Origin of the sequence: Granulibacter bethesdensis CGDNIH1, from assembly GCF_000014285.2 — a bacterium.
In the GTDB taxonomy this organism is placed as follows: domain Bacteria; phylum Pseudomonadota; class Alphaproteobacteria; order Acetobacterales; family Acetobacteraceae; genus Granulibacter; species Granulibacter bethesdensis.
The window spans coordinates 512,580-569,148 of sequence record NC_008343.2 but is presented as its reverse complement, the minus strand read 5'-3'; the positions used below and the strand labels follow the sequence as shown (position 1 = coordinate 569,148).

The window sequence follows — 56,569 nt, the reverse complement described above, 5'->3', positions numbered from 1 at the left end:
GAATGGGAGCGTATTCACGAAACGCTGGCAGAGACCGACTTCAACATTTCCGAAACCGCCCGCCGGCTGGGCATGCATCGCCGCACACTGGCGCGGAAGCTGGAAAAGCGGCGCGTCACCTGATCAAGCGGCTCAGCGCAGATCCAACCGCCTTTCCTCCATGGCATCCAGCAGGGCACCTGCGCTCAGCGAAGGCAGACGGGACAGCAGCCCCCGCCGGAGGCGGGGACGGAACAGCTTCGGCTGTGCCCCCTTCCCGCCCAGCTGCTCCACCAGAGCTGTCAGATCGGTCAGTCCGTCGATCAGACCCAGCGTCACCGCCTGACGGCCCAGCATGTAGCCGCCATCGAAAATGGCACTCTCATCACTGGTCAGACGGGCGCCCCGACGCTGCCTGACCCAGTCCTTGAATGAGGCATGGATATCCTCCATCAGCCCGGCGATGAAGGCCACGTCCTCCGGCTTTTCCGGCAGGAATGGATCACCCCGGCGCTTGTTTTGCCCCGCCGTATGCAGGCGGCGATCGATACCCAGCCGCTCGATCAGCCGGTTCAGCCCGAAACCTCCGCCCACGACGCCGATCGAGCCGACAATGCTCATCGGGCTGGCCATGATCTCATCCGCCGCACAGGCCAGCCAATACCCGCCCGAGGCTCCGACCTCCTGAATGACGGCATAGACCCGGAAGGATTTCTCCTCCGCCTCGCGTCGGATCAGGGCGGCGATCTGATCGGACTGCACCGGCGAGCCGCCGGGACTGTCGATAGAGAGGATCAGCGCACCACGCTTCTCAGCCAGTGCTGCCGCCTTGCGGATAGCGGGTTCGACCGTCTCGAAAGACAGTGGTCCGCGCCGGGACAGAATACCTTTCAGCTCCAGCACCGGAATGGCTTTGCCACGCAAAGATTGCAGGCATTTTCCCAAGCTTTTCAAATACATCGTCATACACCCGTTTCTTCAGGGGTATGGTGGAACATGTCGATCAGCAAGGCCACCATCCCGGTCCATCCCGTCTGATGCGAAGCTCCCAACCCGCGTCCGCTATCACCATGGAAATATTCATGGAACAGCATTCTCCCTTTCATCCCGGGATCATCCTGCAACAGGATGCTGTCCCCCAAAGCCGGGATTCGACCGTTTTCCCCCGGCAGAAACAACGTCATCAAACGATGTGACAACTCATCGGCCAGGTCTTTCAATGATGCTGTGCTGTCACTGCCAGGGGGGTACTGCACCCGGAAATCATCGCTATAGTAACGGTGGAATTCACGCAGCGCCTCGATCAGCAGAACATTGACCGGCATCCAGACCGGACCCCGCCAGTTGGAATTGCCTCCGAACAGGCCCGTATCGCTTTCTCCCGGAGTATAGTGCAACGAAACGCTATGACCACCGTAGGAGAAAACATACGGATGATCGCGATGATAACGTGACAGACCACGTATCCCGTGCGGAGACAGGAACTCCTCCTCATCCAGCATCCGCGCCAGCAGCTTCTTGATCCGGTGCCCACGTAACAACGATAGCAGGGCCGAACGCCCACCGCCCGGCTCCTCCCAACGTGACACCAGCTTTGCGAGATCAGGCCGGTTTTGCAGAAGCCAGTGTGTTCTGGCCCGAAAATCCGGCAAGTGCTCTACGGTTTCTGATTCCCATGTGGCCACCGCCAGCAGCGGAATCAGCCCGACCAGGGAGCGGATGCGCAGCGGCATCCTCTGCCCGTCAGGCAGCACCAGAACGTCGTAGAAGAACTGATCCTGCTCATCCCATAATCCATTTTCCTGGGAAGCCGCCCGGGCGATCAACAGGAAATGTTCGAAATATTTCCCCGCCAGATCTTCATAAACCGGATCTTCAACCGCCAGCTCCATGGCGATCCGCATCAGGTTCAGCGCATAGGAGGCCATCCACGCCGTTCCATCGGACTGGCTCATATGTCCGCCGGTCGGCAGCGGTTTGGAACGGTCGAAAATACCGATATTGTCCAGCCCCAGAAAGCCACCCTGAAAGATATTGCGCCCGTCCGCATCCTTGCGATTGACCCACCAGGTGAAGTTCATCGTCAGGCGCAGAAACATACGCTCCAGAAACTGGCGGTCTCCGCGCCCGCAACGCTCCTGCTCCATACAGTACACACGCCATGTTGCCCAGGCATGCAAGGGCGGGTTCGCATCGCTGAACTCCCACTCATATGCCGGCATCATGGCATTGGGATGGCTGAACCAGTCCTGCACCAGCAGCAGAAGCTGCTTCTTGGCAAAATCCGGATCGATCAGTGCGAAAGTGACGCAGTGACAGGCCAGATCCCAGGATGCAAACCACGGATATTCCCACTTATCCGGCATGGAGATCACATCGCAGGCATTGAAATGCTGCCAGTCCGCATTCCTTCCCAGCATTCGGGAGGGAGGTGGCTGGATCTGCCCCGGATCGCCATTCAACCAGGCATGAACATCATAATAATAAAGCTGCTTGGTCCACAGCATTCCGGCGAATGCCTGACGCTGGATGCGTTTCAGGTTTGGATCAGAAATGTTCTTTTGTACAGCTTCATAAAATTCATCACACTCATCCTGACGGCGGGCCATGACCGCATCATAATCGGCAAACGGATCAACCACCTGCGTATGAACTGAAAAACGCAGACGGATCAAGCATTGCTCACCGGGAGCCAGACGGCGCTTCACCCAGGCGGCGCAACGCGTGCCGGTTTGTGCTGGATTAACGGCGGATGCATTGCCTGCAACTACCGCTTGATTGATGGCATTCTTGCAGTAAGGACGCGTGGGCTGTCCAAATAAAGTTGGGTCCGTCTCGTTCTCGCAGAACAACAGCGTTGCATCTTCGGCATCCACATCCCAGCGCATGGTCGGCATATAAGGATGTTCGGCGGAAACGCTGCGGGGGCCGATGATCGTCAGGGATGGCTTCTCCGCATCGGGCTTCCAGCTCCATATGTTGCGCGCCCACAGCATTGGCAGGAGATGGATATCCTCTGCATCCGGGCCGCGATTAAGTACGGTGATCCGGCAAAGAATATCGTCCGCATCTCCTTTGGCATAGACAATGTCGATGTCAAAGTAACGGCTCTCTGCAAAGATGCCGGTATCTTCAATCTCATATTCGGGATCATGCAGACCGCGCGCCGCGTTTTCCCGCCGCAAAGCCTCATACGGAAAAGCCGCATGCGGATATTTGTATTCCATCCGCATGAAGGCGTGGCTCGGCAGGCCGTCAGTGTGGAAATAGATTTCCTTCACATCCTCGCCGTGATTGCCTTCCGCATTGTTCAGGCCGAACAGGCGTTCTTTCAGAAACGGATCACGCCCGTTCCACAATCCCAGCCCGAGGCACCAGTACAGCCGATCATCGCCAAACCCTGCCAGCCCATCCTCGCCCCAGCGATAGGCCCGTGCACCGGCATGGTCGAACGGGAAATAATCCCAGGCATCTCCATGCGCGCTGTAATCCTCCCGCACCGTGCCCCATTGCCTGTCACTGAGATATGGCCCCCAGCGCCGCCATTGCTGCGATGCAGACAGCCGTCGTCCTTCAGCAGTCTGTTCAGTAGCCTGCATCAAATGCTCCTGTGCGGGTCAGAATTGATCCGGGGCCTCAGCCTGCGTAGCGGGCGATCGCCAGATCAGCATGGTCGATGTTGGGGCGCTTGCCGCTGATCATATCCGCCAGCAACCGACCGGAGCCACAGGACATAGTCCAGCCCAACGTGCCATGCCCCGTGTTGAGATGCAGGTTACGATAGCGCGTCGGACCGATAATGGGGGTGCCATCCGGCGTCATTGGCCGCAGCCCGGACCAGAATGTCGCCGCTGGCAAATCGCCGGAATCCGGAAACAGCTCCTTTACGGATCCCTCCAGCGTCATACGCCTTTCCTGACGCAAACGTGTATCGTACCCGGCCAGCTCCGCCGTGCCACCGACGCGGATACGATTGCCGAGACGGGTAATCGCGATCTTGTAGGTCTCGTCCATCACCGTTGAGACCGGGGCATGGGTTTCATCCGTGATGGGAATGGTCATTGAATAGCCCTTCACCGGGTAAATCGGCGCGGCTATGCCGATCTGCTTCAGCAGCAGCGGTGAATAACTGCCCAGCGCACAGACATAGGCATCCGCCATCAGATCTCCCCGTGAGGAACGGATAGCCGTAATCTTGTCGCCCTGCGTGCTGAATCCATGGATCTGCGTTCCGAACAGGAAGGAAACGCCGCGTTCCATGCAGATACGGGCCAGTTCCCGCGTGAACAGATGAGCATCACCGGTTTCATCCCCGGGTAGACGCAAGCCGCCGACCAGCGGAACCTGTGCCCATTGCAGCCCCGGTTCCGCGGCGATGCATCCGGCACGATCGAGAACTTCATAAGCAACGCCGTAGGATTTCAGAACCGCAATATCATCCGCAGTATGATCCATCTGCTTCTGGGTGCGGAAAAGCTGTAGCGTACCGCGTTCACGGTTATCATAGGCAATACCGGTTTCGTCACGCAGATCGCGCAACTGGTCACGGCTGTATTCGGCCAACCTGACCATGCGGGCCTTGTTGCGGGCATAGGCATTCGCGGTGCAATTTCCCAGCATCTGCGTCATCCAGCGCCACTGTGCCCAATCCAGTTTGGGGCGAAGCACGAACGGGCTGCGAGGCTGCGTCATCCAGCGCAGCACTTTCAGGGGAATACCGGGGGCGGCCCAGGGCGATGAATAGCCGGGGGATACCTGCCCCGCATTGGCAAAGCTGGTTTCCATGCCCGGACCGTCCCGGCGGTCAGCCACCACCACCTCATGCCCTTCCCGGGATAGATAATAGGCTGTGGCAACGCCGACGACTCCGCTGCCAAGAATCAGAACTCTCACGATGCCTGCATCCTCGGTTCATGCGATCAGGATTCTATTTACATCCCGTCGCCGATCCTCGCCAGAGATGAGAAGAGAGAGAACCGTTATTCCTGCGGAGCTGGCAGCGGTCTGATCCCGATCTCACATAAGGAAGGCAGAGCCAGCCCGGTCCATTGCCCGACAATCCAGCCATGCGGCGCGGTTTGACGGATCAGTGCATCCTCTGGCGGCGGCGTGTCCAGCCGGGTCAGATAATACTGCATCCCCTTGTCATAGCTGAAATGGCTGACACTGAGCCATGCCAGATCCCCGATCGCAAAGCCCAGCGCCTGCGCCGCTTCAGCGTTTTTCGCCAGCAAAGGCGCAATATCGAACCATTCGGCCAGATGCGCATCAGGCCCATATTCGGTGGGACAGGCGGCCTCCGCCTGAAGATCGGGGTAACAATGGCTGGTCAGACGATAGACTGGCCGGGGAGCCTCCGGATCGGTCAGCGTTCCGGGAGGCTGCACCGGGGCCCGGGTGAATTCCCGTCTCTGTCCGCCATCGAGCGCACGGGCAACGCATGTGGCGGCGGGCTGGGCGTGGACAGGCGGATGCGACAAGGGCTTATGAGCATACCCCACCTGAATCATGATGCCCCATGCACCCATCAGTGCCCCTAGCGCGATCAGGGCCTTCCATCGAAGCATCATCCTGCTGAGCCACATATATCTGTCCACATTTCGTCACAAGAAGGTGAGTCAGAGCTTTCCTGACCATCCCGTCCAGCATCCACAGCCAGAAAAAAGTCCCCTGCCATGCAGCGAAAAATGCCGACACCCCTCGAAAAGGGTTCAGAATCGCCTGAAAGACGTGGTTGATCGAACAGACCGATGATGATCCCGAGAATAATTCATTGGACCTTTCATGAGAGCAGCTTATGTAGAGAGCACGCCTGAATAATCAGGCGGATTACTTTATCAATCCATGGAGAACATCATGGCCTGGAATACCCCGAAGGTTGTCGAAGTTGCCCTGGGCGCCGAGATCAACGCTTACGCTTGCGCCGAAACGAAGTAATTCGTTTATCAGCCATCATCGGATAGCACCTGCAAAGGCCTATCTGGATTATGATGGGACTGATAAGCGGGCAGATAAATTCTGCGACGACCCCAAGATGACTGGCCGCGGTGTTCCGCGGCCTTTTCTTTTTTATGCGGTCTTGCAAGCCTTCAATTCATCTACCACGGCACACACCGCGCCGGTCAGGTGGGCCAGATCACCTTTCCCGATGATGAGAGCCGGGGTGAGATAAATAATATTACGGAATGGACGGACCCAAACGCCCCTCTCCACCAACCGGGCCTTGATATCAGCCAGAGGCGGCATCGGATCGAGTTCAACCACGCCGATCGCACCCATCACCCTCACATCGCGCACCAGCCTGCTGCCACGACATGGGGATAGCCCGGTTTCCAGCTGGGCCGATATGGCTGCGACCTGCGCCAGCCTGTCCTCCTGCACGAACAGATCGAGCGAGGCGAGAGCGGCAGCACACCCCAGCGCGTGCCCCATATAGGTCGGGCCATGCATCAGCGCATGGTCCGGTCGGTCGCTCCAGAAAGCGGCCGTCACCTTTCCATTCGCCAACGTGGCCGCCAGAGGAGAGACCCCGCCCGTCAATGCTTTCGACAGTACGACGATATCGGCGGCAATCCCGGCCTGTTCGCAGGCAAACATGCTCCCTGTGCGCCCGAACCCGGTAAACACCTCGTCCAGGATCAGGAAAATCCCCGCCTGATCTGCTGCCGCCCGCAGACACCGCAGCACGTCCGGTGCATGAAACCGCATTCCTCCTGCACCCTGTACCAGCGGTTCTACCAGAATGGCGGCCAGTTCATCGCCATACCGGTTCAGAATGTCGGCAAGCCTTGCCTGTGATGCGTCATCACAAGGCAGATCAGCAATCACATGCTGCGGCAGCACGCCCTGAAACAGGCTGTGCATGCCTTCTTCCGGATCACACACCGCCATGGTGGCAAAGGTATCGCCATGATATCCGCCGCGAAAAGCGAGGATTTTACTACGCCGCCTGTCTCCGCGATTCAGCCAGTGCTGGATCGCCATTTTCATCGCGACCTCAACCGCGACACTGCCGCTATCGGAGAAGAACACCCGCTCCATCGCCCCCGGCACAATGGCACAGAGACGGCTGGCCAGCGTCTCGGCAGGGTCATGCACCAGACCGCCAAGCATCACATGCGGCATCCGGGCGAGCTGCTCCCGCATTGCCTCCATGATCGCAGGGTGGTTATAGCCGTGGCAGGCGGTCCACCAACTGGCGATTCCGTCCACCAGTTCGCGCCCGTCCTCCAGCACGATGCGGGTACCATAAGTCCGCGCCGCCCGCAGCGGCGGAGCAGCAATCTGCATCTGCGTATACGGCAGCCAAAGACGGGAACCGTCTGCCTGATCCGATGGCGACATCACGCCTGATGCTCACCGGTCAGACCAGCCGCATACCCAGGCGGGACAACAGCGCCCGATCGCGCTCCGCCGCAGGATTGCCGGTCGTCAGCAGCTTCTCACCATAGAAAATCGAGTTGGCACCGGCAAGGAAACACAGCGCCTGCGCCTCATCGGTCATAGCCTCGCGCCCCGCCGACAGACGGACCCGTGCATGAGGCATGGTGATGCGGGCGACCGCGATCATCCGCACAAAATCAATCGTATCGACCGGCTCCTGCCCTTTCAGCGGGGTGCCTTCAACCTGCACCAGCGCATTGATCGGCACACTCTCCGGGTGACGTGGCAGGTTGGCGAGCGCCACGATCAGGCCGGCACGGTCATCCAGCCCCTCGCCCAGCCCCAGAATACCACCACAGCAGACATTGATCCCTGCATCCCGCACATGAGCCAGCGTTTCCAGCCGATCCTCGTACGTGCGGGTTGAAATGACCGCGCCATAATACTCGGGAGACGTATCGAGGTTGTGGTTATAATAATCCAGTCCGGCCTGTTTCAGCCGCAGGGCTTGCTGATCCGTCAGCATGCCGAGCGTGACACAGCTTTCCATGCCCAGCGCCTTCACGCCCTCGATCATCTCACAGACCGTGTCCATGTCGCGCTCCTTGGGGGAACGCCAGGCGGCCCCCATGCAGAAACGGCTGGCTCCGGCGGCCTTCGCCGCACGGGCTTCCTCCAGCACGGCGTCGACCCGCATCAGACGACTGGCCTCGACCCCGGTATCGTACTGGGCTGCCTGCGGGCAGTAGGCACAATCCTCCGGACAGCCGCCGGTCTTGATCGAGAGCAGGGTCGAGATCTGCACCTCACGCGGATCAAAACAGGCACGGTGGATCGCAGCGGCACGGAACAGCAGTTCGGGGAATGGCAGATCGAGCAGGGACCGTACTTCTTCCCTGCTCCAATCGTGACGGATGACCACGGCTTCAGCCCCCGCCTCCCGCGTCGTGGACAGGGCGGAGTCAGCCAGACTCTGGCAGGGGAGATTCGTATCGGGCATCACTTCCATTCCGGAACAGGCGGTTATAACCGTTCATCAGCCGAACCAGACTAAAGCAGTTCCGAAGCGGATGAAATGTTTCTGTCACGCATTCCTCCGCCCGCCTGCCCCTTAGCCTTCCCCTCTGGCCTGCCCCTCTGTGGGGGAAAGGGAGTCGACGCACCATGCAGGGTAATCCGATGCAGACTCTGGACGATTTCGCCGCACGCAGGCTCTCCGCGCTGGAAAAACGACAGTTGAGCCGCGTGCTGCATGAAACCGGCCGAGACAGCAGCCCGTGGGTCATGCGGGGGGAACGACGGATGCTGAGCCTGTCCTGCAACGATTATCTCAACCTCTCTACTCATCCCGCCACCATTCGTGCCGCCATCGACGCCACCGCTCAGTTCGGGGTCGGTGCGGGCGGATCGCGGCTGGTGACCGGCAATCACCCGCTCTACACCGCACTCGAAGTCAGATTGGCAGCCCTGAAAGGCACCGAGGCCGCCATCGTGTTCGGTTCCGGCTTTCTGGCGAATATCGGTATTATTCCGGCCCTGATCGCCCCCAACGACCTTATTCTGGTGGACGAGCTTGCTCATGCCTGCATCCATGCCGGCGCTGCTCTGGCGCATGCACGGACGATACGGTTCCCGCATAACGACATGCAGGCGCTGGCCGGGCTGTTGGAACAGGAACGCCCTCAACATGATCACGTGCTGATCGTCACGGACGGCGTATTCTCCATGGATGGCGATCTCGCCCCGATGTCAGCGCTGGTTGAACTCTCGGCACGATACAATGCATGGCTGATGACCGATGACGCCCATGGAATCGGTGTATTGAACGAGGGGCACGGCTCCGCATACGGTCATGACGTTCCGTTGCAGATGGGCACGCTCTCCAAAGCGGTAGGGGCGTATGGCGGCTATCTCTGTGCCTCCGCGCCGGTGGTGGCGCTGATCCGCAATCGGGCGCGCAGCTTTATCTATACCACAGGCCTTCCCCCCGGCACGCTGGCAGCGGCGATCACAGCACTGGATCTGATAGCCGCCGATCCCGCCCTGACCATGCAGCCATTGGAAAAAGCGAAGCTGTTTACCCGTCTGACAAGCCTGCCGGATGCACAAAGCCCTATCGTGCCGATCCTGCTCGGCTCCGCGGAGGCGGCCCTGTCTGCCTCGGCGATGCTGGCGGAGCATGATTATCTGGCTGCCGCAATCCGTCCCCCCACCGTTCCGGCTGGAACAGCCCGTCTGCGGCTGACTTTCACTGCCCTGACCCCTGACAGCGACATCATGCGTCTGGCAGAGTTGATCAGGCCCTTACTGTCTGACACAGCAGGATGACCATCGGGAAATATGGACTTGACCGCACATACATGAATATGTATTCATATATTTAAGAAAGCGTATAGAGGTTCACCATGACCGAAGCCATCATCACGCCGGCCTCTCATTCCCATACGCATCATGATCACGGCCATGCGGGCCATGATCATGGTGCGTTGGGGCATTCCCATAGTGCGGGGGTCAAGGACGAACGCAGACTGGCCCTTGCCGGAATGATTCTCACGGTTTTTCTCGGTGCTGAAATCGTAGGCGGCCTGCTGTCCGGATCGCTGGCCCTGCTGGCCGATGCGGGCCATATGGTATCTGACGTACTGTCCCTGTTGATGGGATGGGCGGCCTTACGCATTGGCCGGCGTCCCTCCAGCACACGCCACAGCTACGGGTTCCGGCGGTTGGAAGTGCTGGCAGCCTTCGTCAATGGCTCCTCCCTCCTGATTGTCTCCATATGGATTGTGATCGAGGCAGTACGCCGCCTGCTGAATCCCCAACCGATTGGCGGCGGCCTGATGCTGGCCGTTGCCGCGGTCGGGCTGGTGGCCAACGCCATCTCCCTGCTCATCCTGAATGAAGGACGGGAATCCAGCCTTAATATGCGCGGCGTGTGGCTGCATGTGCTGAGCGACCTGTTCGGCTTTGCCGCTGCCATCCTGGCTGCGCTGATCATCATGATAACCGGCTGGGTGATCGCCGATCCACTGCTGTCACTGATCTTTGCCGCCATGATCCTGCGCGGTGCCGTGAGTGTGGTCAAAGGATCGGCCCATGTACTACTCCAGGGCACTCCGGCCGATATTGATCTGGATGCCATTGCCAGTGATCTGGTTCACACCATCCCAGGTGTACAGCGCGTTCATCACCTGCACGCATGGTCCCTGACCGGGAATGACCGGCTGATCACCCTCCATGCCGTGACCGGAGCCGGAGAGGAGACGGGCGAGGACCGGGATCGTATTCTCGATGCCATTCAGCACCGGTTGAGCGACCGGTTCGGTATCTCGCATGCGACAGTGCAGATGGAAACCGGCTTACGCTCCGACGACCATCCATGCCGCCTCTCTCCTCTTCCTGGCCAGGTCCATCATGCGGACCATGATCACAACCATGACTGATCCCGTCCTGCGCCCTGTTTTCATCACAGCCACCGGCACGGATATCGGCAAAAGCTATGTCACAGCCGGTTTGATCAAAGCTTTCATCCGGGCCGGACAGCAGATACAGGCGTTAAAGCCGGTACTCAGCGGCACGGCCCATCCCCCCACCGATGCCGATCTGCTGATGAAAGCGCTACAGGAAGGACCGGATACGGATGACCTCGACCTTGATGAGATTGCGCCCTGGCGATTTGCCGCCCCTCTCTCCCCGGATATGGCGGCAGAGCAGGAGGGGCGGAGCATCCCCTTTGATGCCCTGATCCGTCACTGCGCGAAACCACGTACCGGGCAGGTATTGATTGAAGGTGTTGGTGGCGTGATGGTGCCGCTGGACCATTCTCACACTGTGCTGGACTGGATCGCAGCATTACAGCCGCGCATTCTGCTGGTTGCCGGAACCTATCTCGGCACAATCAGCCATACGCTGACTGCTCTCTCTGCCCTCCAGGCGCGAGGGCTGAGTGTCGACTGGCTGGTATTGAACGAAAGTTCGTCCCAGCCCGTTCCTGCGCACCAAACCGCCTCCACCCTGACGCGATTTGGTGCGCCTGCACCGTTCATTCTGCCCCGCCAAGCCGAAGAGGCGACATTCGATCAGCTTTTCAGGATCATCACGACTGAACGCAGATCCTGATCAGACTTAATTCCCCAGCTGGTGCAGTGCCTGCGTGGTCCAATCAAGCTGGCGATCGAGATATTCGTAGTACCGATCATAAAAAATCCTGAAATCGGCCCGCCCGGCCGGAGTCAAGGTCAGACGCTGCAACCACCACTCCGCCGGGTGGCGGGAGGCAATCAACTGTGCATATCGATCATGCCACCAAAGAATATTGGCGTGCAGATCGTAAAAACGAGGCTCCGACTGGATATCCTGAAAACGGTGGCGATACCGCCCGATAATGGCCTCATCATAAAACAGCAGCATCAGATTATCGACATCGTAGACCTGATTCCGCGCCTGCGGAGGCTCGAACACCGACAGCACGCCCGGACCGGGAGGCAGGCGATTTTCGCTCAGAAGCATGGCCCGGATATCATCATCACGATACAGGGCAGCCACGTCCTCAAGCGGCAAAGACTGCGACCGCATCATGACATTCACATACTCATTCTTCGGAACCGGAAAGTCGAAGATCGCCAGCAGCATAGGCCTGTCAATCGGCCATTCAGGCCAATACTCGGCGGCACTGAGCGCATTATGGGCCAGATGACCGCAATTATCCGTAAAAACGCTCCACCGGAACACTTCCTTGCCGGATCGGTAAGGCGCGTTCTGTGCGTTCATGAAATCAATAATTTGCAGCATATCTTTCTGCGAGACCGGCACGCGCGCGCAATAGCTGCCGCGCCCCATACCAAGCGCGAAATCAGTGCCGGCCGTCAGCTGATATTTCCAATCCTCCTCTGAAACAGCGGCGGGTTTTTCATCGAACCGGTCATCGTGAAAGGAAATACCATCCAGCACTCCATTCTGCCGTGCCTGTTGCAGGATCTGCGTATACCGCGCCGGTGTCAGTGTTTCGTCGGGACTCATCCCGCCATGGAAGAAAAAGCTGCGCCCCCGCGCCGCAGACCATTTGGCAGAGCTGAAATGGGCATCCATACCGATGCCAACGCCATCTTCCTCACCGGGGCGACAGAGATGCAGCACCGGGTAATGGGCATCACGATCCGCACAGGCGCCGCGGAGGAAGAAGCCCATATGGCCGCCCACACCACCGCGATCAGATGCACCAAATCCCGGCTTTTTTTTTATCTGGGACGTCGCGCAGATATCCACATAATATGGGAACAGGCGTGTATAGGCATGCTCCTCCGCCTCTGTATGCGGATGCAGGCGGGAGAAATCCTCCGCAGCACATCCGCACAGAATCGTGATCAGCAGGAGCAGGGCCGCCCGCCGTCGCACATCCCGCCACGTCATGAAAAATCAGGCGCGATGCGCTGAAACGTGAGCCGCCAGCGCCCGCAGGGAGGCAAAAATAGCCGGATTTTCCGCATCATCAGATTTCAGATTGACGCCGTAAGCGCGGCTGATGGCGAGTGACAGCTCCAGCGCATCGATACTGTCGAGACCCAGCCCTTCTCCGAACAACCGGGCTTCCGGTGCGATATCCTGCGGTCTGGTTTCCAGATGCAGGGTTTCGACGATAAGGGACGCCATTTCCTGCTCGAACGGGCTTTGCCCATGCTCTGTATCAGGCGCAGCTTGAGTATGATCAGTCATGTAAAGCCATTCATCTTTAAATCAATGTCTCCGGATAGCATGGCGGCCCATGATCGGATAGCGGCTTCGCAGCACATCAGAAGCCGGAACTTCATGGGCAACCAGGAGTTTTGCATCCTCCACCGGAACAAGAAAGATGGAGGATGCATGTCTGGCTCTGAGCCTCCTCTGACACGCCGCTTTAGGCAGGTCCGGTCAGAAACCGAACGGCTGAGCAGCCATCTGGATGATGAGGATCAGTGTATCCAGTCCATGCCGGATGCCAGCCCGGTCAAATGGCATCGCGCACATACAAGCTGGTTTTTCGAGACCTTCATCCTGAAACCATACGACCATGATTACGAAGATCGTTTTCCCGCCTTCAATCTGCTGTTCAATTCCTATTATGAGGCCGTGGGGGCACGTCATCCGCGTCCGCAACGCGGTCTGCTGAGCCGCCCATCCTGCATCACCATCCGCGAATACCGCCATGTTATCGACATGGCGATGCTACGCCTGCTGGGACAGGAGGAACTTTCGAAGGAACTGGCCGATCTGGTGGAGTTGGGCCTGCAACATGAGCAGCAGCATCAGGAGCTGATGGTCACGGATATGCTGCATGCTTTTGCACAAAGTCCCCTCTACCCCGCCATGCTGCCAGGCTGGGAGGACACACCAGTGCCACCCCCCAGGCCAGGCCTCAGCACCGACGGCTTCATCACGCTTGGCGGCGGCTTGAGGCCCATCGGTCATAGCCAGCCCGGATTTTCCTTCGACAACGAAACCCCCGCCCACGACGTGTTTGTGCAGCCTTATCAACTGGCCACCGATCTGGTCACCAACGGAGACTGGAAAGCTTTTATCGCCGCGGGCGGATACCGGAACAGCACCTTCTGGATGATGGAAGGCTATGAAATCGCCCGCCACTGGCAGGCGCCGCTTTACTGGATCGAGCAGAACGGACGCTGGATGCAGATGGGCCCGGGCGGATTGCTGCCGCTGGAAAACACGGCCCCGGTCCGTCACATCAGCTGGTACGAGGCTGATGCCTATGCACGCTGGGCTGGTGCAAGACTGCCGACCGAGCAGGAATGGGAAATTGCGGCTTCCGACCAGCGGCTGAATGATATGCACGGTCGGGTATGGCAATGGACCGCCAGCGCCTATCGTCCTTACCCACGCTTTCAGCCACCCATGGGCGCGATCGGCGAATACAACGGCAAGTTCATGATCAACCAGATGGTGCTGCGTGGCAGTTCCATCGCCACACCCGCGTCGCACGCAAGAAACACCTACCGGAATTTCTTCCATCCTGACAGGCGATGGCAGTTCAGCGGTCTGAGGCTGGCCCGCGATATCGATCAGGCGATTCCTCCTTTGACCCCTTCCCCTTCATCTCCTTGAACAATCAGGAACCGGAACACATGCCGAGTGTCAGTCATGATTTGGTCCAGCCTTCCCCCGTCCAACCAGTTCACGAGATTATGCAGGAGGTTCTGGATGGGCTGTCCCGCATCAGAAAAACCCTTCCTGCAAAGCTGTTTTATGATGCGGAAGGATGCCGCCTGTTTGAGGCAATCACCACACTGCCGGAATATTATCTGACCCGTACCGAACGTCATTTGCTGCGGGGTATAGGGGCGGATCTGGCATCCCATCTCCCGGACTGTCCTGCCCTGATCGAGTTCGGCGCCAGTTCGGAGGACAAGGCCGTCCTGCTGCTGGAAACGCTGCTTGAGGCGGGAAAGCCCGTGAACACGTATGTTGCCATTGATGTCGCGGCAGAGGCTCTGTCCGGTCTGACAAACAGACTGTCCGTCTCCCATCCCGCTCTGACCGTGCAGCCGGTGGTGGCGGATTTCACAACACTCGAATCGCTGCCGGCTTCCGTCGCCAACCGCCCGCAGCTGGCGTTTTTCCCTGGCTCCACCATCGGCAATCTTTCACCGGCGCAGGCTGTTGCCTTTATGCGGGATGTCCATCTTCTGACCGGACCGGATGCGTGTTTCCTGGTAGGAGCCGATCTCCGCAAGGATCCTGCCATCCTGCTGCCGGCCTATAATGACCGGGCCGGCGTGACCGCCGCGTTCAATCGCAATATTCTCAACCATATCAATGATGTGACCGGCGCCGATCTCGACCCGGACGGATTTGCCCATCGCGCCGTATGGAATGATCATGAAAGCCGGATCGAGATGCATCTGGTCAGCCGACGCCCGCAAAAGGCCCGGATTGGCTCCAGAATCATTCATTTCCATCAAGGAGAAACCATTCACACAGAAAATAGCTACAAACATACAGTAAAAGGGTTTCATACTCTGGCAGGGCAGGCAGGGTGGCATGCTTCCGCCACCTGGACCGACTCTGATCATCTGTTTTCGATCCACCTCCTGAGGAAGGACCACTGATATGCAGCGTCGCCCCCGGACTGCAGCCCGCAGCATCGCCGTCAGCAATCAGAAGACCACTCTTTACTGGATGGGACTGACGGGACTGATGCTGGCTGTGGTCATGCTGCTGTGCGCCGGGTAAATACCCCCCGCATAGCCCTGTTTCAGGCAGAATTTTCGTGATCCCCTGACCGTGCCTCTTCCTGATCCGAAGCAGAACCCGAACCGGCTCGCCTACGCGCCGGAGGAGACGGCTATCCACGTAGAGTGTACCCGGACAGTCTCTTCCCCATGCGTGGAAGCCCATCCTCGTGTCAGTGAACTGCCGACGCTGCTGGTCATTCTGATCCTCTCGGTTCTGGGCGGCATTGTCGGAATGCAGATTCTGGTACGGCTGGGGGTTACCCCCAACACCGCCATTATAGGTGCCGTTACTGCCATGATTCTGGGGCGTATCCCGTGGCAGCCCCTGCTTGGATTCCGCTCCATCCATCGACAGAATCTGGTGCAGAGCGCTATTTCCGCCTCCACCTTCGGCGCAGCCAATGCGCTTCTGTTACCCATCGGGATTCCATGGGCCCTGGGCATGCCGGACCTTGTCTGGCCGATGCTGGCCGGGGCGGCTCTTGCGATGTTGCTGGATGCCTGGCTGATGTACAGCACCTTCGGGACGGCCATTTTTCCGGCAGAAGCGCCGTGGCCACCAGGCGTCGCCGCCGCAGAAGCCATCAGGGCCGGTGATGAAGGCGGTCGCAAGGCCGTCACCCTCGGAGCCGGAATGGCCGCCGGAGCCACTGGATCATGGCTGGGCTTGCCGATGTCTGCCATGGGCGTCGCTTTTATCGGCAATCCATGGGCGCTGCTTTTCTTTGCTGCCGGATTACTGACACGCGGCTATCAGCATGCGGTCTTTGCGCTTCCACCCCTGCATGCCTTGCTGCCAAGCCGTGATCTGGCGGCCGCCAGTGCACCCCATGCCGCCATGCTCGGCGCTGGACTCGCGGCACTGGTACAGGTCGGCGCACTGTTGATCCGCAATGGTAGGCGACCGCGTTCACCCGACACCGGGACCGACGCCCCTTCTCTGCGGCGGGTGCTTGGGCTGGGCATGGCTGGCTATCTGGGCATCGCCCTGCTGCTGGCGCTGCTGGGAGGGCTGTATACGCATATGCCGCCTGCCATGATGTTGGGCTTTGTAATCTTCGCCGCTTTTGCCGCCTACATGCATGAACTGATTGTCGGACTGGCCGCCATGCATTCCGGTTGGTTTCCCGCTTTCGCTGCCGCCGTTGTGACCCTGCTGGTGGGCATGATCATCGGCTTTCCGCCGATAGCGCTGGCTCTGCTGGTCGGTTTTTCCGCTGCAACAGGGCCTGCTTTCGGAGATATGGGCTGCGACCTGCGGGCCGGTTTTCTGCTGCGTGGCGAAGGAACTGATCCCGCCTTCGAGCGGGATGGACGCTGGCAACAGTTTCTGGCCGCCATGACAGCATTCGGGGTCGCCATCATACTGGTGGCCCTGCATGGCGGAGACTATCTGAAAGCCGGGTTACTCCCCCCGGTCGATCATGTCTTCGCAGGGCTGATCCAATCCGGTCTTGCTCCCGGTCTGATCGGGCGGATCTGGCCCTGGCTGCTGATCGGTGTTGCTCTTCAAGGCGGTGGTGGACCACACCGCCAGCTTGGGATCATGTTTGCCACCGGACTGCTGATTAACAACAGCGCCGCCGGATGGGCCGTACTCGCCGGGCTCGTCATCAGGCTGGCCGTGACCCGTCGAGGGAAAACAGGGACTGCCGGCCTGGAAGTCCTTGCCGGCGGCCTGATTGCCGGAGACGCGCTGCTCTCTTTCACCAGTTCGATCGCCCAGATGTCGGCCCCGCATGGTCAGCAACATGCGGGCGCGGTCAACCATTCCGGCTCCGTACGCGTTGCTTCCATAAAAGGAGGCTGACCTCTTGCCCGATTCTTTTGAGCGATCCCGACCGGACCTGTTCGATCTGCGCCGCACCGGCATTGATCCCGATTACTGGTATCCCCTCGCCTGGTCCGGAGAAATCAGAAAAGGCAAGGCAACAGGACGCCATTTCGCCGGAGAACCCATCGTTCTGGTGCGTGGGGAATCAGGGCGTGTCTATGCGCTGGAAGATCGCTGCGCCCACCGTCAGGTACCACTGCATGCCGGTGTTGTAGAGGGTGATTGTTTGCGCTGCTGCTATCACGGCTGGACCTATGATATGTCAGGCCGGTGCATCGACGTACCCTATCTGGGCAAGGATAAACTACCCAACGGGGTTCGCGCCTATCCCTGTCAGGAGAAAGAGGGGCTGGTTTTCATCTTTCCGGGCGATGCGGCCCGCGCTGAAATGACCCCGCTTCCTGTGCTGCCATCAATAAGCGACCCAGCCTATCGGACACGGCGTTTCGGGCGGGAGGTCGCCTGCCATTACAGCTTCATGCATGAAAACCTGATTGATATGAACCATCAGTTTTTACACCGGAAACAGATGGGACAGATCAGGCCGCGTTATCTGGGCCATGATGCCGGCGAAGACTGGCTGGAAGTACGATACAGTTTCGCCCGAACGGCAGGGCGGCAACCACTGGGGGAGAGGCTGATTTTCGGAACGCGGGAAGGCAAGGCCGAACCGAATGACAGCCTGATGACAATCCGCACCGATTATCCTTATCAAGGCCTGACGATCGACCTGAAATCGGACCGGGTGATGCAGTTGTGGATCGTCTATGTGCCGGTGGACAAGGACCAGAAACGCATTCGGACTTTTGGCTTGTTATCGGTCAAGAAGCCGCGTGCAGCCTTTCTGCTGCATGCGGCGTGGCCTTTACTGGGCTGGTTTACCGAGCGCATCTTCAGCGAGGATCGCTGGATCGTCGAACAGGAACAGAAAGCCCATGATGCGCTGGGGGGAAACATGAATCAGGAACCGTTTCCAGTCATTCGTGCGCTTCAGGATCTGCTCGCCAGACGTGGCAGGCTTCTGTCCTTCTGAACCCTTATTTGCGGAGAACTGCCAGCTGCCGCGCATCGGCTTGCCGCGGCGCAGTGAGCGGCAGAGTAGCATACATCGTGACAGCAGACATAGCATCATCAAGCGTGTTGAATTCTCCCAGATCGCGGCCGGTCGCGCCATGCCAGGGCATATATTTCTGATCCACATAGGCGATGCCCCAGGCAGACCAGCTTTCCCCCTCCCGATACAGAGCGATGTAGGGATCGGTATCCGCCTCGCCATCGACCACAGTGACACGGGCAAATCCCCAGCGGGCGGCAAAATCGCTTTCATAAGCCTCCCCGAACCCGGAACGTGCCATGAGGCGCTTTACGACGCCCGGCCGAAAAGGGAACGGAATGATAGTCGCACCGGACTGCAATGTTGTCATGGGCGCACCGTCGGTATGAGGAAGAATGAACGAGGTTTTAGCAACACTCTGTCCAAAAAACTGTGTCTTTTGGGGCACAGCCAAAGACCCACACTCAACGATTCGTGATCGAAAGAACTAAAAATATTTGGTGTCAGAGTCTTACGGGACGATATCAGCCTGTAACGTGAGCTTAAAAATACGCAGTCGCACCGATCCGAAAGAGCATCGGCAATCAGTCCTAATGTTGCTCCTGAAAGCGATACGGGCTCTCTGCCGTTGTGTTGGGGTCAATCGCAATGCGGTGTTCGAGCGGCGGGAAGGCGCGACTGCGGCAGTCCCGCCGGTCACAGAGGCGGCAGGACAGCCCGATTCCCACGGCTGCCCGTTCGATGTCGATACCATCACCGTAGATAATGTCCGGTGCATGAGCGATGTCGCAGCCCATTGCCACCACATGAAGCGGCGGCGGATCTCCCCATCGCTCTGCCACCCCACGCACACAGCGCGCGAAACACAGAAAAGTCGCACCATCCGGCAGCCGTGCCACCTGTACCCGGATGGCGCCGGGGGAAGTAAACGCCTCATGCACGACCCAGCGGGGGCAGGAGCCACCGAAACGCGCGAATGGAAAGCCGGCTGCGGAAAAACGCTTCGACACATTCCCCGCCGCATCCGTCCGCAGAAAAAAGAACGGCACCCCACGTGCTTCCGGCCGCTGTAACGAGGCCAGGCGCTGACAGGCCTGCTCGAAACTGACGCAAAAGCGTGCCGCCAGCAGATCCATATCGTGTCGCAATTCCAGGGCCGCATGCCGGAACGCTTCATAAGGCATCAGGATCGCAGCCGCGGTATAATTCAGCAGTCCGATTCGCAGCAGTCCTTCGGCCTCCGGCGTGCTGAGACGGGAGGCCGTGATCACCCCCTCCACCGCTTCTCTGGTTTCCATCAGGGCCAGCTGGAAGGCCATGTGGAAACCCCGGCTTTCGCGCGGCAGTTGTTCCGACAGCAACAGGTTGGAACCAGAAGGATCGTAACGACGGTGTACGCCTTCTGAAGGGCCGACCCGGATGGTCAGCCCATGGCGGGCGCGCAGCCGCTCGGCAATGGCATGATTGGCCTCTGCCGGGGTGGTGCGCAGATCGGCACAGATCGCTCCGGCGGCTGCCTCCAGTTCCGCGAAGTAATTCTGCCGCTCGGCAAACAGATCGCGTACCTCCTCATTCGGTAGCAGGATACGGCGACCAGACGGCAATGCGATCCCGCCCGCATCCTCCCGTGCGACACGCCAGGACCGATACAGCGTGAGAATGGCCCGGGCTGCGTTGGGACTGGCGGCGGCAAGCTGTTCCACCTCCTCCACCGATACGCTCTCGTTCGCCAGCATCGGATCGGCGAAAACCTCTCGCAATCCAGTCTGAAGATGCCGCTCCTGCTGGCCGGACAGGGCACGCAGATCAACCCGCAGCGTTTCGGCCAGTTTGATCAGCAACGATGCCGTCACGCCACGCTGGTCATGCTCGATCAAGTTCAGATAGCTTGCGGAAATCCCCAGCCTCACGGCAAGCGATTGCTGGGACTCTCCACGTTCCTGTCGCAACCGGCGCACGGTGCGCCCGATCAGAGGACGAGACATGACATTATTTTCACGCTTTGTAATTTACACAGTTTGCAAAATTACAACCAAAGCGTAAACAAATTTACTAAATTTCAGCAAATTTTTAATTTTAGGGGTGTCAAAGCCAGAAAAAAGTGCCAAATGTTGCGCAGTTAAGAGCCGAGGGAGTAATAATTATGCGTCACATGGCCTCCATCTGTTTCGCGCCGGACGGCGCCGGCAGCGTTCCCTTCGATATGGAAGAACGCTTCGCCGGCGTTAAGCGCGACTATACCCAGGCCGATGTGGAGAAGCTGGCTGGCAGCTTCCGCGTCAAGCACACCATTGCCGAAATGGGCGCGAAGCGTCTGTGGACGCTGCTGCGTAACGAGCCGTTCGTGAACACGCTGGGCGCCCTGACCGGCAACCAGGCGGTTCAGCAGGTCAAGGCCGGCCTGAAGGCCATCTACCTGTCCGGCTGGCAGGTCGCCGCCGATGCCAACCTGGCCGGTGAAATGTATCCCGACCAGTCCTTGTATCCCGCGAACTCGGTTCCGGCCGTTGTCCGCCGCATCAACAACGCGCTGCGTCGCTCCGACCAGATCGCCCACATGGAAGGCGCCAAGGCCGGCCGTGATGGCGACATTCACTGGATGGCCCCGATCGTGGCCGATGCCGAAGCAGGCTTCGGTGGCGCGCTGAATTCCTACGAGCTGATGAAGGCCATGATCGATGCGGGCGCCGCCGGCGTTCACTTCGAAGACCAGCTTGCTTCCGAAAAGAAGTGCGGCCATCTGGGTGGCAAGGTTCTGGTGCCGATCAGCCAGCACATCCGCACCCTGAACGCAGCCCGTCTGGCCGCCGATGTCGAAGGCGTTCCGACCGTTCTGCTGTGCCGCACCGACAGCCATGCCGCACAGCTGCTGACCACCAATGTCGATGAGCGCGACCATCCGTTCATCAGCGGTGAGCGCACCCCGGAAGGCTTCTATCGCATCAAGGAAGGCGTGGGCGTCGATTACGCGATCGCTCGCTCCCTGGCTTATGCGCCGTATGCCGACCTGCTGTGGTGGGAAACCAGCGAGCCGAACCTGGAAGAAGCCGAGCAGTTCGCCAACGCGATCGCCAAGCAGTTCCCGGGCAAGATGCTGGCCTACAACTGCTCCCCCAGCTTCAACTGGAAGAAGAAGCTCCCGCCGGAGAAGATCGCCGAATTCCAGCGCGCGATCGGCTCCATGGGTTACAAGTTCCAGTTCGTCACGCTGGCGGGCTTCCACAGCCTGAACTACTCCATGTTCCAGCTGGCCCGTGGCTACAAGGATCGTGGCATGGCTGCGTATTCCGAGCTGCAGCAGGCCGAGTTCTCCGCCGAGGCCGATGGCTACACCGCCACCCGCCATCAGCGCGAAGTGGGCGTGTCTTACTTCGACGCGATCTCCATGGCAGTGTCTCAGGGTCAGTCTTCCACCACTGCCTTCGCCGGCAGCACGGAAGAAGAGCAGTTCCACTAATACGGAACGACGAAATCCGGCTGTCCTGCCCCCTAACACAGGGCAGCCGGAGCTGGTCCCTGACCGCTGGAGAGTCCCCTTTCCGCAACACTGCTTTCCAGACACCGCGACAGGGATGCGCCGATCGGTTCGACGTCGCCCCTCGGCTCGGACCAATCGACGCGATGAGACGCCGGCACCCCCGGGCTGGCGTCTGGAACGGCCCCGCCCTGCGGGGCCGTTTTCCGTTTGAAGGCCATGTTGCAGACTGTTTTGCCCGGCCCGCCTTAGCCGGATATAAATTCAGGCGCGCAATAAACCGGAAATTTCACCGACCGGGCGATCAAACACACTTCATGAATCCGGTGATGAATGGCCTCGGCCACGGCAAGATCGGCCTGTGCGTGAACCGTGATACGGGGGTGCAGGGTTGCTGACACAAACTGGCCGGCGCCTCCCGCCGCCACCTCTGCAATACCGACAGTCTGATCTTCATAGGACGTGACCACAATGCCCGACTCCGAAGCGTAATGCAGATACCAGAGCATATGGCACGCGGCTAAGGCCGACAGCAGCAGATCTTCAGGGTTCATTCTGGTGGTATCACCACCGAGCAACGGATCGTTGGAGCAATGGATGACTGGCTTGCCCGGCACCGCAATATCCCAGCTTCGATCATAATCGCGATAGCCGGATGTACCGCACCCACGATTACCGGTCCAGACAATCCGGGAGAGGTACGAATGACTCATAAGAAAACACCTCGCCCAATAAGGCACGGCATAGCGATCAAGCCGTTTCCGTCTTGATCTGCACATCGACTGACAATGTAGCGAAATCACCGGAATGTCCCATATAGCTCCCGGCAATCGGTACGGCTTGAGAGGGGGTGCGGGCCACACAGATGCGGATCAGGTTACGCCCGGCGATCAGCCCGTTGGTCGGATCGAACTCCACCCATCCCGCACCCGGCAGATAAACGGCACACCAGGCATGGGTGGTAGCGCCTCCAACCATGGTGGAACCTTTTATGTCCGGGTCGTACAGATAACCACTGACAAAACGGGCCGCGAAACCAAGCGATCGCACAGCTTCCATCATCAGCAGGGCGAAATCCCTGCATGCCCCTCTGCCAAGATCAAGCGTCTTGAGCGGGGCCTGGGTGCCCTGCGTATCGCGCGCTTCATAAGTAAAGTCCCGCTGAATCGCGCGCGTCATATCCATCAGCAGCCGCATCGTCCCGGTAGCACGCCCTTTGCGGACAAATTTGCGTGCCCACAGCTCCAGCCTGTGATCAGGATCGGGATGGTGCCGTTCCTGTAAACGCGCGATATCCGGTAATTCCTCGGCCGCATAACCGAACGGGTATGTGCGCGCCACCGGATCAATCGGCAAATCTTCATTGCTGGGAAAATGATCCAGATCAAGCCGTGATGTGATTTCGAACCGATCAGACTCTGCCGGGTCAGGCTGCACATAGCAGACTGAATTTCCAAAAACATCATGGGCCCAACGTGTCTCCACGGGTGGCGGATAGAATGTCAGGGTCGCATCGTTCATACGCAGATCATGACTGTCACGCGGGCGCATCATTAACCGGTGCCGACCCAGCGAAACCGGCTGATGATAGCGATACGTGGTGATATGGGTGATCAGGACGCGGGGCATAAAACTGTGCTCATCCTGATTGGCGTTCCTGCGCCCTGTTGCGAAGGGTCATGCCTCCGAGTGTGAATGGGGAGCTGACGGGCCACCTGCCAATCCTTCCGTGATCCGTGCCTTCAGGCGTCCGAATTGTGCGACACCAGCCAGTCTGCGATCAAGAAAAGCCAGTGCGGCTTCATCATGATCATATCGCTCCCGCAACCAGACCAGCAATGTCCCGCTCCATATTCCGGTCAAAATAATGCGTTTTGTGTACCAACTGGTATCCGCAGAACGATCCCCTGCAGCATACCAGATTGCATCCACCGTTCGCGCCAGACAGCGCGCTGCAACACGGGCCCGGCCCGGCAAAGCCAATGCCGCAGCGGCCCTGCGTGCGGCCTCACGATGCGGCCCCATCAAGGAAAGCCTGGCCACAATGGCCAGACGGACACGGGCGCTCAGTTTCGTGACACCGGATGCCTGCTCGACCTCTGCCATCATGGTCCGATCCAGCCAGCCGGACCATGCCTCGATCAGGCCAGCAGCCCCACCATGCCAGAATAAAGGCGCATCATCGGGTGGCAGGGACAGATCGCTCAAGGCTCTGCGCAAAGCGGCCTCGGTCCACCCCAGAACCGGAACATGAGGCAGCAGCGCCGCAATAACCCTATCCTGCTCAGGGTCGTCTATCAGAGAGTCCAGCGGGGAAATCATTCTGCATCATCCTTCTGTTCCGCTGCCAGGGCTGCCTGTGCGCGGGCAATCTCCTCCTCAAAGCCCAGCCTCCCGAGATCGTTCATGCGCATAGGATACAGGATACCATCCAGATGGTCGTATTCATGCTGAATGACATTCGCGTGAAAGCCGCTGGCCTCACGCTCGATAACAGCCCCATCCAGTCCGATGCCACGATAACGGACGCGCATGGCACGGGGCACTTCCCCCCTGAAGCCGGGAATGGACAGGCATCCCTCCCAGCACATCTGAATCTCATCCCCCACCCATTCAAGCTCAGGGTTGATCAGCACGGTGGGAGAGACTTCTTCACCACCGCGGGAGACAGGCACACGAAACACGAACATGCGCAGGGATTGATAAACCTGTGGTGCCGCCAGCCCCACACCGGGGGCATCGATCATGGTTTCAATCATATCCAGAGCCAGGCGTTGTATCTCCGGCGCAGTCGGATCAGGCACAGGATCTGCACGACGCAACAGCACGGGATGCCCCATGCGTGCGATCTTCAGAATCGACATTGCTCGCCTCTCCCGTATTTGCCACTGCCACCTGGCCTGATTTCGATCATATTGTCCGTTACGAAGCCGGACACCGCAAGGCACGAAACGGTATCAGAAAGACCTGTTTCGACCTGCCAGAGCCAGAAAATATCAGGCCACAGAAACAGGCTTTGTTTTCTTCGGCGAAACTGTGTTATACGCCCCGCCTTCCGTTGGAGTCTCCAGCGGAACCCGTTCGTGCGGCCCGGGTTCAGACCGCCCAGAGAAAGGAGATGACTACCCAGTGCAAGTTCTGGTTCGTGACAATAATGTCGATCAGGCGCTCAAGGCGCTCAAGAAGAAGATGCAGCGCGAAGGCATTTTCCGTGAAATGAAGCTGCGTCGGCACTTTGAAAAGCCGTCGGAGCGTAAGGCTCGTGAAGCTGCTGAAGCCGTTCGCCGCGCCCGCAAGCTGGAGCGCAAGCGTCTGGAGCGTGAAGGGTTCTGATATACCTTCCGCCAAGCCGGGCCCAACGGTCCCGCACATATACCCGGCCAGCCATCGGGCGGCCGGACAGGGTTGGTGATAACCAGCCCGCCTGAAAACCGCTTCCGTCCTCTGCGCCATTCTGGTGGAGCCTTATCAACGGACGGAGCCGGATCGGAGACCGCAGCGGGGGATTATCCCCCGCCGGCTTCCTCCTCTTTTCTGCTTCTCCTCTCAGGGATGTGCATAAAAAAAGGCCGGACACCTGCAGTGCCCAGCCCCTACCCCTGTTTAAATAGCACCCTGGCCGCTTATTCGGCGGCAATCATCATGGTCTGCTGAAGCAACAGATCCCGGAACGGCCCGTCATTGCGCTCCAGCTCGGTCGGCGAGCCATCCTGCAAGATACGGCCATGCTGCATCACCACGATCCGATCGAAATTCTTTAGCGTGGACAGACGATGCGCCACGGCAATCACGGTTCGACCCTGCATCAAGCGATCAAGCGCCCTCTGAACGGCCCGTTCACTTTCACTGTCGAGCGCACTGGTCGCTTCATCCAGCACCAGCACAGGCGCATTACGCAGGAAAGCCCGGGCGATGGCCAGCCGCTGACGTTGACCCCCGGAAAGTTTCACCCCGCGGTCACCCACGATCGTATCGTATCCTTCGGTCAGATCGTCGATGAAGTCACGGCAGCACGCAGCTTCCGCAGCCGCCTCCACCTCGGCAAAGCTCGCATCAGGCTTGCCATAACGAATATTATCGATCACCGAGCGATGGAACAGCATGACATCCTGCGGCACGATACTGATCGCATCACGCAGGCTTTCCTGCGTCATGGTCGCGATATTGTGCCCGTCGATCAGGATCTGTCCCTCCCCGAGCTCACGCAGCCTTTGCATCAAGGTCAAAACCGTGGTCTTGCCAGAGCCGGAGCGCCCAACCAACCCGACACGCTGCCCGGCGGGGACAACAAGGTTGAATTTCTTCAGGACTGGGCTGGCACCCGGATAGGCAAAAGTGACATCCCTGAATTCGACCGCCCCGACAGCAGAAGGGAGAGTACGCGCATCCGTCTGGTCACGCAGATCATGGGGCAGCAGTAATGTTGCCAGAGCTTCCGACAGACGGGCCACATCCTGCACCATATTCACCAGCGCCACGGCCAGATCGCGGGTACCATGCAGAATATTGAAGCCGAGCGTAGTCACCAGAACGACATCCCCGGTGCTCGCCATCTTGTGCTGCCACAACAGGATTGCCCAGACCAGCAACCCGGCTGTCAGCGCCGCCGTAAACACCGCATGAAACAGCCGCAGCCGCTCCAGATAGCGCAGGGAATGGCCACGGGCTGACATTTCATCCTGAACGCGGGCCGCAAATCGCTCCCGTTCCCTCAGCGTCGCGCCGAAAGCACGCACCAACGGCATATTGTTGATGACATCGACCAGTTCGCCATCCACCCTTGCCGCATCCGTTGCGTAACGTTCGTGCAACCGGTTGCCGCGTGCCGCCCAGATCATCAGGACGGCCCCCAGTCCCAGCGATATCAGAGCCAGTGTCGCGGACATCAGCGGGCTGACCAGCGCCAGCATCGCCACGGATAGAACGACCGCAAAAGTCGGCGGCAACACGTTCCATGCGAAAAGCTGCTCAAGCTGAAAGATCGCATTCCCGGTGGCCGTAATACGTCCGGCGAGCATGCCCGGCAGGCGATCGGCAAAATAGGCCGGGGAGTGTCCGGTGAGATGTTCGAACAGATCACGGCGCAGATCGCCTGTGACCGCGACGAATGTGTGGGTGGAGACCCATCCCCCGATACGCCAGCTCATATTATCGGCGGCGATCAAGCCGGCGAGAATGGCGAATGCGCTCCAGACTTCATCCACACGATTGCCGGAAAGTACGTCCACCAGATTCTTGACGCCGTATTGGGAGAACGTTGCAAAGGACACCGCCATCAGCACGGATAACAGGACGGTCAGATGCCCGACAGGATGGCGGCGAACGTAGTGAAAAATAAATGGCAGCGTCCGGGTCGGCAGGCTGCGGGTTTGGTTGTCGTTGTTCACGCGCCCCCCGGGGACTGTCTCAAAAGGCTTCACCGACAGCATTTGCCGCAGGTGTTTCATGATCCTGCCATCTGCTGCACCACCCAGTCTTTTTGCAACCATTGCGCACATCCCGGAATGGTCTGCCCGGAATGGTCTGAAAGAGTGATCGTGACGGGTTTATTGGACATGAGTACTCCCGGATACGTGATATTGATCGATCCGTCACCCACGATGCGCATCCGTTATCGTCAATAAGTTTACTGTTGCTGCTCAGGCCAGAAAAACTGCCCTTTCAACAGAAGCGGCACCTCATTCAAAATGAGAGTCTTCCTTCCTGCTATCAGCACAGGCCGTTACCGGGAGGCATCATGGCAGCAACCTTTTACGAACTGATCCGTTTCGGTCCCGGCAGAAATGCTGAACCATGAGGTCGGGCATTCTCAGGACATTGCCTTTGGTCAGCACATTTTACCGATCATTGCGGCAGCACTAAGGCAAACCTGTCTTATTACTGCCTGTATCAGGATGCATGTTTTACGCAGCGACACCGGCATCCAGATCGTTATCCGCAGCAAAAATGGAGCTTATCGCCATGCGTATTGCCCAGATTGCCCCATTACACGAAGCCGTTCCGCCCAAGCTTTATGGGGGTACGGAACGCGTTGTCTCCTTCCTCACTGAGGAGCTGGTCGCAATGGGACATGACGTTACCCTGTTCGCCAGCGGAGATTCCATAACCGGGGCAAAGCTGGAAGCGACATGGCCGCAGGCGCTGAGGCTGGATCAAACGATCCGCGACACGCTGGCACCCCAGATTTTGCAAATGGAACGGGTGCGGCAGATGGCGGATCAGTTCGACGTGCTGCATTTTCATAATGATTACATGCCGTTCAGCCTGTTTTCCCGCCAACCGACCCCGTTCGTCAGCACTCTGCATGGGCGGCTGGATCTGCCGGAATTGTCCCAGATTTATGATGCCTTCCCGGATACACCGGTCATTTCCATCTCCCATTCCCAGCGCCGCCCTTTGCCGAACGCTCATTTCATCGGCACAGTCCTGCATGGTCTGCCTGCCGACCTGCTGACGCCTCAGCCCGGCAAACAGGATTATCTGGCCTTTCTGGGCCGCATCTGTCCGGAAAAACGGCCCGATACGGCCATCCGCATCGCCCGTGCAGTGGGTATCCCTCTGCGCATTGCCGCCAAAGTGGACAAGGCCGATCAGGACTATTTCGAAACCGTGATCAAACCGATGCTGCCGGGCGGAGGCGTCGAAATGGTGGGCGAAATCGGGGATGACCGAAAAGCCGAATTTCTCTCCGGCGCCCTTGGTCTGTTGATGCCGATCGACTGGCCGGAGCCGTTCGGGCTGGTGATGATCGAGGCCATGGCCTGCGGTACACCAGTTATTGCCATGAATCGCGGCTCGGTCCCGGAAATTCTGGATGATGGCGTGACCGGCTTTATCGTCGAGGATGAAAAAAGCGCCATCGCTGCCGCGCGCAAGCTCGATCGGCTCAACCGGACAAATGTGCGTGCCATGTTTGAAAAACGCTTCACGGCACGCCGCATGGCAGAGGATTACCTGGCGATCTATCGCAAGCTGGGTGTCGACGCACGGCCTGCCCTGCGCGTCATCACCTGAAATCCGGCATATTCCCCCCCTTGCCGCCTATCCGTCAGAATTGCACGATCGCCGGATACAAGGGGCGGCCCGCTACATCAGGCTGGCCAACCGGCAGCAGGAGAAGTGCTTATGTTTATTGCCATGAACCGGTTCAAGGTTCTGCCGGATGCCACACAGGCATTTGAGGAAGTCTGGGCCAATCGGCCCAGTTTTCTGGAGACTGTACCGGGTTTCATCGAATTTCATCTCTTGAAAGGCCCGGTACGTGAGGATCATGTCCTCTATGCATCGCATACAATATGGGCAAGCCACGCTACCTTCGAAGCCTGGACCAGATCAGAAGCTTTCCGCGCGGCTCATAAAAATGCCGGCAGCAATCGACCGCTTTATCTCGGGCATCCTGAATTCGAAGGGTTCGAGATTATCCAGACGCTTCAGCAAAAACCCTGATAACAGATAGCCTTTATTTTTTTACGGGATACCAGGACGGTTCCACACCGTCCGACATCTGACGCAGGCTGCCCTTTTCATGCTCGGATGAGTCCGCATCCCCCGCACTGTAAGGGGCACCAGGTACATACCAGTATTGTGACCCGACACCACTGCCAATGCCCAAACCGACATGCACGGCCTTCGCCGCTGCAATAGAACCGGCCGGTGCTTCAGCGCCATGCTCACTCGCAAAAGATTTCCCACTGACGATAACACTGATCAACAATATGGCTGCCGCAGTCAGGTTATGACGGTCACGATAAAGCGGTCCGGTCATGGCGCGTCCCTCTGGCTGTGATTTGTCCCCGATAAAGTTCGGGTCAAGACACATAACGCCCCACAAAGTGATCAGTTGTCTTTGCCTGTGATCACAAAAATCTCAGCGGATGGCGCGGAGAATTTTGCAGGACCCGGCATCCCCGGCGGCACAGTTCACCTGTGCACGAGTCCGGAAATCGAGCGTCTGCCCCGCTTGAGGATAAGGGGACTCCTCATAAGATGCCCCACCGGTATAAGGCGTACCGCCGCCTGTATAACGATGATGTGAAGAACCGCATCCTGCCAAACCCAGACATAAGGCCAGACTGAAGGGAAGCAACAGGCAGGATGATTTCACCCTGAACGGCCTGCCCGGATGCTCAAGCCTTCTTTCCATTTGGCATCTCGACATCGATTTCCAGTGTGGAAAAAGCAGAGCCGCGATCAAGCTTGACCTGCACCTTTTCCCGGTCGATCTCGACATGCTTCGCGATGACCGCAATAATCTCTTCCTGCAGGATGGCGGCAAGGTCAGCATTACCCTCCAGCCCCCGCTCATGCGCCAGCAGAATCTGAAGCCGGTTGCGGGCGACCTGGGCCGTCGGTTTACGTTGGAGAAAGCCGAATAAGCTCACGCAACCCTCCTGCCGAACAGACGACCAACCAGCCCGCGCTTCTCGGACGGCACCACCATCGGCACATCCTCACCCAGCAGGCGCCTTGCAGCATCGAAATAGGCCTTGCCCGGGACGCTCTGCGGTGCATTCAACGTCACGGGTGAGCCGACATTGGAAGCTTTCAGCACCTCTTCGCTATCGGGAATGATGCCCAGCAGAGGAATCGACAGAACCTCCAGCACGTCATCAACCTTCAGCATCTCGCCCTTCGCCGCCCGCACAGCGTCATAACGGGTTAGTAAGAGATGTTTGTCGATGCGCTCGTCTTTCTGCGCCTTGTCCGTTTTTGAATCCAGCAGACCGATGATGCGATCACTGTCGCGCACGGATGACACTTCGGGATTGGTCACCACAACCGCGACATCGGCAAACTGCATCGCGAGCGTGGCGCCTTTTTCGATCCCGGCGGGGCTGTCACAGACCACCCAGTCAAAACGTGTGCGCAGTTCCTCAATCACGGTCTGCACACCTTCCGGGGTCAGCGCATCCTTGTCACGGGTCTGGCTGGCAGGCAGCAGGGAGAGATTTTCAACCCTCTTGTCACGGATCAGGGCCTGGCTGAGGCGCGCATCGCCTTGCACTACATTGATCAGGTCGAACACCACACGACGTTCCGCACCCATGATCAGATCAAGATTGCGCAGGCCCACATCGAAATCGACGACACAGACGGTCTTGCCCAGCTGGGCCAATGCCGCACCCAGCGCGGCAGTCGATGTCGTCTTGCCGACACCGCCCTTGCCCGAGGTCACAACCAAAACCTTAGACATTCAAGCCTCCCTCAGGCGCTCAACCGCATCCACATTGGGGATGCTCCACCGTAGATCATGACCCGGTCACCCACGCTGTGCCATGATCATCAGGGCCACTGAAACACGGATGCCTTATCGTTTCGACGATAGCCAACATATCGGCCCAGCGTAAGAGGCCCCTTTAGTCGAACGCGACGATCTTGATCGTTTCACCGTCACGCATGATCTGCACCGGCCTGCCGCGCAGGGATGGTTCCATATCATCGGCGGTTTTCCAGACGCCTTCGATCGCCACCAGCTCGGCTTCCAGCTTGCTGCAGAAGATACGGGGGGTTCCGTCTTCCATCAATCCGGCAATCGCACGTCCACGGAGCGTGCCGTAGACGTGAATGGAACCGCCCGCAACGACCTCCGCCCCGGATGCGACGGAGCCGATCACAATCACGTCCCCCTTGTCATGCACGACAGATTGGCCGGAGCGCACGGGGCGCTCTACGACCAGGGCCATCATTTCTTCCGGCCGGGTTTCTTCAGGAATATCCAGATCGCCCGCAGCACGGCTGCCGCGAATCACCGGCGGCAGGGAAGCAAGCAGATTTTCGCTCCATTCTTCTTCGGCTTCATCCAGCCCCTCAATCCCGATGGGGCGGATATTGCGGGCTTCCAGCTCGGCAAAGAGTGCCATCAGGCCGGGTTCCTGCAACCCGGCAACAGACAGGTCTACCACCACCGGGCGACGGTCGAAAAAGCTCGGTGACCGCTCGATCTGCGCATCAAGCTCCCCCAGCCAGTCATGCACCGGTTGTTCCGGTACCAGGACGACAGCAATGAAGGACCGACCGCGCACGCGGAAAAAGGGACGGGTTTTGACTTCTGATGTCACGCTGCTCACGTACAATCGGAAACGGTCCGACGTCAACCAAGGACCGCAGAAGGAAGCCTCATTCAACCCGCAGACGACTGGCGGCCAGTTCCCCATGCGCCTCCAGCACCGGATAGGCGGCAGCGGCCACGAGATGCGTGTTCATCAGTTTCAGGTCACGCAACACATCCAGATACAGGTTTTCCAGCTCGGCCGCTTTCCCTTCCGTCCGCAGCCGCCGGAAATATTGTTCGGTGGCGCTATTTTCGGCATCCCGGAACACTTCCTTTTCCGCTGCCAGACGGCGGGCGAGGCGCACATCCTCGGTCATGAACAGGGCCGCAGCGTTGCGAAGATTGCTGGTACAGCGCTCGATCAATGTCTGGATCTCGGCATCCGCCTCGGGGGAGAAGGCAATCCCGCCCTTAAATTTTTTCATCGCCTGAGACAGCAGATTACGTTCGATCACATCGCCCGCATTTTCAATATTCGTGCCGAATGAAAGGATTTCCCGCACCCTGCGATGATCGGCCTCACTCATGGCTTCCGGATCGATCCGGGTCAGATAGGAGCGGATCGCAGCATTGAGGCGGTCGAGCACCGAGTCGAGCCGCCTGGTATCGGCAATCCCCTTTCGGCCACCACGGGCGAATGCCTCCTTCAGCCCATGCAACATCGTCTCCAGCACATCGACCAGCCGCAGGGCCTCCCGCGCTGCCCCACCGAGTGCAGCGGGCGGGCTTTCCACGGCTGCTCCATCCAGATAGAGCGGGCGGGCCGGATCATCCTCATCCTGTCTGGCGGGCAGCATCCGCTTCAGCATGTTTGCGAATGCGTCCAGAAGGGGAAACGCCACAATCGCCAGCATAAGGTTGAAGGCGGTATGGAAATCCGCGACGGCCCTGCCCGCATCCGGCTCGATCTGCACCATCAGACGACCGACAGGCCCCAGCACCACCATTGCCACCACCGCCCCCAGTGTGCGGAGCAGCAGGTTACCCAACGGCAGCCGACGGGCCGCGGGATCTTCTCCCGATGCCCCTTCCAGCACCGGATTGATCGCAGTGCCGATATTCGCGCCGAGCACCATGGCAAAAGCGGCATCGGGAGAAATCGCGCCTTTCTGTGCGAAACTCATCATCAGCAATACCGTCGCCACGCTGGAATGCGCCGCCCATGTCAACCCGGCCCCCAGCAGAAGATCCAGCAACGGCCAGCTGGCCACAACGCCCAGCAGCTCCCGCGCCTGCCCTGCGTGCTCATAGGGTTCCAGCAGGGCCACGAAGCTGTGCAGCGCCATAAGCATCAGGCCAAGCCCGATCATGATGCGCCCGGTATCCCGTGTGGCCGCCTGCCCGCGACGGAACATCATGACCCCGATCAGGATCATTACGGGCGCCACAGCGGCAATGTCGAAAGACAAAAGCTGGACGATCAGCGTGCTGCCGACATTGGCACCCAGCATGACCGCCAGCGCCGGAGCAAGTTCCACCAACCCGCCTGCCGCGAATCCGGTCAGCATCAGCCCGGTGGCGGTGCTGCTTTGAAGAATGGCGGTGACGCCCATGCCGGCCAGAAAGGCCTTGAAACGGTTCCGCAGCGCCCGGGTGAGAAAAATATTCAGCCGCGCCCCCAGTGCACGCTGAATACCTGTCTGAACCATATGCACGCCCCACAGCAGCAACGCCACGGAGCCAGCCAGATTCAGCAATGCCATCGACACATCCATGCCGGCACCTTGCCCTGTTCGATCCTGCGCCGCCAGTGACGGATCGGTTTCTGTCAACGTCCGGGCATGCTTGACCGGGCTTATGCCACTATACCGGCCCGGGACAAAGCGTGACATGATGGTCACTTATTTTGCGAGGATATGCTGCAATGCAGCCTCCGCGCTGGCATCAGAGCGAGAGGGTCGATATATGCGCCTCGCTGCACCTTTTCGTGACATGATGATGACCGTGAACCGGGCCACCCTCCATGGCGCTGTTATGCGCCCTGCCTTGATCCAGCCGCTATGAACTGGGTCGACCTGACCGTGCTGGCGGTTCTGGCCGTATCGGCCATGCTGGCCTTTACGCGGGGCTTCGTGCGCGAGGCTCTGGGGATTGGCGCATGGGTGGGGGCCGCCTGGATCGCGGCACGAAGCTTTACATCCGTCACTCCGCAGATCCGTACTCTGATCCCGGATCATGCGCTGGCCGATCCGGCCGCCTTTGCCATCGTTTTTGTGGTGGCATTGATCGTGCTGTCGGTTGTCGCCTCCATGATCGGGAAACTGGTACGCGGCTCCGTTCTCGGGGGACTGGATCGCACGCTGGGGCTGGTCTTCGGCATCGTGCGCGGCTTCGCTCTGATGCTCTGCGCCTATATCGCGGCAGGGCTGCTGATTCCTGTGCAAAACTGGCCGGAGCCGGTACTGAAAGCACGTGCCTTACCCTATATCTATGCGGGAGCGGTCCGCCTGACCGAAGAAGTCCCGGAAGAATACCGCCCGAAACTGGCTGCCCCTGCAAAGGTGGACACCAGGGCGCAGGACTATATGCAGGCAAGCCCCCGCGGCTATGCCACCGGAAGACGGCCCAGCGAGGGGCAGGAGAGTAAATAAATGGCGCAGCCGACCCGTTCCGACGAGCTTCACGATGCCGCCGCCTCTTCCGGCGGAACCGGTCCCATGACGCCGCAGACCCTGATGGTCGATCGGGCCGAGGACGATACGCTGCATGAGGAATGCGGGGTGTTCGGCATCTGGAATGCCACGGATGCCGCCGCCATTACCGCACTCGGCCTGCATGCGCTGCAGCATCGCGGACAGGAAGCAACCGGCATCGTCAGCTATGACGGGCAGCGCCATCATACGCATAAGGGCCTGGGGCTGGTCGGCGATAATTTCGGTGATGCACGGATCATGGCCTCCCTGCCCGGTCCGCACGCGATCGGGCATAACCGCTACGCGACCACCGGCGAGACCCTGCTGCGCAACGTGCAGCCGCTTTATGCCGATTTCGAGTTCGGGGGTCTGGCCGTCGCCCATAACGGCAACCTGACCAATGCCCTGACCCTGCGCAAGGCGCTGGTCCGGCGTGGCTGCCTGTTTCAGTCCACCACAGACAGCGAGGTCTTCGTCCATCTGATCGCGATCAGCCTCTATTCCACTGTGGTGGACCGGCTGATTGATGCCATCAAGCAGGTGACGGGGGCCTACTCTCTGGTGGCCCTGTCCACCGATGCGCTGCTCGGCGTGCGTGATCCGATGGGGGTTCGCCCCCTGATTCTGGGCCGCATTCCCGGCGCCGCCGGTGCGCCGGGGTCATGGGTCCTGGCGAGCGAGACCTGCGCGCTGGATGTCGTCGGCGCGGAATTCGTACGGGATGTGGAGCCGGGCGAGATCGTCGTCATCAACGATCAGGGTGTGCACAGCATCCGTCCCTTCGGCCGCACGACCTCCCGCTTCTGCGTGTTCGAATACATCTATTTCGCCCGTCCGGATTCAGTGCTGGAAGGCATTTCCGTCTATGATGCCCGCAAGAGCATCGGGCGCGAGTTGGCCCGCGAAAGCCATGTCGAGGCCGATGTCATCGTGCCCGTGCCGGATTCAGGCGTCCCCTCCGCGATGGGATATGCGGCGGAATCGGGCGTGCCGTTCGAACTCGGTATCGTCCGCAATCACTATGTGGGTCGCACCTTTATCGAGCCGACCGACCAGATCCGTCATCTGGGCGTAAAGCTGAAACACTCCGCCAACCGCGCCGCGCTGGAGGGCAAGCGCGTGGTGCTGGTGGATGACTCCATCGTGCGGGGTACCACCAGCCGCAAGATCGTGGAGATGGTGCGTCAGGCCGGAGCCGCCGAAGTCCATATGCGCATTTCTTCTCCGCCCACCACATATTCGTGCTTCTACGGCATCGACACGCCGGAACGCAGCAAGCTGCTGGCTGCCCGCAACAATGTCGAGGAAATGGCCAAGCTGATTGGAGCGGACTCCCTGGCGTTCATTTCTCTGGACGGGCTGTATCGCGCACTCGGGCGGCCCGGACGCGATGACAGCAAGCCGTATTATTGCGATGCGTGTTTTACGGGTGAGTATCCGGTGCCGATTCCGGATTTTTCCGAAAACGCTATGCGGCAGCCTCAGATGAGTGATCCGCGATAGGCTGTTGGCAGAATTTGCTTTCCGTTCTAGTATTTAACAGGTAAAATTATACACCTCCATATTAATGGAGATAGCCCGCTAGCGTTCTCAAGCTCGGCTTCAAATAAAGCTGCTCCCCCGTGCATACGGGGATGTAAATATACTTGAAAGGGCTGGCCCAAAACTTTGGATCAGCCCTTTCTGGTTTTCAAAGAAAATATTTTTCCAAGATTATTAGGAAGAGATAGACAGTTGTGTGATTAACCTCTAAGGTAAGCTTCACTAATTCTCCTTTCTGGTCAGGGGGTGTATGCACGTCCTGAATAATCAGGAAGCTCATTTATATCGAGCACCTAGGTCAGAGTCAATTATATTGGGTAATCTAGCTTTCTCTATGGCATTGCCAATCCATTCACCGACAATTTGCCCTGCCTCCAGATCGCTTGGAAAATGCGACCCGGCCTCCACCCTGTTATGAGCAAAGACGCCGGCACGCGCGTAGAGCGCCTCCCGTTTCTCCGGGAAAATCCGGGCCAGAATGGCGGCTGTCATGTAGGCGAAGGTAGCATGCCCCGACGGATAGGAAGCCTGCGCCGAGCGTGTCTCCAGCGTTTTGAGCGTAGGATCCAGCGTATAGGGCCGAGGACGACCAATCTTCGCCTTGGCCTGCGCGACCAGTTGCGCCTCCACGCGATAGACACGATCCAGCATGGCGGCGAGACGCGGATAATGCTGATGATCGAAATCCGGCCCCATCACGGAGGCGAACTGCTCCATCACGCACTCATGATCGGCGCGGATTTTTTTCTCCTGCGCCGGCGTGCGGGCGGCGACAGCCTGACGGACCGCCTCCATATCCATCTGCGCCTGTCGGCTGCCGGGGGCGGGCGGAGGGGGCAACAGGCTGGCCAGATCAATGCCCTGCAAAGCTTGCAGAGCCTGATCAAACTCGGACTGCCCCAGATCGGCACGGCTGGCCGTGGCGGGGCCGAGCAGAAGGCACAGCAGCAACGAGACTGTAAAAACCCCGATCCGGGAGATGATTTTCATCACTGATACCCCCGGCCGGCCTCTTTGCCGACCAACCCTTTTGATACCGTCCTTACTGATATTCTGGATTATTTTGTGATTTTATCACAGAAAAATCATATCAACCCGAGTGTTTTCGCCGCCTCATCCACCACCGCATCCAGGGCACCGGGGGAAAACGGGCTGGCCAGACCGGCTGAACGTGCCAGAGCGGTAAAAGGGGCCGCGCCGCCACGCCCGCACAGAGCGACATAATCCGTCAGTGCCGAGGCATAATCCTGCCGCATGCGCACCCAGAATTGCAGCGCACAGCACAAGGCCAGCGTGTAATCGATGTAATAGAATGGCGAATTGTAGATGTGCTGCTTCGCCTGCCAGCGCCCGCCCGCCGCCGGCCACGCCAGATCACCGTAATCGGTCCACGGCATGTAACGGGCTTCCAGCCGCCGCCATATCGCATGGCGTTCTGCCGGGGTGGCGTCGGGCCTGGCATAGACCTCATGCTGGAAATGATCGACGCAGACGCCATACGGCAGAAAAGCCAGCGACTGGATCAGGTGCATGCGCCGGTAACGCTCGGCTTCGTCCTCTCCCACCAGCTTGCCGATTCCGGGCCAGGTCAGGAATTCCAGACTCATGGAATGGATTTCCGCCGCTTCATAGGTCGGCCAGAGCAGATCGATACCCGGCAGGGTGCGGCTGGCATAATTCTGGAAGGCATGGCCCATTTCATGGGTGAACACGCCGATATCGTGATGCGTGCCGGTAAAATTCGCGAAAATATACGGCATCCCGTCCGATTGCGTAGGAAAGGAGGTGCAAAATCCCCCACCCGCCTTGCCGGGACGGTTATCCAGATCCATGAAACCGCCGGCACGCATCAACCGGTAACAGGCTCCGATGCCTTTTGCGTCTCCTCCGGGCAGATGCGCGTCCATCGCATCGAACAGGCCCTGAGCAGCCTCGCCCAGCACCTCCACCCCGCCGAGCGGTTGCGGGTTGCCGCGCGGATCGACCAGCGCTTCGTCCCAAAAACGCAGCCTGTCCCAGCCATGCTCCTGCCGCCTTGCTTCCAGCAGACGGGCAACCAGCGGGGTCACCTTTTCCGCGACGGCATCGCGATAGCGGGCGACATCCTCCGGCCCGTAATCGGTGCGACGCAGCCGCCGGTAGGCCAGAGCGATGAAGTTCTCATCCCCCAGCTTGCGGGCCATGCCATGCCGCAGCCGGACCAGAGCATCGTAAATTCCGTCCAGCCTCTCGCCGTGATCAGCAAAATACTGCCAGCGGACCGTCTCCGCCTCATGACGGATCGCGCGATCCGCATGCTCGGCATAAGGGGCGAGGCCGGAGAGATTGACGGTTTGACCGCCGATCTCCAGCCGGGCCGCCGCCAGAAGCTCGGTATAGTCCGCCTCCAGCTTTGATTCCTGTTCCAGATCATCCGCAATGGCCGGGATAAAGGTGGTGATATCCGCCTCCCACAGCGCCAGCACATGCTCGCCATAAGGCGGTGCCAGCAAAGGCAGAATCGATGCACGGTCAGGATGGGCCAGCACGCGCCGCTTCAGCGTGACCTCACAATCCTGCGCAAAAGGCGCGAGAGAATCCGCATAGCTGCGCTCCGCTTTCGCCTCCACCTCCGCCGTGTTGCGGGAGAAAGCCAGGTGTACCAATGCCGACCAGCGTGCATAATCCCGCCGATCCTGATCCATGGTGGACAGGGCCTGCGCCCATGCTCCTGCTTCCATCAGGGCCAGCACGGCGTCCCGTCCCGCGGCGAGGCTTTCCCGTGTGGGCCTCGGCGCGGATATGTTTTCGAAACGTGCGGCCATCAGGGGGAGACTCCCGTTACGGTCAATGCGATGTAAGAAAACACAGGCTGCCGCATTCATGCCCGCCTGTCATGGTGCCCCACCTGTCACGGTGCCATGCCTGTTTCTGCTGCACTGAATGATTGATCCCGACGCAGCCTTCGCGCACAAACGGCGGCATGCGGATCATCACGGACTGGCGACACATCCCCCCCGAAGCCCGCGGCGCAAGCGTCGCACTGGGCAATTTCGACGGCGTGCATCTCGGGCATGAGGCCGTTATCCGTGCCGCCCATGCGGCCAGACCGACCGCCCCCCTGATGGCGCTGACCTTCGAGCCGCATCCGCGGGAGTTCTTCCGTCCCTATGATCCGCCCTTCCGCCTGACCCTCTCTGCCGAGCGCGCCGATGCGCTGGCACGGCTGGGCGTGACATGGGTGGTGGAACTGGCCTTCGACGAGGCTTTCAGCCTGATGGAAGCCGAGGAATTCATCTCCGGCGTTCTGCTGGCCGGGCTGGATGCAAAACATCTGGCCTGCGGGGCCGATTTCGCCTTCGGCCACCGACGCGGCGGCGATATCACCCTGCTCTCCACCCGCAGCGAGGCGCTGGGGATCGGGCTGACCATTGTACCGCCCGTCATGGATGCAGAAGGGCCACTCTCCTCCACCCGCATCCGCCGCCTGTTGCAGGATGGCTATCCGGAGCGTGCGGCACAGTTGCTCGGGCGGCCATGGGGAATCCGCGGCATCGTCTCGCACGGGGACAAACGCGGACGCACCATCGGCTTTCCCACGGCAAATATCCCCTTCGGTCGGCATCTGGAGCCGGCCCGCGGCGTCTATGCCGTCACGGCCCGGTTGCCTGACGGCACCGAATATCCGGGTGTTGCCAATATCGGCCGTCGCCCGACCGTCAATGAAGGGCCGGAAAGCAGGCTGGAAGCACATCTGTTCGACTTCAGCGGTGATCTGTACGATCAGGATATCACTGTCAGCCTGCACGCATTTTTAAGGGCGGAACGAAAATTCGCCGGGCTGGATGATCTACGCGGCCAGATTGCCCAGGATGCGACTGAAGCACGGAAGCTGCTTGACCAGCTTCCTGCGCGCCAAGCATAGTCCGCCCCCCGATGCAGAATGCAGCCATGTCGTCCAGACCGTTTCAGTCCATCTCCACCCGACCCCGCCTGCGAATTAGGTAGCTGGCCGCCCGGGCACCTGCCTGCGTGCCCTGTTGCGACGGCCAGCCAGACGCGGCGATTTCCATTTTCTTCTTTTCTTTCCGGGCCGTATCCTGGCGGCCCTCCAGCGGCGGACCATCATGTCTCATAGTCAAGACCAGAGCGATCCCCAGACCCAAGAGAACCAGACCGCGGATTACCGGAACTCGGTTTTCCTGCCGGCGACCTCCTTCCCCATGCGCGGGGACCTGCCGAAGAAAGAGCCGGGCATTCTCGCGCGCTGGGAGGCGATGGGGCTGGGGCGGAAGCTGCGTGATGCCCGCATCGGGGCGGAGCCGTTCGTGCTGCATGACGGCCCCCCCTACGCCAACGGACATCTGCATATCGGCCACGCCCTGAACAAAATTCTGAAGGACGTGATCAACCGCGCCCGGCAGATGGCCGGATACGATGCCGCCTATGTGCCCGGCTGGGACTGCCATGGCCTGCCGATCGAGTGGAAGATCGAGGAAGAATATCGCAAATCGGGCCGCAACAAGGATGAGGTGCCGGTTCTTCAATTCCGCGCCGAATGCCGCGATTACGCCCGCAAATGGCTCGATATCCAGTCTGCCGAATTCCGCCGTCTGGGGGTGGAGGCCGACTGGGCCAATCGCTACGCCACCATGGATTTCGGCTCCGAGGCCGCCATTGCGGGCGAGATCGGCAAATTCCTGCTGAATGGAGCACTGTATCGCGGCCTGCGCCCGGTGATGTGGAGTCCGGTCGAGAAAACCGCTCTGGCAGAGGCCGAAATCGAGTATCACGACCATACCAGCACCACGATTCATGTCCGCTACCCGGTGCTCAGCGCTCGCGAGGCTGATCTGATCGGGGCCTATGTGGTGATCTGGACCACCACGCCATGGACCATGCCGGGCAGCCGCGCCGTCGCCTACGGGCCGGAGATCGATTACGTGCTGGTGGAGATTCCCACCGGCTCCGGCGGGACTGAAATCCTGATTGTCGCGGAAGCCCTGCTGCCGCAAACTCTGGCTGCCGCCGGTCTCACGGAGCATCGCGTGCTGCGCCAGTTCAAAGGGGCTGCGCTGGAAGGTGCCATCGCCGCCCATCCTCTACGTGGCCGAGGTTACGAGTTCGATGTTCCCCTGCTGCCGGGCGATCACGTCACCACCGAGCAAGGCACCGGGCTGGTGCACACCGCCCCCGCCCATGGCGAGGAAGATTTCCAGCTCGGCCGCGCCCATGGCATCGAGGTGCCGGAAACGGTGGGGGATGACGGCACCTACTACAAACACGTTCCCCTGTTTGCCGGCCTGCATGTCTACAAGGCCGCCGAGCCGGTCTGCGCCGCATTGTCGGAAGCGGGCATGCTGCTGGCCCGCAGCACGCTGGTGCATTCCTATCCGCATTCATGGCGTTCCAAAGCACCGCTGATCTATCGCGCCACGCCGCAATGGTTCATCCGCATGGACGGGTCGGAAGACATACGCGGGCAGGCTCTGGCCGAGATCGACCGTACCCGCTTCATCCCCGATCAGGGCCGCAACCGGATCGGCTCCATGGTCGCCAACCGCCCGGACTGGTGCATCAGCCGCCAGCGCGCCTGGGGCGTACCCATCGCCGTATTTGTGGAAAAAGCCACCGGACAGGTGCTGCGTGACGCCACCGTGATGGAGCGCATCGTCTCCGCCTTCCGGGAGGAAGGGGCCGATGCATGGTATTCCTCTCCGCCTTCCCGCTTCCTCGGCAATGATCGCAATCCCGAGGATTACGAACAGGTGTTCGACGTGATCGATGTCTGGTTCGAAAGCGGCTCCACCCATGCTTTCGTGCTGGAAGCACGGGACATGAAATGGCCGGCCGATCTGTATCTGGAAGGCTCCGACCAGCATCGCGGCTGGTTCCAGTCTTCCCTGCTGGAAGCCGTCGGCACGCGCGGATCGGCTCCGTTCGAAGCGGTGCTGACGCATGGCTTCGTGCTGGACGAGCAGGGACGGAAAATGAGCAAGTCCCTCGGCAACGTCACCGCGCCGCAGGAAGTGATCGACCAGTATGGCGCGGATATTCTCCGGCTGTGGGTCATGTCCTCCGACACGCGGGACGATCTGCGGATAGGCAAGGAAATCCTGAAGCAGCAGGGCGAACTGTATCGCCGCCTGCGCAACACGCTGCGATGGATTCTGGGCAGCCTCGACGGGTTTGAAGAAGCCGAACGCGTCAGAGAAGCAGACATGCCGGAGCTGGAGCGCTGGGTGCTGCATCGCCTCACCGAACTGGACACACGCTTCCGGCAGGCGGTGGAAAGCCATGACTGGACCGGACTTTACCCGGACCTGCACAATTTCTGCGCCACCGATCTATCCGCCTTCTATTTCGATATCCGCAAAGACGTGCTCTACTGCGACCGCACCGACAGCCCGCGTCGCCGCGCCACGCGGACTGTGCTGGATCATCTGCATCGCTGCCTGACCATCTGGCTGGCTCCCGTGCTGGTGTTCACGGCCGAGGAAGCCTGGACCGCCCGCTTCGGCGAGCAGGACAGTGTGCATCTCCAGACCCTGCCCACCCTGCCGCATCACTGGCACGATCCGGTTCTTGCCCGGCGCTGGGAGGAAATCCGCAGCATCCGTCGCCGCGTTACAGCGCCGATCGAGGAAGCCCGCCGGGCCAATCAGATCGGTGCCTCTCTTCAGGCTGCCGTCCGCCTGCCGCTATCGCTGGAGGAAATGGATTTACTGTCGGAAGCGGACTGGGCGGACATCACCATCGTCTCGGCGCTGGAACAGGTCTATGATCCTACCCGCGATGCCGATGGAGCCAGCAAAGGCGTGCTGGATGGTACGCAGATGGAGGTCTCCATCACCCGCGCGCCCGGCCGGAAATGCGCGCGCTGCTGGAAAGTCCTTCCGGAAGTCGGCAGCATTGCCGCCCACCCGGCCCTGTGTGTACGCTGCGCGGATGCGGTCGAGAGCGGTCTGATCTGCCGCAGCGCTTGAAATCGGGGTTACAGGAAGAGGCGAAGGATACGACGTCATGAGCAGCATTGCCGCCCTCCGCCGCGCCGGAGCCGCCGAGAAAGCACGGCGGTTTCCGGGATTCTATATGCCGATCGGTATTCTTGCCGCCCTCATCGTGCTGTTGGCCGATCAGGGCAGCAAATGGTTCATCCTCGAAACGGTAAACTTGCCGGAGAAACATCAGATTGTGCTGCTGCCCGTCCTGAACCTGACCATGGTATGGAACCGGGGGGTCACTTTCGGCCTGCTGAACGGGTTTGGGCCTGCCGGTATCTGGATACTGGGCGGCGGAGCGATCCTGATCGTCGCCGGATTGCTGCTGTGGATGCGGCGTGCGGAAAACCGGCTGATTGCCATCGCGCTGGGGATGATCGGCGGCGGGGCGATCGGGAATGTGATTGATCGGTTCCGCTTCGGCGCGGTCGTAGACTTCATCCATGCGCATGTAGGCGAGTTGTCATGGTTTGTGTTCAACGTGGCCGACGCAGCCATTGTGATCGGCGTTGCCCTGCTGATTATCGATACGCTGATCGGGCGGACCCAAAGGGAAACCCGAACCGGAGAAGGCTGATATAGCCCCGTTATGGCATGGCCGGTGCAGACAGACGGCATCGTTCCCGCTATTCTTCCCTCTCAAGAATGCGCCAGTCCCGGCCGCCAGTGCCGTGACCCAGCCCGGATGATGAGCACTGCACCCATGACCACATTTCCGCGCCGCCCGACTGCCTGCTGCACAAGACTGTTCCGCTCCCTTTCCGCCATTGCAATCCTTTGCTCTGTTTCCGGCTGCGGCGAAAGCACGCTCCGCACGTTCGGGCTGGTGCACGATGCGCCCGATGAATTCAAGGTCACGACCCGCGCGCCGCTGGACATTCCCCCCACTCTGGACGGGCCGTTGCAGCCACCGCGCCCCGGTGCGCCTCGTCCGCAGGAACAGAATGAGCAGATCAGCGCTGAAGCCGCGCTGAGTCCTTCCGCAGCGCTGGCCGATCCGGGCACCACGGCCAGGTCTGGACAAAAGGCCCTGCTGAGTGCCGCCGGTCCGGCCAGACAGCCGCAGCCTATGCAGGCCGAGCCCTTACCCGGGCAGACCAAAAAATCCGGTCTGATGGACAAGCTGATGTTCTGGCAGGACGATACCGTCCCCACCACGCTGAACGCTGCCGAGGAAGCCGCCCGCCTGCGTCAGAAGGGCATCACGGTTCCCCCGCCTCCGACAACTGCCACCACACAGACCCCGCAGAAAAAAAGCAGCTTCCTCGGGATCTTCTGAGCCGGTTTCTTCTGGATCGGGCCGTTTCGGTCTATTATCCGATCCATGACAGACTCTGCCGCTCCCTCCCTCTCGCCGCGCATCCGCCTGCTGTCGGATACGACGATCAACCGCATCGCCGCCGGCGAAGTGATTGAGCGTCCCGCCGCCGTGGTGAAGGAGCTGGTGGAAAACGCCCTGGATGCCGGAGCGACCCGCATCGTCGTGGCGCTGGAAGGCGGCGGCATCACGCGGATCGAGGTTCGGGACGATGGCAGCGGCATGACGGAGGAGGAGTTGGCTCTGGCTATCCAGCGTCATGCCACCTCCAAACTGACCGACGACTCACTGATCCGCATCGCCACACTGGGTTTCAGGGGGGAGGCCCTGCCCTCTATCGGGGCCGCCGGACGGCTGAGCATCACCAGTCGCACCGCCGCCTGTGACCATGCCCACAGTATCACCGTTGAAGGGGGCCGCGTTGGAGCGGTCATACCGGCCTCCGGTCCACAAGGAACCCGCATTGTGGTGCGGGATCTGTTTTTTGCGACCCCCGCCCGCCGCAAATTTCTTAAAACACCTCGCAGTGAGGCCGATCAGGCCGAAATCGCCGTGCGGCGGCTGGCTTTCTCTGCCCCCCATGTCGCGTTCCGCTGTGAAATCGATGGCCGGGAAATCTTTGACCTTCCCGCCGCCACCCCGCAGGCACGCATCGCCGCGCTGCTGGGGGAAGAAGCCGCTGCTGCCATCCTGCCCGTTTCTGCCGAACGCGATACGCTGCTGCTGGGTGGCTTCATCTGCGCCCCTACCCTGACCCGCGCCACCGGAGCCTCCCAGAGTTTCGTGGTGAACGGACGCCCGGTTACCGATCCGATGCTGCGCACGGCCTTGCGCGTGGCCTATCGGGACGTGATCCCCTATGGCCGCCACCCGGTTGTGGCGCTGGAGCTGACCGTGCCGCCGGAAGATGTGGACGTGAATGTCCATCCGGCCAAGACGGAACTACGTTTTCGCGATGCCGCCGCGGTGCGCGGGCTGATCATCGGCGCGATCAGCCGCACTCTTGCAGCCGGGGTCGGCGGACCGGTCGGACAAACCGAGAATGGGGGAAAGGCATCTTCCACCCTTAGCATTCCGCCCCCTCGGCTGAATATTTCCCGACCCAGCTATACGCCGACGCGCGGTGGTGGCTACGCTGCTGCTCCCCCGGTACGCCCGCACTTCGGCTTCGCGGAGGCCCAGTTACCGCTTCAGGATGCACCAGCCGCCCGTGGCGCCATGTCCTCTGCCCCCGAGACGGTTCAGGATCGATCGGCACCCGCACCACCGCTCCCTGATCCCGCCTATCCGCTGGGGGCCGCGGTGGCGCAGGTGCTGGATACCTATGTGATTGCCGTCGCGGCGGACGGAGCGCTGGTGCTCGTTGATCAGCATGCCGCGCATGAAAGACTGACCCATGAGGCTCTCCGCAGCGCCCTGCTGGATGGCACCGTAAACAGCCAGGCGCTGCTGCTGCCTGAAGTGGTGGAGATGCCGCCACGGGAAGCGACCCATCTGCTGGATGCGGCCTCTTCGCTCGCAAAGCTGGGACTGGATATAGAAGCCTTCGGCCCCGGGGCTGTTCTGGTGCGCGCCTTGCCTGCTCTGCTGAAGCCGCAATCTGTCAGCGCCCTGCTGCGGGATATCGCCGAGGAACTGGCCGAGCTGGGCGCCAGCATCGCGCTGGAAAGCAGGCTGGATGCCGTCATTGCACGTATGGCCTGCCATGGCTCCATCCGCGCTGGACGGCGTCTGACCGTGCCGGAGATGAACGCCCTGCTCCGGCAGATGGAGGCCACGCCACGCGCCGCCACATGCAGCCATGGCCGCCCCACCGTATTGCGCCTCAGCAAAGCCGAGATCGAGAGCCTGTTCGGGCGGCGGTGAAATGAAAAATATTTCCCCCTCATCTCCATCATTATGGTGGGGACGCGCCAGCCATGCGCTTTTATGGCTGCTCGGACTGCTGTCATTCGGTCTGATTGCGGAACGGGTACTGAGTCTGGGGGATCATCTCTCACGCGATCCCAATGAGGGATGGAATGCGTTTCAGACCCGGCAGGCTTTGTCCGGACAGGCCTTGTACCCGCCTCTGGATGGGCTGACCGGCAACAATTATCCGCCACTCTCGTTTTACATCGTCGGCTGGACTGCAAAACTGACCGGTGACCCTATTCTTGCCGGCCGGCTGCTGGCGCTGTTGTCGATGCTCACCGTGGGCGGGATCATCGTCTGGATGATCAGGCGGTTGATGATCAGAGTTGCCTCGCCGGCTGATTATGCACCATGGTTGGGTGGGCTGTTGTTCATGGCGCTCAATGCCACCCTGCTGCGACGCTATGTCGGGCTGGATGACCCGCAATGGATGGCGGATGCGGTCATGATGGCCGGGATGGCCCTGATCCTGCCGAAACAGGCCGGGGAATCACCCTCGGCGGCTTGCACGGTCGGCTCCGCACTGCTGCTGCTGTGCGGCGGGATGATCAAGCATAATCTGCTGGCTGCACCGCTCGCAGTAGGGATATGGCTGCTGCTGTATCACCGCCGTGCGTGGCGTATCTGGTGCATCACCGCACTGGTCGGTCTGGCGGGGGTGACCGTGCTCTGTCTGATGCTGTACGGGCCGGATATGATGCGCGACATTGTCGGCGCCAAACGGCATCTCTCCATCCTTCGCATGGCCGATAAATCCATCGTACCTCTGCTGGTGCTGCTGCCGATGCTCATTGCCTCCCGGCCACTACTGCAAATGCGGCGACAGGATGATCGGCTTGATCTGATCCTGATTTTCGTCCTGATCGCTCTCCCACTCGGGATTTTCCAGCGCAGCGGGCAAGGCGTAGATGTGAATGCCCATATCGAGGCTGCGATCGCGCTTTGCCTGTCCGTGGCCGTTTCTGGCAGCGCCTCCATTCCGGCGGACAATCCTTGGCGCATGCGAGTGTTTATCGCCGCGCCGTTATTGATCGTCGGACTGGTTGCCATTCCAAAAATCATCGGCGAACGACGCCATCTCACTGACGATCTGCGTGCCTGGCGTTCCATGGAAACCCGGATCGCGGCGATGCCCGGGCCTGTCGCCTGTGAAATGCCTGCTCTATGCTTCTGGGCTGGTCAGAATTTCGTCCTCGACTTTTTCCTGTACGGCCAGAACGTTGCCTTATCGGGGGATGATCACCTGTTACGGAAAGCACTGGAGGATAAGACCTTCAGCGCCATCATTCTGGAGCAATCAAACCATTCAGCCAGTGCGGGAGAAATTGGCACCCCGCTGCCCTCGCTCATTGGACAGATTTATCGGCCCCTTGATCCTGCACAAGGAAACTGGCGAATCATGGTGCCGGGTCCAGCACACACAGCTCAATAATGGATGAGATCGCTACGAAGAGACAGACGGTCACCCATAAGCATTGGCTTTTCAGCTTCCTACCTGAGTCTGCTTCCAGGTTTCAAAGCATGATTGAAAGTAGCCAAAACAACATGGTGCTGATCATCATAAATACCCGTGACCAGGACTTCGGATTTAACCCCGGCAACCAGTTTCGGGCGCAAATTACAAACGCATAGTACCTGCATCCCGATCAAATCGTCTTGTGTGTATTTATCCGTAATTTGAGCACTGGAAATTTTCTCTCCCCTATCCCCCAGATCGATCTTAAGAAGATAGGCCGGTTTTCTGGCCTTTTCATTGCGTTCTACGGATCTGATAATTCCAACCCTGAGATCTATTTTTTCAAAATCATCCCAGCTTATTGTGTCCGGGTAACAGCTCATCATCCCTCCCTGAAACCAAGATCAACTGTGCTGATGAGCGAGGTACACTCCGCACAGGATCGGTCAGACCGAGTCAACGGATCGCCAGATCATGATCCTGGCCGCACCATGCTCCCGTTCGGCCAGCAACGCCCCGGTCGCTTCGACTGGTTGTACCTCATCCCATGCACATTCGGCGATGATCAGGGCATCGGGTGCTATCCAGCCTTTCACCCGCAAAGCCGATAGCGCCTTCGGCACATAATCCTGACGATAGGGTGGATCAAGAAAAACGAGGCTGCATGCCGCAGACGCCAAAGGAGGGGCCAGCATATCGGCCGCCAGAATCCTTGCCCGCTCCCCTGCCCCCAGCGCAGTGACGTTAGCCCGCAAGGCTCGGAGTGCCGCAGGATCACGCTCAATCAGCACGGCCTCCTTCGCGCCGCGCGACAAAGCCTCCAGCCCCAGCGCGCCGGTACCGGCAAATCCATCCAGCACGGTGGCGCCATCAAGCAGGCTACGTCCGCCCCAAGGTGCATGGAGCAGCATATCGAACAAAGCCTGCCGCACCCGGTCCGCCGTCGGGCGGGTCGCCTGTCCGGGGGGGACAATCAACGCCCGGCCTCGCCATTGCCCGGCAACGATCCTCATGACGGCGCCTTAATCGCGGGGAAGCTGCTCACGCAGCACCTTTCCGGTTACTTCCTCCACCTCGCCTTTGCCAAGCTGACCAAGCTGGAACGGGCCGTAAGCGATACGGATCAGCCGCGTCACATGCAGCCCGATATGCCGCATGACCTTACGAATTTCACGGTTCTTCCCCTCCTTCAGGGAAACAGTCAGCCAGGAATTGCTGCCCTTGCTGCTGTCCAGCCCGGCTTCGATCGAGCCATAACGGACACCTTCCACGGTGACGCCACGCGCCAGACTATCCAGCATCGCCTGCGTCACATCACCATGCACCCGCACGCGATAGCGTCTGATCCAACCGGTCTGCGGCAGTTCCAGCCTGCGAGCCAGCATGCCATCATTGGTGAGGAGCAACAGACCCTCGCTGTTGAGATCAAGCCGTCCCACACTCACCACACGCGGCATGCTCGAAGGCAGCTTCTCGAACACGGTCGGGCGGCCCTGCGGATCGCGATGGGTAGTCATCACTCCATCAGTCTTGTGATAGCGCCACAGCCGCGTGCGATCCGGCGCCTCCACCAAAGCGCCATTGACGGTGACCAGATCGCCCGACCCCACAAATGTCGCGGGATGGGTTACCACCTGGTTATTCAGGCGGACCCGACCATCTTCCACCAGCTTTTCCGCGTCACGGCGGCTGGCCACGCCCGCCCGTGCCAGCCATTTCGCAATGCGCTCACCACGCGGCGTCCCTGAATCAGCATCTTCCATCCGCTCCTCCGTCATGATGCGCAGGCCGTGATGAAGGCCGCAAAAATACGGGTGTCACCGGGGTCGATCAGAAATTCGGGATGCCATTGCAGGCCGAGACAGAAGCGATAACGCATATCCTCAATCCCCTCGACCACCCCATCCGGGGCAACGGCGTTGGTACGTGCATGAGGCCCCGGCGCGCGAACCGCCTGATGATGGGCGGAATTTACCTGCATCTGCTCTGCCCCCACAATCCTGTGCAACAGAGTGCCGGGCAGGATTGTGACCTCATGCCCCGGCTGATGCCGCGGGTTGGGTTGCTCATGCTCCAGGGCGTTTTCAATGCTATCGGGAATGTGCTGAATCAGGGTGCCACCCAGCGCCACAGCCAGCAATTGCTGCCCCCCACAAATGCCGAGCACCGGCATATTCCGCGCCAATGCCCCTCGTGTCAGGGCCAGTTCAGAGGCCGTGCGGGATTCCTTGAGAGTAACGGTCTCATGCATTGCACCGTCGCCATACAGCGCCGGATCGACATCAAAAGCACCGCCCGTCACCACCAGACCGTCGATCCGCTCCAGATAGGCTTCAGCCAGTACCGGATCATGGGGCAATGCCACCGGCAAACCGCCAGCCGCAATGACCGCGCCGGCATAATTTGCACGCAAGGCGTACCAGTCATATTTCGAATACCCGCCAGGTTGCTCGGTATCCAGAGTTACGCCAATCAGGGGACGAGTCGTATTGTTCATGGTCTCTAGCTAAAGCGGATTGGCGGCGGATGAAACACGTTATACGCGGCATATACGGCACAATGCGCTGAGCATGCAGGAAAACTGTCCCCCTTTCCTGTTTCGCCCCGGTCCGGGTGAGGCCATGGAACGTGCTCTAAAACAGGCCCGTCTCGCCGCGGCCGCGGCGGAGGTGCCGGTCGGTGCCGTGGTGATCAGCCCGGAAGGATATCTGCTGGCGCAGGCGCATAATCTGACGGAGGCCAATCATGACGCCAGTGCGCATGCCGAAATGCTTGCCATGCGTGAAGCTGCAAAACGACTCGGCTCAACACGCTTGATAGGCTGTGATCTCTACGTGACGCTGGAGCCTTGCCCGATGTGTGCACAGGCGGCCAGCCATTTCCGCATCCGCAGGATCATTTTCGGCGCGTACGATCCAAAAGGGGGCGGCATCGAGCATGGTGCCAGAGTGCTCAATGCTTCCTCCTGCCATCACCAGCCGGAAATCATCGGCGGCGTGCGAGAGACAGAAGCAGTCGCTTTGCTGCGCAGCTTTTTTCAGGCTCGGCGGTAAAACCAGCGTCTTGAAGAAATAATTCCGCCCATCCGCGAGTTCTGCCGGGATGAGCGGAATGAGCAGTCAGCCAATGCTTCAGGCTTTCTGAAGTTTTTTCGGATGGGAGGCTGTTTCATTCTTTTTGACCACTGCGCTGGCTTCCATCCGCGCCAGCTGCTTCTGAAAAGCCGGGATCGTGCGGATCTTATCAATCACATAATCCGCGGAAATCAGCCGGGTACATTCGAATTGACGCGGTGTGTCCTTCTGGCGAGGGCACCACATAAAATCGTGATGATCAAAGCGAATACTGGCATCGTTCCAGCAACTGTTGCAGGTATGCCAGTTGTGAACACGGTAAGGCGTGTGAAACTCATTGGTCGGGTGGGTAAAGCCGCTGATCATGACCACTGGCGTTCCGGCTGCCCAGGCCAGCCAGGACAGGCCGGAACTCAGACCGACGAAGAAATCCGCGTGACGCAGCCAGCGGGCGCGCTCCGTCAGCGGGCGATTGCCGGTTTCGTCTTCCGCACCGTTGGGAATATGATTCCAGACCAGACCCACTCCATGAACGGCTTTCTGGTCGATACAGATCACGCGGTAGCCAGCCCGCTTTAACTCAGCGATGACGCTGCGCCAGCCGGTCGGATTATTCCAGTATTTCGACTGGGTCGAACTCTGGACAGCAATACAGACATAGGGCTCCGGAATCGGGCGGCTTTCATCCGGCAGCGCCAGACGAGGTGCTTCCTCTTCCGGATCCACACCAAGAATATAGCCCGCCGTTCGATGCAGTCCTACAAAGCGGAAATCAGTCGGCTGCCAGGCACAGTCGACATCATCGAAGAACAGACCCAGCGAATATGTGGCGTAGAATGTCTCCGCCAGCTTCTTTTCCTTCATCTCGTCATGCGTGACGAAGGTGATATGCGGGTAGGCTTTTTCCAGAACCGGAATGATGAGTTCCGACAGGGCGCAGGTCAGCTTGCAGCCATGCTTCTCGGCAAAGCGGGCAGCATAGGGAAACCACGCCATGATATCGCCGAGCGTGCCGACCGGAAACTGGACCAGGATATCACGGCCCCGTGCATCGTAATCATGCACAAAAAACGGCTCCTTCCCACTGGCCGGACCGCCATCGGGAGAGTCCCATATCTCGATCCGGAAGCGGACGAAAAACCGCTTTGCCGAATTGATGAATGTCGCAGGCCCAGAGGACAGGAACAGGATGTTCCCGGTATCAATATCCCTCAGACAGACAATGAACGGCTTCTCCTGACGTTCAGGGAGTGACACCCGTGCTCCGAGATTGAAATCATAACGAATACCGCGCGGCCCTTCCTGCGTCGGAATATCAGCCACTGCAGGATAAGGTGATTTGATCTCAGGAGCAGGCTGCTGTGTCGGGGCAGATTCGGTCGAGGAGGCTGGAATATGCGAAACAGGAACAGATGCAGAAGCGTCCTGTGCAGAAGAAGAAGAGATGTCGGTCAAATGTCAGATCTCGCCGCTGGCTTGAGATATTAAAAATAATTAACCTAATATGCCCAAAGTAAATTGTAAGTTTTGATTACTTTAATCTTTTCATACTGCTAAAGATATCGCCAGTATAAATGACATTAAAATCAATTCATCGACCTGCTTCAGCATGGAACCTAAAGGCAGCTCTGTCGCATTGGTTGATAGTCTGTGGACTATACAACACAGCTGAAGATTGGCAATGCCATTCAGCCTTGACCGAGACAGCACAGCGCAAGACCGGACGATCTCCGTTCTATCGCAGGGCCTTATGGATTCATGCCGAGGCCCTGTTTCAAGCAAAAGCAGATCATTATTTCAGCGAACAGCCTCATCCCGCTTTGCCTGCACCTGATAGGTGCAAGCCCGCGTATCAACAACCCCCTCAAAACTGTCTCCGGTAAAATGACCGTCCAGGGTATTTCCCTTGAAGGTAGACATGAACGTGCCATCCGGCGCGACAGGAGTGCGGAATACGACAGGATGCCGGTGCGCGATGAAGCGCAGAATGGCCATGCCATGGGTGACCCTGATGGCCGCCTGATCGAAATCCTGCCCGCATTTGGCCCGGCTGCCTTTCACCGCGGAGATTGTACGGCTGCCAGTGTAGCTACCATCATAGGCATCCAATGACGTGGCGGCAGCAAGCGGCGATGGAGCGGGATGACTGTTGGATGAACCGCAGGCGTTCAGCCCGAGCAAAGCTGGAACCAGCAGGGACACGGTCAAAATCCGGGCACGCCGCAAAACGATATCTCCTGCGCACGAAGCCGGGGTAGATCCGATAGGGCGCGTTATCATGAGTTTCCGACTGATGATCGATCCGGGGATGCTACCCCACAATCAGAAGTCGTAGAGGGGTGAGAAACAGGTGTAAATGCCTTCTGTGATACCAGATGCTCCGCCGCATCCTGTACCATCAACCGCTTGCGGATGGTCGGGCGCAGCGGCACACCCGCATACACATCCTTGACGGCCTCACTGATCGTAACGCCTGCAAGCCCGGGTATCAGATGGCGGCCGGTCGATTCAAACAGCCATGCAGCACGCAGAAGCGCACGGCTATGAAACACGGGAGGCATATACAGCGCGGCATCCCTTCGCTCCACCCGGAACAGGGAAGCAGCCAGCAGACGCTCGATCTGGCCGTGAGAAAATGGCTGCCCTTGCCCGAACGGATTGGTATCCAGATGCGCCCATAACCCGGTCCGGTTCGGTGCAACCACCATCAGCCGTCCGTCATCTTTCAGGATACGCCATACCTCCCGCAGCAGAGCGCGTGCGTGATCCGTCATCTCCAGCGCATGAACCAGCACGATGCGGTCGATACTGAGATCCGGAAACGGTAATGCCGATGGAGTCGCATCACAACTGAGTGTGCGACCGGCAGGGGGCCAGACCTGGCCGGCAGAAGGATGCAAAGACCCGACAACACAGCGATACGCCGTGCTGCGCCAGCATCGCATGTAGGGGGCGGCATGGCCCAGACCCAGCAAGGTCTGGCCCTCGCATTCTTCGCCCGGCCATAACAGACGCAGTCTTGCACGCAGCAGACTGGCCACGACCTCCCCCGCCAGAGTGCCATAGAACGCGGCGGCCTGCTGCATGTCGGGTAGTTTTTCCATCCGACGCATCCGGTTCACAAACCCCATCTGCCACAGGCCCTGCTACAGACATGGCTTTGCCCATGTGTATGGCCTGTGTATTTCCGCAGCCTCCCAGCCATGGTACACTAACACCATGACACTGGCACTCCATCCTGTTCCCATGCGCACCGACAACTATGCGTGGCTGGTCAGCGACACGGAAAGCGATCTCCGCGCGATCATTGATCCCTGCGAGGAACAGCCCGCACTGGAAGCACTTCGCCAGAGTGGCGGACATCTGGCTCTGATCCTGCTGACCCATCACCATGATGATCATATTGCCGCCGCCGCAGCCCTGCGGGAGCGGACCGGGGCCCTGATCGCCGGGGCCGCCGCAGATGCAGACAGGCTGCCCCGGCTGGATCATGCCCTGCATGAGGGCGACAGGCTGCCCTTCGGAACGCTGGCCGAATTCCAGGTGATCAACACGCCCGGCCACACACGGGGGCATATCTCCTATTTTATGCCGCAGGGACCGTTTCTGTTCTGCGGCGATACCCTGTTCAGCCTGGGATGCGGCCGCTTGTTCGAAGGCACGCCAGAGGACATGTTCAAGAGCCTGCGTAAAATCGCTACTCTACCAGCCGATACGCTGATAGCATGTGGCCACGAATATACGTCCGCCAATGCCCGTTTTGCCCTGCATGTCGATCCGGACAACGCAGTCTTGCAGCGACGAACCGCCGATGTCACACGGATGAGGGCGTCAGGGCAGCCATCCCTGCCCGTTACTCTGGCGCAGGAACTGGCGACCAACCCGTTTCTCCGGGCCTCAAACCCCCATGCCCTTGGTGAGTTGAGGCAGATGAAAGACCGGTTCTGATCTTTATTTCATTGAAAGTGCGGCCTCGTGAAACTGTTCTATTCCACACTCAGCCCGTTCGCACGCAAAGTCATCGCCTGTGCGATCGCGCGCGAAATTGATCAGCAAATCACTCTGATCCCAACCAGCCCCCATGCCTCACCGCCTGAACTGCTGGCCGCCAATCCCCTGTCCAAGATACCCACCCTGCTGACCAGTGACGGGTTGGCGATCTATGACAGCCCGGTGATCTGCGAGTATCTGGACAGCATCCCGGATGGCGGCATGAAGCTGTTTCCCCGTCCGGAAAGCCCGGCGCGGTGGGTTGTCCTGCGGCAACAGGCGCTGGCAGATGGTATCATGGATGCTGCAGTCCTGCGGCGTGGCGAGGAAACCCGCCCCGGAGAGGAAGCCCGTGATGCCGTCATTGAACGGCAGCGTCAGGCCGTGCTGCGCGGGCTGGATTTTCTGGAAACCGCGCTCCCCCATACCTTACTGGATATCGGCAGCATCTCGGTCGCCTGCGCACTGGGATATCTCGATCTGCGTTTCAGCCATGAGGACTGGCGTTCAGACCATCCGCGCCTCGCCCAATGGTTCGAGACCATTTCTCAGGAACCAGCCCTTGCCCGCAGCGTGCCAAAGCCCGCGTGACCGGCAACATTCTGCCCGGGATTGATCTGCGCGACACTTCCCTCCCGGCCGGGACAGTGATCTCGCATCTTGGTCTTACCCCTCATCCGGAAGGCGGTTTTTACCGCGAAACCTGGCGTGCCGCAGCGTCAGGACCGGCAGAGAGAGAAGCCGGAACCGCGATCCTGTTCCTGCTGGCTGCCGGGCAACGCAGCCACTGGCACAGGGTGGACGCATCGGAGCTATGGATATGGCAGGCTGGTGCGCCGCTTCATCTGCATCTGTCAGAGGATGGGACATCCACCACACGCTTGCGGATCGGGCCTTATCTCAGTCAAGGCGAAACGCTTCAGGGTGTGGTCAGGCCGCATGCATGGCAGGCGGCGGAAAGTCTCGGAAGCTGGACTCTGGTCAGCTGCATCGTAGCCCCTGCTTTCCGGTTTGAGGGCTTCGAACTTGCCCCACCCGGTTGGCAACCGGGCTGATACCGGAAAAACCCGGATGCACAGACATCCGGGTTCATCAGCAGAACATTGCCGATCGTGTCAGAACGCAGCCTGTGCCCGTCCGACGATTGAATGCAGGGTCTGGCCGATCTGAACCTTGCCCGCGGAGTTCATCCGATCAACATCAATGTAGTTATAATCAAGCATGAAGCGGAAATGCCGGTTCAGATACCAATTGACACCTGCCGCAAACACCGCCTGACGCCCACCATAGGTACCGCCCGTGACGGAAGCCGCAATCCCCGGCGTCACATTGCTGTTGAGATCGGCAATGCTGTAGCGTGCAACCAGTTCGAACGCGCCCCAATGCCCATGCGACGGATCAAAATTATGCACCGGGCTGGGGCCACGGAAGGCCGCTGCACTGGGATCGTACTGCCGCACCTCACCCGTCAGCACATAGCTGATCGAGGCATAACCACCGCCAAAGCCAAGCGACGGTCTCGGCAGAGTACCTGAAGGTTTCTGATCCACTCCGATTGCAATCCATTCACCCTGGATCAGCAGGTTTTTATAGCGGAAACCAAATTCAGGTCCGTATTCATAAGCACTGGTCGCGGACAGACTACCCGTGTCGATCAAGCGGAT

56 protein-coding genes (2 of these 56 only partly in view) are annotated in these 56,569 nt (G+C 59.6%); 26 read left to right on the top strand and 30 right to left on the bottom strand.

Annotated features, from left to right (window positions below):
* Positions 1-123 carry the 3' end of a response regulator transcription factor gene (locus GBCGDNIH1_RS14950; protein WP_011631213.1) on the top strand. Its footprint begins 429 nt before the window's first position, so only the last 123 of its 552 coding nucleotides appear in the window; its start codon lies off the left edge, out of view; its stop codon occupies positions 121-123.
* Between the two features lie 9 nt (positions 124-132).
* Here the strand turns inward: GBCGDNIH1_RS14950 and GBCGDNIH1_RS14945 are convergent, their stop codons facing one another.
* The 4 genes from GBCGDNIH1_RS14945 to GBCGDNIH1_RS14930 all read right to left on the bottom strand — a co-directional run bounded on the left by GBCGDNIH1_RS14945 (position 133) and on the right by GBCGDNIH1_RS14930 (position 5,549).
* The gene (locus GBCGDNIH1_RS14945; RefSeq protein WP_011631212.1) at positions 133-945 is read right to left on the bottom strand and encodes a S49 family peptidase; all 813 of its coding nucleotides are present in this window, start codon (positions 943-945) and stop codon (positions 133-135) included.
* Complete coding sequence (locus tag GBCGDNIH1_RS14940) at positions 942-3,578, bottom strand: MGH1-like glycoside hydrolase domain-containing protein (protein ID WP_043452670.1); 2,637 nt, start codon at positions 3,576-3,578, stop codon at positions 942-944. Before GBCGDNIH1_RS14940 ends, GBCGDNIH1_RS14945 begins: the two co-directional genes overlap by 4 nt.
* Positions 3,579-3,615: 37 nt before the next feature.
* The gene (locus GBCGDNIH1_RS14935; protein ID WP_011631210.1) at positions 3,616-4,872 is read right to left on the bottom strand and encodes a D-amino acid dehydrogenase; all 1,257 of its coding nucleotides are present in this window, start codon (positions 4,870-4,872) and stop codon (positions 3,616-3,618) included.
* An 86-nt stretch (positions 4,873-4,958) separates the two neighbouring features.
* Positions 4,959-5,549: a hypothetical protein gene (locus tag GBCGDNIH1_RS14930; protein WP_157691970.1), complete on the bottom strand. Its 591-nt coding sequence runs from the start codon at positions 5,547-5,549 to the stop codon at positions 4,959-4,961.
* Between the two features lie 274 nt (positions 5,550-5,823).
* Here GBCGDNIH1_RS14930 and pqqA point away from each other — a divergent pair, with 274 nt between their 5' ends.
* The gene (pqqA, locus tag GBCGDNIH1_RS25115; RefSeq protein ID WP_038511055.1) at positions 5,824-5,916 is read left to right on the top strand and encodes a pyrroloquinoline quinone precursor peptide PqqA; all 93 of its coding nucleotides are present in this window, start codon (positions 5,824-5,826) and stop codon (positions 5,914-5,916) included.
* A gap of 132 nt (positions 5,917-6,048) precedes the next feature.
* Here pqqA and GBCGDNIH1_RS14920 read toward each other — a convergent pair whose 3' ends face one another.
* Both GBCGDNIH1_RS14920 and bioB read right to left on the bottom strand, forming a co-directional pair.
* The gene (locus tag GBCGDNIH1_RS14920) at positions 6,049-7,323 is read right to left on the bottom strand and encodes an adenosylmethionine--8-amino-7-oxononanoate transaminase (protein WP_043452666.1); all 1,275 of its coding nucleotides are present in this window, start codon (positions 7,321-7,323) and stop codon (positions 6,049-6,051) included.
* Between the two features lie 19 nt (positions 7,324-7,342).
* Entirely contained in the window at positions 7,343-8,362 is a 1,020-nt protein-coding gene (gene bioB, locus GBCGDNIH1_RS14915; protein ID WP_025318220.1) for a biotin synthase BioB, read from the bottom strand.
* Between the two features lie 179 nt (positions 8,363-8,541).
* Between bioB and GBCGDNIH1_RS14910 the strand changes: the two genes are divergently transcribed.
* From GBCGDNIH1_RS14910 to bioD, 3 genes are all read left to right on the top strand, one after another.
* On the top strand, positions 8,542-9,690 hold the full coding sequence (locus GBCGDNIH1_RS14910) for an aminotransferase class I/II-fold pyridoxal phosphate-dependent enzyme (RefSeq protein ID WP_043453557.1): 1,149 nt from the start codon (positions 8,542-8,544) through the stop codon (positions 9,688-9,690).
* A 77-nt stretch (positions 9,691-9,767) separates the two neighbouring features.
* Complete coding sequence (locus GBCGDNIH1_RS14905) at positions 9,768-10,802, top strand: cation diffusion facilitator family transporter (protein ID WP_011631205.1); 1,035 nt, start codon at positions 9,768-9,770, stop codon at positions 10,800-10,802.
* Positions 10,795-11,478, top strand: coding sequence for a dethiobiotin synthase (gene bioD / locus GBCGDNIH1_RS14900; protein WP_011631204.1), 684 nt, complete (start codon positions 10,795-10,797; stop codon positions 11,476-11,478). Before GBCGDNIH1_RS14905 ends, bioD begins: the two co-directional genes overlap by 8 nt.
* A gap of 6 nt (positions 11,479-11,484) precedes the next feature.
* On the opposite strand, the gene GBCGDNIH1_RS14895 is transcribed toward bioD, so the two are convergent.
* Positions 11,485-12,768, bottom strand: a complete 1,284-nt coding sequence (locus GBCGDNIH1_RS14895; RefSeq protein WP_011631203.1) for a hypothetical protein — start codon at positions 12,766-12,768, stop codon at positions 11,485-11,487.
* Between the two features lie 6 nt (positions 12,769-12,774).
* Positions 12,775-13,071: a phosphopantetheine-binding protein gene (locus tag GBCGDNIH1_RS14890; RefSeq protein WP_011631202.1), complete on the bottom strand. Its 297-nt coding sequence runs from the start codon at positions 13,069-13,071 to the stop codon at positions 12,775-12,777.
* A 147-nt stretch (positions 13,072-13,218) separates the two neighbouring features.
* Here GBCGDNIH1_RS14890 and egtB point away from each other — a divergent pair, with 147 nt between their 5' ends.
* From egtB to GBCGDNIH1_RS14870, 5 genes are read left to right on the top strand one after another with little or no spacing between them, the layout of a single operon-like run.
* The gene (gene egtB, locus GBCGDNIH1_RS14885) at positions 13,219-14,454 is read left to right on the top strand and encodes an ergothioneine biosynthesis protein EgtB (protein WP_025318215.1); all 1,236 of its coding nucleotides are present in this window, start codon (positions 13,219-13,221) and stop codon (positions 14,452-14,454) included.
* A 20-nt stretch (positions 14,455-14,474) separates the two neighbouring features.
* Positions 14,475-15,458, top strand: a complete 984-nt coding sequence (egtD, locus tag GBCGDNIH1_RS14880) for an L-histidine N(alpha)-methyltransferase (protein WP_011631200.1) — start codon at positions 14,475-14,477, stop codon at positions 15,456-15,458.
* Between the two features lies 1 nt (position 15,459).
* Positions 15,460-15,582, top strand: a complete 123-nt coding sequence (locus GBCGDNIH1_RS25060) for a hypothetical protein (protein ID WP_011631199.1) — start codon at positions 15,460-15,462, stop codon at positions 15,580-15,582.
* 51 nt (positions 15,583-15,633) lie between these two features.
* Positions 15,634-17,394 carry an OPT/YSL family transporter gene (locus tag GBCGDNIH1_RS14875; RefSeq protein WP_011631198.1) on the top strand — a complete coding sequence of 587 codons (1,761 nt, stop codon included), beginning with the start codon at positions 15,634-15,636 and terminating at the stop codon, positions 17,392-17,394.
* A gap of 4 nt (positions 17,395-17,398) precedes the next feature.
* Entirely contained in the window at positions 17,399-18,451 is a 1,053-nt protein-coding gene (locus GBCGDNIH1_RS14870) for an aromatic ring-hydroxylating oxygenase subunit alpha (protein WP_011631197.1), read from the top strand.
* Positions 18,452-18,455: 4 nt separating this feature from the next.
* On the opposite strand, the gene GBCGDNIH1_RS14865 is transcribed toward GBCGDNIH1_RS14870, so the two are convergent.
* Both GBCGDNIH1_RS14865 and GBCGDNIH1_RS14860 read right to left on the bottom strand, forming a co-directional pair.
* Positions 18,456-18,773: a hypothetical protein gene (locus GBCGDNIH1_RS14865; protein WP_025286039.1), complete on the bottom strand. Its 318-nt coding sequence runs from the start codon at positions 18,771-18,773 to the stop codon at positions 18,456-18,458.
* A 289-nt stretch (positions 18,774-19,062) separates the two neighbouring features.
* Positions 19,063-20,457 carry a helix-turn-helix domain-containing protein gene (locus tag GBCGDNIH1_RS14860; RefSeq protein ID WP_011631195.1) on the bottom strand — a complete coding sequence of 465 codons (1,395 nt, stop codon included), beginning with the start codon at positions 20,455-20,457 and terminating at the stop codon, positions 19,063-19,065.
* 167 nt (positions 20,458-20,624) lie between these two features.
* Here GBCGDNIH1_RS14860 and aceA point away from each other — a divergent pair, with 167 nt between their 5' ends.
* Positions 20,625-21,929 carry an isocitrate lyase gene (aceA, locus tag GBCGDNIH1_RS14855; protein WP_050748387.1) on the top strand — a complete coding sequence of 435 codons (1,305 nt, stop codon included), beginning with the start codon at positions 20,625-20,627 and terminating at the stop codon, positions 21,927-21,929.
* Between the two features lie 266 nt (positions 21,930-22,195).
* On the opposite strand, the gene GBCGDNIH1_RS14850 is transcribed toward aceA, so the two are convergent.
* Genes GBCGDNIH1_RS14850 through def form a run of 4 tightly spaced genes read right to left on the bottom strand, consistent with a single transcriptional unit; the run spans position 22,196 to position 24,811 of the window.
* Positions 22,196-22,660 (bottom strand): OsmC family protein, encoded by a 465-nt coding sequence (locus GBCGDNIH1_RS14850; protein WP_011631193.1) that lies wholly within the window; start codon positions 22,658-22,660, stop codon positions 22,196-22,198.
* Positions 22,661-22,697: 37 nt separating this feature from the next.
* On the bottom strand, positions 22,698-23,576 hold the full coding sequence (locus GBCGDNIH1_RS14845; protein WP_011631192.1) for a transglutaminase family protein: 879 nt from the start codon (positions 23,574-23,576) through the stop codon (positions 22,698-22,700).
* Between the two features lie 48 nt (positions 23,577-23,624).
* Positions 23,625-24,269: a COQ9 family protein gene (locus GBCGDNIH1_RS14840; RefSeq protein ID WP_011631191.1), complete on the bottom strand. Its 645-nt coding sequence runs from the start codon at positions 24,267-24,269 to the stop codon at positions 23,625-23,627.
* Positions 24,266-24,811, bottom strand: coding sequence for a peptide deformylase (gene def, locus GBCGDNIH1_RS14835; RefSeq protein WP_025318212.1), 546 nt, complete (start codon positions 24,809-24,811; stop codon positions 24,266-24,268). The genes GBCGDNIH1_RS14840 and def overlap by 4 nt, the downstream gene beginning before the upstream one ends.
* A gap of 265 nt (positions 24,812-25,076) precedes the next feature.
* On the opposite strand from def, the gene rpsU reads away from it, so the two are divergent.
* Positions 25,077-25,280: a 30S ribosomal protein S21 gene (gene rpsU / locus GBCGDNIH1_RS14830; RefSeq protein ID WP_043455061.1), complete on the top strand. Its 204-nt coding sequence runs from the start codon at positions 25,077-25,079 to the stop codon at positions 25,278-25,280.
* A gap of 290 nt (positions 25,281-25,570) precedes the next feature.
* On the opposite strand, the gene GBCGDNIH1_RS14825 is transcribed toward rpsU, so the two are convergent.
* Positions 25,571-27,436, bottom strand: a complete 1,866-nt coding sequence (locus tag GBCGDNIH1_RS14825) for an ABC transporter ATP-binding protein (protein ID WP_011631188.1) — start codon at positions 27,434-27,436, stop codon at positions 25,571-25,573.
* Positions 27,437-27,908: 472 nt separating this feature from the next.
* Here GBCGDNIH1_RS14825 and GBCGDNIH1_RS14820 point away from each other — a divergent pair, with 472 nt between their 5' ends.
* Both GBCGDNIH1_RS14820 and GBCGDNIH1_RS14815 read left to right on the top strand, forming a co-directional pair.
* Positions 27,909-28,961: a glycosyltransferase family 4 protein gene (locus GBCGDNIH1_RS14820; RefSeq protein WP_025286032.1), complete on the top strand. Its 1,053-nt coding sequence runs from the start codon at positions 27,909-27,911 to the stop codon at positions 28,959-28,961.
* A gap of 111 nt (positions 28,962-29,072) precedes the next feature.
* Positions 29,073-29,393, top strand: a complete 321-nt coding sequence (locus tag GBCGDNIH1_RS14815) for an antibiotic biosynthesis monooxygenase family protein (RefSeq protein WP_025318210.1) — start codon at positions 29,073-29,075, stop codon at positions 29,391-29,393.
* A 13-nt stretch (positions 29,394-29,406) separates the two neighbouring features.
* On the opposite strand, the gene GBCGDNIH1_RS14810 is transcribed toward GBCGDNIH1_RS14815, so the two are convergent.
* From GBCGDNIH1_RS14810 to GBCGDNIH1_RS14785, 5 genes are all read right to left on the bottom strand, one after another.
* The gene (locus GBCGDNIH1_RS14810) at positions 29,407-29,712 is read right to left on the bottom strand and encodes a hypothetical protein (RefSeq protein ID WP_125910972.1); all 306 of its coding nucleotides are present in this window, start codon (positions 29,710-29,712) and stop codon (positions 29,407-29,409) included.
* A 361-nt stretch (positions 29,713-30,073) separates the two neighbouring features.
* Entirely contained in the window at positions 30,074-30,328 is a 255-nt protein-coding gene (gene minE / locus GBCGDNIH1_RS14800; RefSeq protein ID WP_011631183.1) for a cell division topological specificity factor MinE, read from the bottom strand.
* A complete protein-coding gene (minD, locus tag GBCGDNIH1_RS14795; RefSeq protein ID WP_011631182.1) occupies positions 30,325-31,140 on the bottom strand; it encodes a septum site-determining protein MinD in 816 nt (271 codons plus the stop codon). Before minD ends, minE begins: the two co-directional genes overlap by 4 nt.
* Before the next feature lie 163 nt (positions 31,141-31,303).
* Positions 31,304-32,014, bottom strand: coding sequence for a septum site-determining protein MinC (minC, locus tag GBCGDNIH1_RS14790; protein ID WP_025286028.1), 711 nt, complete (start codon positions 32,012-32,014; stop codon positions 31,304-31,306).
* A 49-nt stretch (positions 32,015-32,063) separates the two neighbouring features.
* Positions 32,064-33,830, bottom strand: coding sequence for a Na/Pi cotransporter family protein (locus GBCGDNIH1_RS14785; RefSeq protein ID WP_232449673.1), 1,767 nt, complete (start codon positions 33,828-33,830; stop codon positions 32,064-32,066).
* Between the two features lie 168 nt (positions 33,831-33,998).
* Between GBCGDNIH1_RS14785 and GBCGDNIH1_RS14780 the strand changes: the two genes are divergently transcribed.
* Positions 33,999-34,589 carry a CvpA family protein gene (locus GBCGDNIH1_RS14780; protein ID WP_011631179.1) on the top strand — a complete coding sequence of 197 codons (591 nt, stop codon included), beginning with the start codon at positions 33,999-34,001 and terminating at the stop codon, positions 34,587-34,589.
* A gap of 66 nt (positions 34,590-34,655) precedes the next feature.
* Positions 34,656-36,134, top strand: coding sequence for an amidophosphoribosyltransferase (gene purF, locus GBCGDNIH1_RS14775; RefSeq protein ID WP_025318205.1), 1,479 nt, complete (start codon positions 34,656-34,658; stop codon positions 36,132-36,134).
* 315 nt (positions 36,135-36,449) lie between these two features.
* Here the strand turns inward: purF and GBCGDNIH1_RS14770 are convergent, their stop codons facing one another.
* Both GBCGDNIH1_RS14770 and GBCGDNIH1_RS14765 read right to left on the bottom strand, forming a co-directional pair.
* Positions 36,450-37,163 (bottom strand): phosphatase PAP2 family protein, encoded by a 714-nt coding sequence (locus tag GBCGDNIH1_RS14770; protein ID WP_050748386.1) that lies wholly within the window; start codon positions 37,161-37,163, stop codon positions 36,450-36,452.
* Between the two features lie 95 nt (positions 37,164-37,258).
* On the bottom strand, positions 37,259-38,977 hold the full coding sequence (locus tag GBCGDNIH1_RS14765; RefSeq protein ID WP_043453536.1) for a M3 family oligoendopeptidase: 1,719 nt from the start codon (positions 38,975-38,977) through the stop codon (positions 37,259-37,261).
* A gap of 158 nt (positions 38,978-39,135) precedes the next feature.
* Between GBCGDNIH1_RS14765 and GBCGDNIH1_RS14760 the strand changes: the two genes are divergently transcribed.
* The 6 genes from GBCGDNIH1_RS14760 to GBCGDNIH1_RS14735 all read left to right on the top strand — a co-directional run bounded on the left by GBCGDNIH1_RS14760 (position 39,136) and on the right by GBCGDNIH1_RS14735 (position 47,817).
* Positions 39,136-40,077 carry a bifunctional riboflavin kinase/FAD synthetase gene (locus GBCGDNIH1_RS14760; protein WP_025286021.1) on the top strand — a complete coding sequence of 314 codons (942 nt, stop codon included), beginning with the start codon at positions 39,136-39,138 and terminating at the stop codon, positions 40,075-40,077.
* 202 nt (positions 40,078-40,279) lie between these two features.
* Positions 40,280-43,138, top strand: coding sequence for an isoleucine--tRNA ligase (gene ileS, locus GBCGDNIH1_RS14755; protein ID WP_050748385.1), 2,859 nt, complete (start codon positions 40,280-40,282; stop codon positions 43,136-43,138).
* A 37-nt stretch (positions 43,139-43,175) separates the two neighbouring features.
* Positions 43,176-43,730, top strand: a complete 555-nt coding sequence (gene lspA, locus GBCGDNIH1_RS14750; RefSeq protein ID WP_011631173.1) for a signal peptidase II — start codon at positions 43,176-43,178, stop codon at positions 43,728-43,730.
* A gap of 126 nt (positions 43,731-43,856) precedes the next feature.
* A complete protein-coding gene (locus GBCGDNIH1_RS14745) occupies positions 43,857-44,432 on the top strand; it encodes a DUF3035 domain-containing protein (RefSeq protein ID WP_025318199.1) in 576 nt (191 codons plus the stop codon).
* A 45-nt stretch (positions 44,433-44,477) separates the two neighbouring features.
* Positions 44,478-46,337 carry a DNA mismatch repair endonuclease MutL gene (gene mutL, locus GBCGDNIH1_RS14740; RefSeq protein WP_011631171.1) on the top strand — a complete coding sequence of 620 codons (1,860 nt, stop codon included), beginning with the start codon at positions 44,478-44,480 and terminating at the stop codon, positions 46,335-46,337.
* A gap of 1 nt (position 46,338) precedes the next feature.
* Complete coding sequence (locus GBCGDNIH1_RS14735; RefSeq protein WP_011631170.1) at positions 46,339-47,817, top strand: ArnT family glycosyltransferase; 1,479 nt, start codon at positions 46,339-46,341, stop codon at positions 47,815-47,817.
* A gap of 59 nt (positions 47,818-47,876) precedes the next feature.
* On the opposite strand, the gene GBCGDNIH1_RS14730 is transcribed toward GBCGDNIH1_RS14735, so the two are convergent.
* The 4 genes from GBCGDNIH1_RS14730 to GBCGDNIH1_RS14715 all read right to left on the bottom strand — a co-directional run bounded on the left by GBCGDNIH1_RS14730 (position 47,877) and on the right by GBCGDNIH1_RS14715 (position 50,338).
* Positions 47,877-48,224 carry a tRNA-binding protein gene (locus GBCGDNIH1_RS14730; protein WP_025286014.1) on the bottom strand — a complete coding sequence of 116 codons (348 nt, stop codon included), beginning with the start codon at positions 48,222-48,224 and terminating at the stop codon, positions 47,877-47,879.
* Positions 48,225-48,287: 63 nt separating this feature from the next.
* Positions 48,288-48,854, bottom strand: coding sequence for a 16S rRNA (guanine(966)-N(2))-methyltransferase RsmD (gene rsmD / locus GBCGDNIH1_RS14725; RefSeq protein WP_011631168.1), 567 nt, complete (start codon positions 48,852-48,854; stop codon positions 48,288-48,290).
* 9 nt (positions 48,855-48,863) lie between these two features.
* Positions 48,864-49,604, bottom strand: a complete 741-nt coding sequence (locus tag GBCGDNIH1_RS14720; RefSeq protein ID WP_408874665.1) for a pseudouridine synthase — start codon at positions 49,602-49,604, stop codon at positions 48,864-48,866.
* Positions 49,605-49,615: 11 nt separating this feature from the next.
* The gene (locus GBCGDNIH1_RS14715) at positions 49,616-50,338 is read right to left on the bottom strand and encodes a gamma-glutamyl-gamma-aminobutyrate hydrolase family protein (protein ID WP_011631166.1); all 723 of its coding nucleotides are present in this window, start codon (positions 50,336-50,338) and stop codon (positions 49,616-49,618) included.
* Between the two features lie 73 nt (positions 50,339-50,411).
* On the opposite strand from GBCGDNIH1_RS14715, the gene GBCGDNIH1_RS14710 reads away from it, so the two are divergent.
* The gene (locus GBCGDNIH1_RS14710; RefSeq protein WP_050748516.1) at positions 50,412-50,894 is read left to right on the top strand and encodes a nucleoside deaminase; all 483 of its coding nucleotides are present in this window, start codon (positions 50,412-50,414) and stop codon (positions 50,892-50,894) included.
* A gap of 78 nt (positions 50,895-50,972) precedes the next feature.
* Here GBCGDNIH1_RS14710 and GBCGDNIH1_RS14705 read toward each other — a convergent pair whose 3' ends face one another.
* The 3 genes from GBCGDNIH1_RS14705 to GBCGDNIH1_RS14695 all read right to left on the bottom strand — a co-directional run bounded on the left by GBCGDNIH1_RS14705 (position 50,973) and on the right by GBCGDNIH1_RS14695 (position 54,019).
* Complete coding sequence (locus tag GBCGDNIH1_RS14705; protein WP_011631164.1) at positions 50,973-52,370, bottom strand: autotransporter strand-loop-strand O-heptosyltransferase; 1,398 nt, start codon at positions 52,368-52,370, stop codon at positions 50,973-50,975.
* A 342-nt stretch (positions 52,371-52,712) separates the two neighbouring features.
* Positions 52,713-53,117, bottom strand: coding sequence for a hypothetical protein (locus tag GBCGDNIH1_RS14700; RefSeq protein WP_157691969.1), 405 nt, complete (start codon positions 53,115-53,117; stop codon positions 52,713-52,715).
* Positions 53,118-53,191: 74 nt separating this feature from the next.
* Positions 53,192-54,019, bottom strand: a complete 828-nt coding sequence (locus tag GBCGDNIH1_RS14695; RefSeq protein WP_072563869.1) for a class I SAM-dependent methyltransferase — start codon at positions 54,017-54,019, stop codon at positions 53,192-53,194.
* 115 nt (positions 54,020-54,134) lie between these two features.
* Here GBCGDNIH1_RS14695 and gloB point away from each other — a divergent pair, with 115 nt between their 5' ends.
* From gloB to GBCGDNIH1_RS14680, 3 genes are read left to right on the top strand one after another with little or no spacing between them, the layout of a single operon-like run.
* A complete protein-coding gene (gene gloB / locus GBCGDNIH1_RS14690; protein WP_011631161.1) occupies positions 54,135-54,863 on the top strand; it encodes a hydroxyacylglutathione hydrolase in 729 nt (242 codons plus the stop codon).
* Positions 54,864-54,890: 27 nt separating this feature from the next.
* The gene (locus GBCGDNIH1_RS14685; RefSeq protein WP_011631160.1) at positions 54,891-55,496 is read left to right on the top strand and encodes a glutathione S-transferase family protein; all 606 of its coding nucleotides are present in this window, start codon (positions 54,891-54,893) and stop codon (positions 55,494-55,496) included.
* Positions 55,493-55,960, top strand: a complete 468-nt coding sequence (locus GBCGDNIH1_RS14680; protein ID WP_232449672.1) for a cupin domain-containing protein — start codon at positions 55,493-55,495, stop codon at positions 55,958-55,960. The genes GBCGDNIH1_RS14685 and GBCGDNIH1_RS14680 overlap by 4 nt, the downstream gene beginning before the upstream one ends.
* 60 nt (positions 55,961-56,020) lie before the next feature.
* Here GBCGDNIH1_RS14680 and GBCGDNIH1_RS14675 read toward each other — a convergent pair whose 3' ends face one another.
* On the bottom strand, positions 56,021-56,569 hold the 3' end of the coding sequence (locus GBCGDNIH1_RS14675) for an OprO/OprP family phosphate-selective porin (protein WP_011631158.1). The gene runs 1,113 nt beyond the window's last position; 549 of the gene's 1,662 nt are visible here — the last part of the coding sequence; the start codon falls outside the window, past its right edge — the gene reads right to left on this strand; the stop codon is at positions 56,021-56,023.

Coding starts and splice junctions, on each gene's coding strand:
- GBCGDNIH1_RS14945 (WP_011631212.1), bottom strand. CDS start 945: ATGACGATGTATTTGAAAAGCTTGGGAAAATGCCTGCAATCTTTGCGT.
- GBCGDNIH1_RS14940 (WP_043452670.1), bottom strand. CDS start 3,578: ATGCAGGCTACTGAACAGACTGCTGAAGGACGACGGCTGTCTGCATCG.
- GBCGDNIH1_RS14930 (WP_157691970.1), bottom strand. CDS start 5,549: ATGATGCTTCGATGGAAGGCCCTGATCGCGCTAGGGGCACTGATGGGT.
- pqqA (WP_038511055.1), top strand. CDS start 5,824: ATGGAGAACATCATGGCCTGGAATACCCCGAAGGTTGTCGAAGTTGCC.
- GBCGDNIH1_RS14920 (WP_043452666.1), bottom strand. CDS start 7,323: ATGTCGCCATCGGATCAGGCAGACGGTTCCCGTCTTTGGCTGCCGTAT.
- bioB (WP_025318220.1), bottom strand. CDS start 8,362: ATGCCCGATACGAATCTCCCCTGCCAGAGTCTGGCTGACTCCGCCCTG.
- GBCGDNIH1_RS14910 (WP_043453557.1), top strand. CDS start 8,542: ATGCAGACTCTGGACGATTTCGCCGCACGCAGGCTCTCCGCGCTGGAA.
- GBCGDNIH1_RS14905 (WP_011631205.1), top strand. CDS start 9,768: ATGACCGAAGCCATCATCACGCCGGCCTCTCATTCCCATACGCATCAT.
- bioD (WP_011631204.1), top strand. CDS start 10,795: ATGACTGATCCCGTCCTGCGCCCTGTTTTCATCACAGCCACCGGCACG.
- GBCGDNIH1_RS14895 (WP_011631203.1), bottom strand. CDS start 12,768: ATGACGTGGCGGGATGTGCGACGGCGGGCGGCCCTGCTCCTGCTGATC.
- GBCGDNIH1_RS14890 (WP_011631202.1), bottom strand. CDS start 13,071: ATGACTGATCATACTCAAGCTGCGCCTGATACAGAGCATGGGCAAAGC.
- egtB (WP_025318215.1), top strand. CDS start 13,219: ATGTCTGGCTCTGAGCCTCCTCTGACACGCCGCTTTAGGCAGGTCCGG.
- egtD (WP_011631200.1), top strand. CDS start 14,475: ATGCCGAGTGTCAGTCATGATTTGGTCCAGCCTTCCCCCGTCCAACCA.
- GBCGDNIH1_RS25060 (WP_011631199.1), top strand. CDS start 15,460: ATGCAGCGTCGCCCCCGGACTGCAGCCCGCAGCATCGCCGTCAGCAAT.
- GBCGDNIH1_RS14865 (WP_025286039.1), bottom strand. CDS start 18,773: ATGGCACGTTCCGGGTTCGGGGAGGCTTATGAAAGCGATTTTGCCGCC.
- GBCGDNIH1_RS14860 (WP_011631195.1), bottom strand. CDS start 20,457: ATGTCTCGTCCTCTGATCGGGCGCACCGTGCGCCGGTTGCGACAGGAA.
- aceA (WP_050748387.1), top strand. CDS start 20,625: ATGGCCTCCATCTGTTTCGCGCCGGACGGCGCCGGCAGCGTTCCCTTC.
- GBCGDNIH1_RS14850 (WP_011631193.1), bottom strand. CDS start 22,660: ATGAGTCATTCGTACCTCTCCCGGATTGTCTGGACCGGTAATCGTGGG.
- GBCGDNIH1_RS14845 (WP_011631192.1), bottom strand. CDS start 23,576: ATGCCCCGCGTCCTGATCACCCATATCACCACGTATCGCTATCATCAG.
- GBCGDNIH1_RS14840 (WP_011631191.1), bottom strand. CDS start 24,269: ATGATTTCCCCGCTGGACTCTCTGATAGACGACCCTGAGCAGGATAGG.
- def (WP_025318212.1), bottom strand. CDS start 24,811: ATGTCGATTCTGAAGATCGCACGCATGGGGCATCCCGTGCTGTTGCGT.
- GBCGDNIH1_RS14825 (WP_011631188.1), bottom strand. CDS start 27,436: ATGGTTGCAAAAAGACTGGGTGGTGCAGCAGATGGCAGGATCATGAAA.
- GBCGDNIH1_RS14820 (WP_025286032.1), top strand. CDS start 27,909: ATGCGTATTGCCCAGATTGCCCCATTACACGAAGCCGTTCCGCCCAAG.
- GBCGDNIH1_RS14815 (WP_025318210.1), top strand. CDS start 29,073: ATGTTTATTGCCATGAACCGGTTCAAGGTTCTGCCGGATGCCACACAG.
- GBCGDNIH1_RS14810 (WP_125910972.1), bottom strand. CDS start 29,712: ATGACCGGACCGCTTTATCGTGACCGTCATAACCTGACTGCGGCAGCC.
- minD (WP_011631182.1), bottom strand. CDS start 31,140: ATGTCTAAGGTTTTGGTTGTGACCTCGGGCAAGGGCGGTGTCGGCAAG.
- GBCGDNIH1_RS14785 (WP_232449673.1), bottom strand. CDS start 33,830: ATGTCACGCTTTGTCCCGGGCCGGTATAGTGGCATAAGCCCGGTCAAG.
- GBCGDNIH1_RS14780 (WP_011631179.1), top strand. CDS start 33,999: ATGAACTGGGTCGACCTGACCGTGCTGGCGGTTCTGGCCGTATCGGCC.
- purF (WP_025318205.1), top strand. CDS start 34,656: ATGACGCCGCAGACCCTGATGGTCGATCGGGCCGAGGACGATACGCTG.
- GBCGDNIH1_RS14770 (WP_050748386.1), bottom strand. CDS start 37,163: ATGAAAATCATCTCCCGGATCGGGGTTTTTACAGTCTCGTTGCTGCTG.
- GBCGDNIH1_RS14765 (WP_043453536.1), bottom strand. CDS start 38,977: ATGGCCGCACGTTTCGAAAACATATCCGCGCCGAGGCCCACACGGGAA.
- GBCGDNIH1_RS14760 (WP_025286021.1), top strand. CDS start 39,136: ATGCGGATCATCACGGACTGGCGACACATCCCCCCCGAAGCCCGCGGC.
- ileS (WP_050748385.1), top strand. CDS start 40,280: ATGTCTCATAGTCAAGACCAGAGCGATCCCCAGACCCAAGAGAACCAG.
- lspA (WP_011631173.1), top strand. CDS start 43,176: ATGAGCAGCATTGCCGCCCTCCGCCGCGCCGGAGCCGCCGAGAAAGCA.
- GBCGDNIH1_RS14745 (WP_025318199.1), top strand. CDS start 43,857: ATGACCACATTTCCGCGCCGCCCGACTGCCTGCTGCACAAGACTGTTC.
- mutL (WP_011631171.1), top strand. CDS start 44,478: ATGACAGACTCTGCCGCTCCCTCCCTCTCGCCGCGCATCCGCCTGCTG.
- GBCGDNIH1_RS14735 (WP_011631170.1), top strand. CDS start 46,339: ATGAAAAATATTTCCCCCTCATCTCCATCATTATGGTGGGGACGCGCC.
- GBCGDNIH1_RS14730 (WP_025286014.1), bottom strand. CDS start 48,224: ATGAGCTGTTACCCGGACACAATAAGCTGGGATGATTTTGAAAAAATA.
- rsmD (WP_011631168.1), bottom strand. CDS start 48,854: ATGAGGATCGTTGCCGGGCAATGGCGAGGCCGGGCGTTGATTGTCCCC.
- GBCGDNIH1_RS14720 (WP_408874665.1), bottom strand. CDS start 49,604: ATGGAAGATGCTGATTCAGGGACGCCGCGTGGTGAGCGCATTGCGAAA.
- GBCGDNIH1_RS14715 (WP_011631166.1), bottom strand. CDS start 50,338: ATGAACAATACGACTCGTCCCCTGATTGGCGTAACTCTGGATACCGAG.
- GBCGDNIH1_RS14710 (WP_050748516.1), top strand. CDS start 50,412: ATGCAGGAAAACTGTCCCCCTTTCCTGTTTCGCCCCGGTCCGGGTGAG.
- GBCGDNIH1_RS14695 (WP_072563869.1), bottom strand. CDS start 54,019: ATGGAAAAACTACCCGACATGCAGCAGGCCGCCGCGTTCTATGGCACT.
- gloB (WP_011631161.1), top strand. CDS start 54,135: ATGACACTGGCACTCCATCCTGTTCCCATGCGCACCGACAACTATGCG.